Source organism: Cobetia sp. BL01, assembly GCF_056493605.1.
Window position 1 is genome coordinate 287693 of sequence record NZ_JBVBEE010000002.1, and the last position, 57671, is coordinate 345363.

General features: G+C 63.8%; 52 protein-coding genes (2 of these 52 running past the window's edge). 11 read left to right on the forward strand and 41 right to left on the reverse strand.

Translation table 11 applies throughout. The features are described from left to right. Positions 1-363 carry the 3' end of a carbon-nitrogen hydrolase gene (locus tag ACZYGA_RS04935; protein WP_479398507.1) on the forward strand. Its footprint begins 558 nt before the window's first position, so the window shows 363 of its 921 coding nt (coding positions 559-921); the start codon falls outside the window, past its left edge; the stop codon is at positions 361-363. A gap of 202 nt (positions 364-565) precedes the next feature. Beyond that, the gene (locus ACZYGA_RS04940; RefSeq protein WP_279855122.1) at positions 566-1435 is read left to right on the forward strand and encodes a DNA replication terminus site-binding protein; all 870 of its coding nucleotides are present in this window, start codon (positions 566-568) and stop codon (positions 1433-1435) included. 41 nt (positions 1436-1476) lie between these two features. Here ACZYGA_RS04940 and ACZYGA_RS04945 read toward each other — a convergent pair whose 3' ends face one another. The 11 genes from ACZYGA_RS04945 to ACZYGA_RS04995 all read right to left on the reverse strand — a co-directional run bounded on the left by ACZYGA_RS04945 (position 1477) and on the right by ACZYGA_RS04995 (position 12727). Next, a complete protein-coding gene (locus ACZYGA_RS04945) occupies positions 1477-1842 on the reverse strand; it encodes a YrhK family protein (RefSeq protein WP_279874169.1) in 366 nt (121 codons plus the stop codon). Between the two features lie 116 nt (positions 1843-1958). After that, the gene (gene sthA, locus ACZYGA_RS04950; RefSeq protein WP_077372019.1) at positions 1959-3350 is read right to left on the reverse strand and encodes a Si-specific NAD(P)(+) transhydrogenase; all 1392 of its coding nucleotides are present in this window, start codon (positions 3348-3350) and stop codon (positions 1959-1961) included. Positions 3351-3481: 131 nt separating this feature from the next. Beyond that, complete coding sequence (gene nqrM, locus ACZYGA_RS04955; protein WP_077372016.1) at positions 3482-3733, reverse strand: (Na+)-NQR maturation NqrM; 252 nt, start codon at positions 3731-3733, stop codon at positions 3482-3484. Between the two features lie 183 nt (positions 3734-3916). Next, positions 3917-4987 (reverse strand): FAD:protein FMN transferase, encoded by a 1071-nt coding sequence (locus tag ACZYGA_RS04960; protein WP_479398508.1) that lies wholly within the window; start codon positions 4985-4987, stop codon positions 3917-3919. Between the two features lie 6 nt (positions 4988-4993). After that, a complete protein-coding gene (gene nqrF, locus ACZYGA_RS04965) occupies positions 4994-6226 on the reverse strand; it encodes an NADH:ubiquinone reductase (Na(+)-transporting) subunit F (RefSeq protein ID WP_077372013.1) in 1233 nt (410 codons plus the stop codon). 25 nt (positions 6227-6251) lie between these two features. Further along, positions 6252-6872: an NADH:ubiquinone reductase (Na(+)-transporting) subunit E gene (gene nqrE, locus ACZYGA_RS04970; RefSeq protein ID WP_479398509.1), complete on the reverse strand. Its 621-nt coding sequence runs from the start codon at positions 6870-6872 to the stop codon at positions 6252-6254. A gap of 1 nt (position 6873) precedes the next feature. Then, the gene (locus tag ACZYGA_RS04975; RefSeq protein ID WP_077372008.1) at positions 6874-7542 is read right to left on the reverse strand and encodes an NADH:ubiquinone reductase (Na(+)-transporting) subunit D; all 669 of its coding nucleotides are present in this window, start codon (positions 7540-7542) and stop codon (positions 6874-6876) included. A 2-nt stretch (positions 7543-7544) separates the two neighbouring features. Continuing rightward, positions 7545-8327, reverse strand: coding sequence for a Na(+)-translocating NADH-quinone reductase subunit C (locus tag ACZYGA_RS04980; RefSeq protein ID WP_077372005.1), 783 nt, complete (start codon positions 8325-8327; stop codon positions 7545-7547). A gap of 1 nt (position 8328) precedes the next feature. Further along, positions 8329-9561, reverse strand: coding sequence for an NADH:ubiquinone reductase (Na(+)-transporting) subunit B (locus tag ACZYGA_RS04985; protein ID WP_077372002.1), 1233 nt, complete (start codon positions 9559-9561; stop codon positions 8329-8331). Next, positions 9561-10937 carry a Na(+)-translocating NADH-quinone reductase subunit A gene (locus ACZYGA_RS04990; RefSeq protein ID WP_479398511.1) on the reverse strand — a complete coding sequence of 459 codons (1377 nt, stop codon included), beginning with the start codon at positions 10935-10937 and terminating at the stop codon, positions 9561-9563. The genes ACZYGA_RS04985 and ACZYGA_RS04990 overlap by 1 nt, the downstream gene beginning before the upstream one ends. 341 nt (positions 10938-11278) lie before the next feature. Then, entirely contained in the window at positions 11279-12727 is a 1449-nt protein-coding gene (locus tag ACZYGA_RS04995) for a glyceraldehyde-3-phosphate dehydrogenase (protein ID WP_077371996.1), read from the reverse strand. Between the two features lie 548 nt (positions 12728-13275). On the opposite strand from ACZYGA_RS04995, the gene mfd reads away from it, so the two are divergent. Beyond that, a complete protein-coding gene (gene mfd, locus ACZYGA_RS05000) occupies positions 13276-16803 on the forward strand; it encodes a transcription-repair coupling factor (RefSeq protein WP_479398513.1) in 3528 nt (1175 codons plus the stop codon). Positions 16804-16919: 116 nt separating this feature from the next. On the opposite strand, the gene ACZYGA_RS05005 is transcribed toward mfd, so the two are convergent. The 6 genes from ACZYGA_RS05005 to ACZYGA_RS05030 all read right to left on the reverse strand — a co-directional run bounded on the left by ACZYGA_RS05005 (position 16920) and on the right by ACZYGA_RS05030 (position 22426). Continuing rightward, complete coding sequence (locus ACZYGA_RS05005; protein WP_479398514.1) at positions 16920-17657, reverse strand: S-methyl-5'-thioinosine phosphorylase; 738 nt, start codon at positions 17655-17657, stop codon at positions 16920-16922. A 251-nt stretch (positions 17658-17908) separates the two neighbouring features. Beyond that, positions 17909-18490 carry a hypoxanthine-guanine phosphoribosyltransferase gene (locus tag ACZYGA_RS05010; protein WP_077371987.1) on the reverse strand — a complete coding sequence of 194 codons (582 nt, stop codon included), beginning with the start codon at positions 18488-18490 and terminating at the stop codon, positions 17909-17911. After that, positions 18471-19862, reverse strand: a complete 1392-nt coding sequence (locus tag ACZYGA_RS05015) for a mechanosensitive ion channel family protein (RefSeq protein WP_255303065.1) — start codon at positions 19860-19862, stop codon at positions 18471-18473. The genes ACZYGA_RS05010 and ACZYGA_RS05015 overlap by 20 nt, the downstream gene beginning before the upstream one ends. A 47-nt stretch (positions 19863-19909) precedes the next feature. Next, complete coding sequence (gene nagZ, locus ACZYGA_RS05020) at positions 19910-21004, reverse strand: beta-N-acetylhexosaminidase (protein ID WP_479398515.1); 1095 nt, start codon at positions 21002-21004, stop codon at positions 19910-19912. Between the two features lie 202 nt (positions 21005-21206). Next, entirely contained in the window at positions 21207-21749 is a 543-nt protein-coding gene (locus ACZYGA_RS05025; protein WP_417286007.1) for a L,D-transpeptidase family protein, read from the reverse strand. Further along, on the reverse strand, positions 21749-22426 hold the full coding sequence (locus tag ACZYGA_RS05030; RefSeq protein WP_077371978.1) for a TetR/AcrR family transcriptional regulator: 678 nt from the start codon (positions 22424-22426) through the stop codon (positions 21749-21751). The genes ACZYGA_RS05025 and ACZYGA_RS05030 overlap by 1 nt, the downstream gene beginning before the upstream one ends. Positions 22427-22990: 564 nt before the next feature. Here ACZYGA_RS05030 and lexA point away from each other — a divergent pair. Then, entirely contained in the window at positions 22991-23620 is a 630-nt protein-coding gene (lexA, locus tag ACZYGA_RS05035) for a transcriptional repressor LexA (RefSeq protein WP_077371975.1), read from the forward strand. A gap of 130 nt (positions 23621-23750) precedes the next feature. Here the strand turns inward: lexA and ACZYGA_RS05040 are convergent, their stop codons facing one another. The 3 genes from ACZYGA_RS05040 to topA form a co-directional block, all read right to left on the reverse strand. Beyond that, positions 23751-23990, reverse strand: a complete 240-nt coding sequence (locus tag ACZYGA_RS05040) for a hypothetical protein (protein WP_103751365.1) — start codon at positions 23988-23990, stop codon at positions 23751-23753. A gap of 253 nt (positions 23991-24243) precedes the next feature. After that, positions 24244-24723, reverse strand: coding sequence for a DUF6586 family protein (locus tag ACZYGA_RS05045; RefSeq protein WP_077371969.1), 480 nt, complete (start codon positions 24721-24723; stop codon positions 24244-24246). Beyond that, the gene (topA, locus tag ACZYGA_RS05050; protein ID WP_077371966.1) at positions 24723-27365 is read right to left on the reverse strand and encodes a type I DNA topoisomerase; all 2643 of its coding nucleotides are present in this window, start codon (positions 27363-27365) and stop codon (positions 24723-24725) included. Before topA ends, ACZYGA_RS05045 begins: the two co-directional genes overlap by 1 nt. A gap of 607 nt (positions 27366-27972) precedes the next feature. On the opposite strand from topA, the gene pyk reads away from it, so the two are divergent. Next, positions 27973-29442 (forward strand): pyruvate kinase, encoded by a 1470-nt coding sequence (pyk, locus tag ACZYGA_RS05055; RefSeq protein ID WP_077371963.1) that lies wholly within the window; start codon positions 27973-27975, stop codon positions 29440-29442. Between the two features lie 79 nt (positions 29443-29521). Next, positions 29522-29995 carry a methylglyoxal synthase gene (locus ACZYGA_RS05060; protein WP_077371960.1) on the forward strand — a complete coding sequence of 158 codons (474 nt, stop codon included), beginning with the start codon at positions 29522-29524 and terminating at the stop codon, positions 29993-29995. 241 nt (positions 29996-30236) lie between these two features. Here the strand turns inward: ACZYGA_RS05060 and ACZYGA_RS05065 are convergent, their stop codons facing one another. The 6 genes from ACZYGA_RS05065 to ACZYGA_RS05090 all read right to left on the reverse strand — a co-directional run bounded on the left by ACZYGA_RS05065 (position 30237) and on the right by ACZYGA_RS05090 (position 36903). Beyond that, positions 30237-30989 (reverse strand): isochorismatase family protein, encoded by a 753-nt coding sequence (locus ACZYGA_RS05065; RefSeq protein WP_479398516.1) that lies wholly within the window; start codon positions 30987-30989, stop codon positions 30237-30239. Positions 30990-31172: 183 nt separating this feature from the next. Next, positions 31173-31862 (reverse strand): prephenate dehydratase domain-containing protein, encoded by a 690-nt coding sequence (locus tag ACZYGA_RS05070; protein WP_176492929.1) that lies wholly within the window; start codon positions 31860-31862, stop codon positions 31173-31175. A gap of 67 nt (positions 31863-31929) precedes the next feature. After that, positions 31930-32682: an SDR family oxidoreductase gene (locus tag ACZYGA_RS05075; protein ID WP_479398518.1), complete on the reverse strand. Its 753-nt coding sequence runs from the start codon at positions 32680-32682 to the stop codon at positions 31930-31932. Positions 32683-32909: 227 nt separating this feature from the next. Continuing rightward, positions 32910-33461, reverse strand: a complete 552-nt coding sequence (gene gloA / locus ACZYGA_RS05080; protein ID WP_077371949.1) for a lactoylglutathione lyase — start codon at positions 33459-33461, stop codon at positions 32910-32912. A 118-nt stretch (positions 33462-33579) separates the two neighbouring features. Further along, entirely contained in the window at positions 33580-35418 is a 1839-nt protein-coding gene (gene oadA, locus ACZYGA_RS05085; protein ID WP_077371946.1) for a sodium-extruding oxaloacetate decarboxylase subunit alpha, read from the reverse strand. Positions 35419-35487: 69 nt separating this feature from the next. Continuing rightward, positions 35488-36903 (reverse strand): acetyl-CoA carboxylase biotin carboxylase subunit, encoded by a 1416-nt coding sequence (locus tag ACZYGA_RS05090; RefSeq protein WP_077371943.1) that lies wholly within the window; start codon positions 36901-36903, stop codon positions 35488-35490. Between the two features lie 186 nt (positions 36904-37089). Between ACZYGA_RS05090 and ACZYGA_RS05095 the strand changes: the two genes are divergently transcribed. Beyond that, positions 37090-38079 carry a LysR family transcriptional regulator gene (locus ACZYGA_RS05095; protein WP_077371939.1) on the forward strand — a complete coding sequence of 330 codons (990 nt, stop codon included), beginning with the start codon at positions 37090-37092 and terminating at the stop codon, positions 38077-38079. An 87-nt stretch (positions 38080-38166) separates the two neighbouring features. Here the strand turns inward: ACZYGA_RS05095 and lipA are convergent, their stop codons facing one another. From lipA to ACZYGA_RS05155, 12 genes are all read right to left on the reverse strand, one after another. Beyond that, on the reverse strand, positions 38167-39159 hold the full coding sequence (lipA, locus tag ACZYGA_RS05100; protein WP_077371936.1) for a lipoyl synthase: 993 nt from the start codon (positions 39157-39159) through the stop codon (positions 38167-38169). Then, positions 39159-39884: a lipoyl(octanoyl) transferase LipB gene (gene lipB, locus ACZYGA_RS05105; protein ID WP_084209158.1), complete on the reverse strand. Its 726-nt coding sequence runs from the start codon at positions 39882-39884 to the stop codon at positions 39159-39161. Before lipB ends, lipA begins: the two co-directional genes overlap by 1 nt. Before the next feature lie 57 nt (positions 39885-39941). Further along, entirely contained in the window at positions 39942-40229 is a 288-nt protein-coding gene (locus ACZYGA_RS05110; protein WP_077371930.1) for an HP0495 family protein, read from the reverse strand. 163 nt (positions 40230-40392) lie between these two features. Then, positions 40393-41595, reverse strand: coding sequence for a D-alanyl-D-alanine carboxypeptidase family protein (locus ACZYGA_RS05115; protein WP_479398520.1), 1203 nt, complete (start codon positions 41593-41595; stop codon positions 40393-40395). Between the two features lie 98 nt (positions 41596-41693). Further along, positions 41694-42722, reverse strand: coding sequence for a septal ring lytic transglycosylase RlpA family protein (locus ACZYGA_RS05120; RefSeq protein WP_176502791.1), 1029 nt, complete (start codon positions 42720-42722; stop codon positions 41694-41696). Then, a complete protein-coding gene (mltB, locus tag ACZYGA_RS05125; protein ID WP_077371920.1) occupies positions 42719-43759 on the reverse strand; it encodes a lytic murein transglycosylase B in 1041 nt (346 codons plus the stop codon). Before mltB ends, ACZYGA_RS05120 begins: the two co-directional genes overlap by 4 nt. A 73-nt stretch (positions 43760-43832) precedes the next feature. Next, positions 43833-44984, reverse strand: coding sequence for a rod shape-determining protein RodA (gene rodA, locus ACZYGA_RS05130; protein WP_479398521.1), 1152 nt, complete (start codon positions 44982-44984; stop codon positions 43833-43835). Continuing rightward, a complete protein-coding gene (gene mrdA / locus ACZYGA_RS05135) occupies positions 44971-46923 on the reverse strand; it encodes a penicillin-binding protein 2 (protein ID WP_303566418.1) in 1953 nt (650 codons plus the stop codon). Before mrdA ends, rodA begins: the two co-directional genes overlap by 14 nt. Before the next feature lie 42 nt (positions 46924-46965). Beyond that, entirely contained in the window at positions 46966-47433 is a 468-nt protein-coding gene (gene rlmH / locus ACZYGA_RS05140) for a 23S rRNA (pseudouridine(1915)-N(3))-methyltransferase RlmH (protein WP_077371912.1), read from the reverse strand. Positions 47434-47592: 159 nt separating this feature from the next. Further along, positions 47593-47952 (reverse strand): ribosome silencing factor, encoded by a 360-nt coding sequence (rsfS, locus tag ACZYGA_RS05145; protein WP_077371908.1) that lies wholly within the window; start codon positions 47950-47952, stop codon positions 47593-47595. A gap of 92 nt (positions 47953-48044) precedes the next feature. Further along, entirely contained in the window at positions 48045-48680 is a 636-nt protein-coding gene (gene nadD / locus ACZYGA_RS05150; RefSeq protein ID WP_077371905.1) for a nicotinate-nucleotide adenylyltransferase, read from the reverse strand. Positions 48681-48874: 194 nt separating this feature from the next. Continuing rightward, positions 48875-50158 carry a glutamate-5-semialdehyde dehydrogenase gene (locus ACZYGA_RS05155; RefSeq protein WP_136938286.1) on the reverse strand — a complete coding sequence of 428 codons (1284 nt, stop codon included), beginning with the start codon at positions 50156-50158 and terminating at the stop codon, positions 48875-48877. A gap of 291 nt (positions 50159-50449) precedes the next feature. Between ACZYGA_RS05155 and ACZYGA_RS05160 the strand changes: the two genes are divergently transcribed. The 4 genes from ACZYGA_RS05160 (at position 50450) to ACZYGA_RS05175 (ending at position 54766) form a co-directional block, all read left to right on the forward strand. Continuing rightward, a complete protein-coding gene (locus ACZYGA_RS05160) occupies positions 50450-51391 on the forward strand; it encodes a hypothetical protein (RefSeq protein ID WP_479398522.1) in 942 nt (313 codons plus the stop codon). Beyond that, positions 51391-52353 carry a diguanylate cyclase domain-containing protein gene (locus tag ACZYGA_RS05165; protein WP_077371896.1) on the forward strand — a complete coding sequence of 321 codons (963 nt, stop codon included), beginning with the start codon at positions 51391-51393 and terminating at the stop codon, positions 52351-52353. The genes ACZYGA_RS05160 and ACZYGA_RS05165 overlap by 1 nt, the downstream gene beginning before the upstream one ends. Then, positions 52350-53804: a bifunctional DedA family/phosphatase PAP2 family protein gene (locus ACZYGA_RS05170; protein WP_341542439.1), complete on the forward strand. Its 1455-nt coding sequence runs from the start codon at positions 52350-52352 to the stop codon at positions 53802-53804. The genes ACZYGA_RS05165 and ACZYGA_RS05170 overlap by 4 nt, the downstream gene beginning before the upstream one ends. Before the next feature lie 83 nt (positions 53805-53887). Further along, positions 53888-54766: a DMT family transporter gene (locus tag ACZYGA_RS05175; RefSeq protein ID WP_279874190.1), complete on the forward strand. Its 879-nt coding sequence runs from the start codon at positions 53888-53890 to the stop codon at positions 54764-54766. A gap of 157 nt (positions 54767-54923) precedes the next feature. Here ACZYGA_RS05175 and ACZYGA_RS05180 read toward each other — a convergent pair whose 3' ends face one another. The 3 genes in view from ACZYGA_RS05180 to mpl are tightly spaced (at most 42 nt apart) and all read right to left on the reverse strand, a layout consistent with a single transcriptional unit that may run on beyond the window. Further along, positions 54924-55553, reverse strand: a complete 630-nt coding sequence (locus ACZYGA_RS05180) for a LysE family translocator (RefSeq protein WP_077371890.1) — start codon at positions 55551-55553, stop codon at positions 54924-54926. A gap of 42 nt (positions 55554-55595) precedes the next feature. Continuing rightward, entirely contained in the window at positions 55596-56249 is a 654-nt protein-coding gene (locus ACZYGA_RS05185; RefSeq protein ID WP_077371887.1) for a flavin prenyltransferase UbiX, read from the reverse strand. After that, a protein-coding gene (mpl, locus tag ACZYGA_RS05190) for a UDP-N-acetylmuramate:L-alanyl-gamma-D-glutamyl-meso-diaminopimelate ligase (protein WP_479398524.1) crosses the window boundary here: on the reverse strand, positions 56246-57671 show its 3' portion. 17 nt of this gene lie beyond the right edge of the window; only the last 1426 of its 1443 coding nucleotides appear in the window; its start codon lies off the right edge, out of view; the stop codon is at positions 56246-56248. Before mpl ends, ACZYGA_RS05185 begins: the two co-directional genes overlap by 4 nt.

Genomic DNA, 57671 nt, shown 5'->3' on the forward strand with positions numbered 1-57671 from the left:
TATCCCACCGCCATCGGCTGGGACCCGCGCGATGATGCGGCCGAGCAGACGCGCCAGAAGGATGCCTGGACACTGATCCAGCGCAGCCACGGCGTCGCCAATGGCGTGCCGGTGATCGTCGCCAATCGGGTCGGCCATGAAGCGGACCCGACGCTTGCCAGCGAAGGAATCCAGTTCTGGGGAGGCAGCTTCGTGTGCGGACCCCAGGGCGAGCTACTGGCGCATGGCGGCACCGAGCCCGAGGAGTTGCTGGTCGAGGTGGATCTGGCGCGTGGCGAGGACGTGCGCCGCATCTGGCCCTATCTGCGTGACCGCCGCATCGATGCCTATGGGGATCTCACCGAACGCTATCGCGACCGCTAGACGCAAGGTCGCGATCAGCTCCTGAGGAAGCCGCGTGTTTCTTGACGACGCTTCCCGCTCGGGAGATGCCAGCCATGCCACGAGGCGCCCTGCGGGGCGCCTCGTGTCGTATCCGCACGCTTGTCTTTCCCGCCAGGCTGCGCTAAACAGGATAACGCGATAAAAAGAGTGTATCCCTCAAGCGCCAACCAGGACGCGGACCATGCCCGAATATCAGCTGATGGCCAGAATAGAGGCGGCCTTCGATGAACAGATCAGCGCAGCCGAACAGGTCATCACTGCCGTCGCGGAGGAGAATTCGCCGCTGTGGCGGCTGGATGGCGGCCATGCCGATCTCGATTGGCTACGGCTCGCGCTGCAGGATGTGTGGTATCAGGATGGGCAGGATGGGCGTGTCACCCGCCCCTATCTGGGCGTGGTGGCGGCAGGCCCGCAGGTGATCCAGGCAGTCTGCGCCCTCAATCTGGCCAAGGAGCATCTGGCGGGACTGTTTGCCGAACTGCGTGAGGCGTATCCCGATCAACTCGCGGAGCTCAAGGCCATCCTGCCCTTCCGCCACCCTGGCCTCAACCAGCACCTGAAGGGCGATGGCCTCGCTCGTCTGCATCTGAAGCAATGCTGGCGGCGCGTACCGGTCGCGGAAGCAGCGGTGGCGCGAGTGCGTTTCGCCTGGTACAGCTCCGGACGCTCCATTCAGCGCGTCAGTGTGCCGGAGTGCGAGGCGATGCTGATGAAACTGGATACCGAGGCCGATCACGTGCGCCTGCAGCTCAGACTGCTGGCGGGCCTGCCCTCTGACGAGATACTGGCACGCATCCAGCCTCAGGCGCCGCTGATGCGCGCCAATCTCTTCTATCGTGAGCCGGTCTTGCGCGAGGATGGCGAGCTGCGCACTCGCCGCGCGATGAACGTCTCGCTACCGCTGTTCCTGCCCCACGATGACCTGCGCCTTCCGGCGCTCAACCAACCCTCACCGACCCCGCCCGCACAGCGCACACGCGCCAGACGCGGAGATGTGCGCATCGAGGACACGCCCTTTCTCAAGAGCCTGCGCGTGCATCGCTATCGCTGATCTCTAGAGCCGGAGAGCCAGTGAGACTGTGAAGTCGCCTGCTAGAGATCCAGCCCTGATTCCGGCAGGCGCTTGAGGTGCATGCGGCGCGCCAGGCGGATCAACGGCTTGAGCGTCAGCTGCAGCGAGCCGATCACGAACAGCCAGATCCCCAGCGTCATCCACTCATCCCAGAAGAAGCACACGCTGCCGATGGTGAACAACAGGCCCAGCACCAGCTCGTTGATGATGCTGGCCAGCTCGTAACGGCGGTGGATGACCAGCTCCTCATGCCCCAGCCTCAGGGTCAGGTCCGTGGTCGGATCATCCTGCAGCGCCCTGCGTGAATGATTGCTTGGCTGCCGAGTGTCGCTTGCCTGCGAGCTGTTTTCCTGCGTGCCGCTTTCCCCGCAATCATGCTGCTGCATGCGTCATTGCCCTCAAGGTTCGTCAATGGAAAGGTCCCTGCGAGAGCCCCGGATACGACAAGGCCTCGACACCAGAAATGTCGAGGCCTTGTGAACCGCTTTCAAGCGCAGCGTAATCAGAACAGACGATTCAGCCCGTTCATGGCAGCGACCCGATAGGCTTCCGCCATGGTCGGGTAGTTGAAGGTGGTGTTGACGAAGTACTTGAGCGTATTCGCCTCACCTTGCTGCTGCATGATGGCCTGGCCGATGTGCACGATCTCGGATGCCTGATCACCGAAGCAGTGGATGCCGAGGATTTCCAGCGTGTCGCGATGGAACAGGATCTTGAGCATGCCGACGGTGTCGCCGGTGATCTGGGCACGTGCAGTGTCCTTGAAGAACGCCTGCCCCACTTCGTAGGGAATGCGCGCTTCGGTCAGTTCACTCTCGCCACGCCCCACCGAGCTGATCTCGGGGATGGTGTAGATGCCGGTCGGCACCTCATTGACGAACTTGAACTCCTCGCCCAGCAGGTTGGCCGAGGCGAAGCGGCCCTGATCATAGGCAGCAGAGGCCAGGCTCGGCCAGCCGATGACATCGCCCACGGCATAGACGTGATCCAGCTCGGTGCGGTACTGATCATCGACCGTCAGCTGACCACGGCCATTGGCCTGCAGACCGATGTTCTCGAGCCCGAGGCTGTCGGTGTTGCCGGTGCGCCCATTGGCCCACAGGAAGGCGTCCGCACGCAGCTTCTTGCCGGACTTGAGGTGCACGACCACACCGGACTCATCGCCCTCGATGCGCTCGTATTCCTCATTGTGGCGCACCAGCACCCCGTTGTTGCGCAGGTGGTAGGACAGCGCGTCGGAAATCTCGTTGTCCAGGAACGACAACAGACGATCACGGGTATCGATCAGGTCCACCTTGACGCCCAGCCCCGAGAAGATGGAGGCGTACTCGGACCCGATGACACCGGCACCGTAGATGATCAACGTGCGCGGCGTGTGCGACAGGCCCAGGATGGTATCGGAGCAATAGATACGCGGGTGGCGGAAATTGACGTCTGCCGGGCGGTAGGGGCGCGACCCGGTGGCGATCACGACCTTCTCCGCGTGCAGCTCCTCGGTCCCTTCATGGGCATCACGCACCAGCACGGTGTGCTCGTCCTTGAAGCGCGCGGTACCGAAGAACACGTCGATGCGATTGCGAGCATAGAAGCGCGTGCGCATCTCGACCTGCTGCTCGATGGTACGACGCGAACGTTCCAGCACCTTGGGGAAGGAGAACCAGCGTGGCTCACCGATGTCGCGGAACATGCGATTGGTGTTGAACTCGATGATCTGCTTGACCGCGTGACGCAGGGCCTTGGAGGGGATGGTGCCCTTGTGGGTGCAGTTGCCGCCCACGGAGGACTGGGCCTCGATCACGGCCACTCGCTTGCCATGCTTGGCCGCATTGACCGCCGCGCTCTCCCCTGCCGGACCGGTACCGATCACGACCACATCGTAGTTGTAGACTGCCATGAGACTCGCTTTGCTCCTTGGTTGTTCGTAGGCCGGCCCTGACACGCCACACTCTGCTCAGGGAGAGAATGGCATGCCAGGGCCGGCGGCTGGCCTTGCGGCCGGCGGGCTCTGAGTCATCAGAGCAGAAATCAGCGACGCGGGGCTTCGTAGGCCAGATCACTGGCCGGCTTGCCGCCGCTCTCGGCCATCAGACGCTGGCGCTCCTGCTCCTTCTCGCACTCGTCATCCTTGCCGCCACAGATATCACAGCCATCCTTGAGCCCGAGGTTGTTGAGGCCGCCGCAGGAGCCGGCGATCGGCTTGCGCCCCATCAACACCCCGACAGCCATCGCGCCGATCAACAGCAGCATGGCGGCGAACACCAGTAACCAGATAGTCATGTCATTTCTCCCGGGGCATGGCCCCATGTTGGCCCACTGTGACCGGCCCGACTCGACCGCCACATCGGTACCCGCCCTGACGGGAGGGTGCCGATGCATCGTGAGCGGCAGGCCCGGTCAGGGGCGTGTCACGACAGGTGGCAGCGGATCACGTCCTCCCCGTCTACCTGACGGCAGACAGCCTCAGACGCTGGATTCCCCTGCGGGCTTCGTGTCGCCTGTCGCCGGCGCGTCCTTCAGATAGGGCGCGAATGCCGGACTCCAGGACTGCTTGAAGCCATCATCCGTTTTGACAATGAAATAGGCGGCAATGTTCTCGCGTCTTGCGATGGCCATTGCCTTCTCGGCGCCAAGCACGTTGAGTGCCGTGGCCCAGGCGTCCGCACTCGCACAATCTGGCGTGATGACCGTCACCGATGCCAGGGAGTGCTGAATGGGACGACCGGTACGCGGATCGATCGTGTGTGAGTAACGTACGCCGTCCTGCTCGAAATAGTTGCGGTAGTCACCGGAAGTCGCCACGGCAGCATTGCCAGGGTCGATGATCCGCTGCACGGAACGCTCGAAGGACTTCGGCGCTTCGATGGCGATACGCCACGGCTTGTGGCCGGGCTTCTCACCCTTGACGCGGATCTCGCCACCGACCTCGACCAGATAGTTCTCGATGCCATTGGCCTCGAGCACATCGGCGACTCGATCCACCCCATAGCCCTTGGCGATCCCCGACAGGTCGGCATACACCGGCTTGCGCTTGATCACCGTATTGCCATCGAGCTCCAGCGCCAGATGATCGACCTTCTCGAGCGCCTGCGCGATCTGTGCATCACTCGGTGCCTTGTCGAGACGCTCATCCGGGCCAAAGCCCCACAGATTGACGGCCGGGCCGACGGTGATGTCAAAGGCACCCTCGGAGCGCCTGCCGATATCCTGCGATTCGGCCAGCACCTGCGCCAGGCCATCCGACAGCGTGATCGGCGTATCCAGCGGTGCCTGATTGAGCTTCGAGAGCTCCGAGGTGTCCTTGTAGGTCGACATCTGCCAGTCGACCTTGTCCAGCGCCTCGACGCTCGCCTGCTTGAGTGACGCCACCTCATCGACATCCAGATTCCCTGCCACCGTGACATGGAATCCGGTGCCGAAGATGGGACCGGCAAAGCGATGCAACTCAGGGTTGCTGGAATTTTCACAGCCTGCAACCAGCAGGGCCAGCCCCATGAGGGCCGGCCCTGCCAGTCGTCTTGCGACGCGTGACATCATCGATCAACCACCGAAGTCATCGAGCAGGATGTTCTCCGGCTCCACACCCATGTCGGTCAGCATCTTGACGACGGCGGCGTTCATCATGGGCGGCCCGCACATGTAGTACTCGCAGTCCTCAGGGGCCGGGTGGTCCTTGAGGTAGTTTTCGTACAGGACGTTGTGGATGAAGCCCGTCGGGCCTTCCCAGTTGTCCTCAGGCTGCGGATCAGACAGCGCCAGGTGCCACTCGAAGTTCTCGTTCTCTTCGGCCAGCTGGTCGTATTCCTCGTTGTAGAACGACTCGCGCATGGAGCGCGCACCGTACCAGAACGACATCTTGCGCTTGGAATTCAGACGCTTGAGCTGATCGAAGATATGGCTGCGCATCGGCGCCATGCCGGCACCGCCACCGATGAAGACCATCTCGGCGTCGGTATCCTTGGCGAAGAACTCACCGAACGGCCCCATCACGGTCACCTTGTCACCCGGCTTCAGCGAGAAGACATAGGTGGACATCAGCCCCGGCGGATGCTGGGAATTCGGCGGCGGAGTGGCGATACGGATGTTGAACTTCAGGATGCCGTACTCTTCCGGATAGTTCGCCATGGAGTAGGCGCGGATGACCGGCTCTTCGTTCTTGTGCTGAACGTTGAACAGACCGAACTTCTCCCAGTCACCACGATACTCTTCTTCGATGTCGAAGTCGGAGAACTTGATGTCGTAGGCCGGCGCTTCCAGCTGCACGTAACCGCCGGCGCGGAAGTTGACTTCCTCGCCTTCCGGCAGCTGCAGGTTCAGCTCCTTGATGAAGGTCGCGACGTTCGGGTTGGCGGTCACGGTGGTTTCCCACTTCTTCACACCGAAGATCTCTTCCGGCACTTCGATCTTCATGTCCTGCTTGACCGGGACCTGGCACGACAGGCGCCAGCCTTCCTTCTTCTCACCCATGGTGAAGTGGGATTCCTCGGTGGGCAGGATGGAGCCGCCGCCCTCCTCAATCCGACACTTGCACTGGGCACAGGAACCACCGCCACCACAGGCGGAGGACAGGAAGATGCCATTGGCCGCCAGGGTCTGCAGCAGCTTGCCGCCGGCCTGGGTGGTCAGGGTGTTGGCGGGGTCGCCATTGATCTCGATCTGGACGTCACCGCTCGAGACCAGCTTGCTGCGTGCCGCGAGAATCACGAGCACCAGGCCGATCACGACCACGGTGAACATGACGACGCCGAGCACGATGATGGAGGTATCTACCATTTCGATTTCCTTATGCTCGGTTGCGTTACAGCTGGACGCCGGAGAAGGACATGAAGCCCAGCGACATCAGGCCAACGGTAATGAAGGTAATGCCGAGACCCTGCAGGCCAGCCGGCACGTCAGAGTACTTGAGCTTCTCGCGGATACCGGCCAGTGCGGCGATCGCCAGTGCCCAGCCGAAGCCGGCACCCACGCCATAGATCACGGACTCGCCGAAGCTGTAGTCACGCTGCACCATGAACAGGGCCGCACCGAGAATCGCGCAGTTGACCGTGATCAGCGGCAGGAACACGCCCAGCGCGTTGTAGAGCGCCGGCACGAACTTGTCGAGGAACATCTCGAGGATCTGGACGATCGCCGCGATGACGCCGATGTAGGACAGGTAACCCAGGAAGGACAGGTCGATGCTTTCCGCACCTTCCAGACCGGTCCAGGTCAGCGCGCCTTCACGCAGCAGATGGTTCAGGATCAGGTTGTTGACCGGGACGGTCACCGCCAGCACGACGATGACGGCCACGCCCAGACCGATCGCGGACTGGATCTTCTTGGACACCGCCAGGAAGGTGCACATGCCCAGGAAGAAGGCCAGCGCCATGTTCTCGACGAACACGGCCTTGATGAACAGGCTCAGGTAGTGTTCGAACATGTTACACGGCCTCCTTGATCTTGGTGTTGGCGGTAATCTTGTACTCCGCCTTCTCGACCTGCTCCGGATAGACGCTGCGCAGCACCCAGATGAACAGACCGATGACGAAGAACGCGGACGGCGGCAGTAGCATCAGACCATTCGGGATGTACCAGCCACCGTCGTTGACGGTCTGCAGGATGGTCACGCCGAACAGGGAGCCGGAACCGAACAGCTCACGCACGAAGCCGACCACCAGCAGGATCACGGTGTAGCCGAGACCGTTGCCGATACCGTCGATGAAGCTCATCGCCGGGCCATTCTGCATGGCGTAGGCTTCCGCGCGGCCCATCACGATGCAGTTGGTGATGATCAGACCGACGAAGACCGACAGCTGCTTGGAGGTCTCGAAGGCGAAGGCCTTGAGCGACTGATCGACCACGATGACCAGCGAGGCGATGATCGTCATCTGCACGATGATGCGGATGGACGACGGGATGTGATTGCGGATCAACGAGATGAACAGACTGGAGAACGCCGTCACCAGTGACACCGCGATCCCCATGATCAGGGCGGTGTTCATCGAGTTGGTCACCGCCAGCGCGGAGCAGATACCGAGGATCTGCAGCGCGATGGGGTTGTTCTTGAAGATCGGCGTCGTCAGGACACCTTTAGGAGTTTCGGCTGCCATCATTACGCTCCTTTGACGTCGCGGAACTGGGTCAGGTACTTGGCGAAGCCATTCTCACCCATCCAGAACTGCAGCAGGTTGGTCACGCCGTTGCTGGTGAGGGTAGCACCTGACAGGGCATCAACCTGGTACTTGGCATCCGGAGATGACGGATTGACACCGCCCTTCTTCAGGTGCACTTCCGGGTCCATGCTGTCTTCGGGATAGATCTTCTTGCCATCCCACTGGGCCTTCCACTTCGGGTTGTCGACTTCGCCGCCCAGCCCCGGAGTTTCCCCCTGCTGATAGAAGGACAGACCCACCACGGTGTTGCCGTCACCCTTGAGTGCCAGGTAGCCGTACATCATCGACCACAGGCCGTTGCCACGCACCGGGACGATGATCTCGTCCGGCTGCTCGACATCACCGACCAGATAGACCACCGAGTACTGCTCACGACGCTTGATGCCCGGCAGATCCTCGTCACCGGACAGGGTACGTGAGGTGGCCGGGTCCTTGGACATCTTGGCCTGGTCGTACTTTTCCGGATCGATGTCGTCGACGTACTCACCGCTGTTCAGGTCGACGACCTTGGCGGTGACCTTGTCACGGAACTGCTGGCCGACATCCTCGCCCGGCTGCAGCAGCTCGGCGACCGCGAGGATGTTGCTCTTGCGGTCCAGCTCGGCATTGGTCATCTGCATCGGACGCAGCACGACCGCTGCGGTGGATACCACCACCGAGCAGACGATGCAAAGCCCGAGCGCGACGCCGAGGGTCTTCTTGATGGAATTGTTGCTGGCCATGTCAGGCGGTCTCCTCGTTCGCGATGCCGGCAGCCTCGCGCTTGACGCGGCGCTTGATGTTGGCCTGCACGACGAAGTGGTCGATCAGCGGGGCGAACAGGTTGGCGAACAGGATCGCCAGCATGATGCCCTCCGGGAAGGCCGGGTTGGCGACACGGATCAACACGGTCATCACGCCGATCAGTGCACCGAAGATCAGCTTGCCCTTGTCGGTCATGGAAGCCGAGACCGGATCGGTGGCCATGAAGACCATGCCGAAGGCGAAGCCGCCGATGACCAGATGCCAGTACCACGGCATCGCGAACATGGCATTGGTGTCACTGCCGATGGCGTTGAACAGCGCCGAGGTCGCGACCATGCCCAGCAACACGCCCAGCATGATTCGCCAGGAGGCGATGCGCGTCCACAGCAGTACCGCCGCGCCGAGGAAGATGGCCAGCGTCGACACCTCACCCAACGAGCCCGGAATGAAGCCCAGGAAGGCATCGGTCCAGCTCATCTGCTGCATCAGGGCGCTCATGCCGTCCTGTGCCGCGGTGGACAGTGCGGTCGCACCGGTATAGCCGTCAGCCGGCACCCACACCGCGTCACCGGAAATGCTGGCCGGATAGGCGAAGTACAGGAAGGCACGACCGGACAGCGCCGGGTTGAGGAAGTTCTTGCCGGTACCGCCGAAGACTTCCTTGCCGATCACCACACCGAAGGTGATGCCGAGCGCGACCTGCCACAGCGGGATGGTGGCCGGCAGCGTCAGCGCGAAGAGCACGGAGGTGACGAAGAAGCCTTCGTTGACCTCGTGACCGCGACGCATCGCGAACAGCACTTCCCAGAAGCCGCCGACCGCGAAGGTCACCAGATAGATGGGCAGGAAGTAGGTGGCCCCCAGGATGAAGTTGGCCCACACGCTGCCCGCATCATGGCTGCCCGCCAGCATCATGACGATGGCTTCACGCCAGCCGCCCAATGCACTGTAACCGCCAGCGATGGCCTCGTTGGCCTGCAGACCGGCGTTGTACATGCCGAAGAACATGGCCGGGAAGGTACACATCCAGACCGTGATCATGATGCGCTTCAGGTCGATACCATCACGCACGTGCGCGGTGGTACGCGTGACACTCGCCGGCGCATAGAAAATCGTGTCCACGGCTTCGTAGAGCGCGTAGAACTTCTCGTACTTGCCACCCTTGTGGAAGTGCGGCTCCAGGTTATCCAGAGTCTGTCGAATACCCATCATCAGACCTCTTTCTCGATCGTGGTGAGGTTGTCACGCAGGATGGGACCGTACTCGTACTTGCCCGGGCACACATAGGTGCACAGTGCGAGGTCCTCTTCATCAAGCTCCAGGCAGCCAAGCTGCATGCCGGTCTCGATATCACCCACGATCAGCGAGCGCAGCAGCTGCGTCGGCAGAATGTCCAGCGGCATGACCTTCTCGTACGCCCCCACCGGCACCATGGCACGCTCGGAGCCATTGGTGGAGGTGTTGGGACGATAGTCACGCAGACCGGTCAGCTTCGACAGGTAGATACCCAGCACCGAGTGACGATTGGCACCGGTGGACAGCCAGCCCATGAAGGCACGCTTGTTGCCTTCTTCCAGCAGACTCACCTGAGTGTGATAGCGGCTGACGAAACGCAGCGCCCCTTCACAGGTCAGACCGGAGAACACGGAACCGGAGATCACACGGGTATCGTCCGGCTGCTCGACTTCCCCCTTGAGCAGTTCTTCAGTGCTCGCGCCCAGACGGGTACGCAGCAGGCGGGGCTTGGTGGCACGCGGGCCACCGACGGCGATGACACGCGTGGTGTCCAGACGCCCTTCCGCCAGCAGGGTACCGATGGCGACGACATCCTGATAACCGACATGCCAGACATGACGTTTCAGGCTGACCGGTGCGAGATGATGGATGTGCGTACCCGGCAGACCTGCCGGGTGCGGGCCCTTGAAGGACTCGCTGACCACGCCGGCCACATCGCCGCCCGGGATATCCGCGCCCGGTGCCTGGCACAGGAACACCTTGCCTTCGGTCAGACGCGTCAATGCGACGAGACCCTGACGGAACGCAACTTCCTGCCCCTTGAGCACCACGGCCGGATCTGCGGCCAGCGGGTGGGTATCGATGGCGGTGACGAAGATGGCTGCCGGGGTGGCATCCAGTGCCGGCACACGCGAGAACGGGCGGGTACGGAATGCCGTCCACAGACCGGAGTCGACCAGCTGGTCGACCACGACCTGACGCTCGAGACCGGCCAGCGCCGCCTCGCCATGCGCGGTGAATTCCACCGCTTCGCCCTGCGCGGTGAATTCCACCGCTTCGCCCTGCGCATCGGTCTCGATGACCACGGACAGAAGCTTGCGCTTCTCGCCACGGTTGATCTCGACCACGGTCCCGGCAGCAGGCGCGGTGTAACGGACGCCCGGGGTCTTCTTGTCGGTGAACAGGAGTTGCCCCAGTTTCACCTTGTCCCCTTCACGGACTTCCATCGTCGGCTTCATGCCGACGTAGTCAACACCCAGGATCGCTACGCGACGAACGGGCTGCGCATCCTCGATACGCTGCTCCGGCGCCCCGGCGATGGGGAGATCCAGGCCACGTTTGACTTCGATCATAGACTCGCCCAATTGTCGGATCTGATGTTGTTCAGGAAAGATCACGCATCAATGACACGCCTCGAGGCCGACATACGGCCAGGCAACCTCGCGAGATTCGCGTTTCAGTTGATGTGAATGCTTTTCTTATCAGACGGTTGGAGGTGTAGCCCAGAGATTGGACCGGCCCAAAAAAATCCGCCTCATTATAAAGATGCGAGCCCCGAAAGACCATACGACACTAAAGTGGTGAGGGCATTCAACACGCCAACGCCCCTGCCATCGAGGATGGCAGGGGCGTTGTATTGACAGGCATTTTTTCCTCACCGTGCGTGAATCACGCCATGGCGCGACCCATTGCCTCAGCGAGTGGGGAAATAGCTGAAACGCACGTTGGACATGTGCTGCAGGATACGCACGACCTGGCAGCTGTAACCGAACTCGTTGTCATACCACACATACACGACAGCCTGCTTGTCGGTGACGATGGTCGCCTGACCATCGACGATGCCGGAATGACGGTTGCCGACGAAGTCGGAAGAGACCACTTCACAGGAATCGACGTAGTCGATCTGCTTCTGCAGTGAAGAGTGCAGAGAGGCCGTGCGCAGGAAGTCATTCATGCGCTCGGCGTCGCTTGCGGTGTCCAGCGTCAGATTGAGAATCGCCATCGAGACGTTGGGTGTCGGCACGCGGATCGCGTTGCCGGTCAGCTTGCCGGAAAGCTCCGGCAGCGCCTTGGCGACGGCCTTGGCGGCACCGGTCTCGGTCAGCACCATGTTGAGTGCCGCCGCGCGACCGCGACGGTCCCCGCTGTGGAAGTTGTCGATCAGGTTCTGGTCGTTGGTATAGGAGTGGACCGTCTCCACATGCCCCTGACTGACGCCGTATTCGTCGTGCAGCACCTTCAGTACCGGCACGATGGCGTTGGTGGTGCAGGACGCCGCGGAGATGATGCGATCATCGTCACGGATGTCGGTGTGGTTGACGCCATAGACGATATTCTTCAGATCGCCCTTGCCCGGAGCGGTGAGCAGCACCTTGGCCACGCCCTTGCACTCGAGGTGCTGCCCCAGGCCGGCCTCGTCGCGCCACTTGCCGGTATTGTCGACCACGATGGCATTGTCGATGCCGTGCGCGGTGTAATCGATCTCGGACGGCGAGTTCGCGTAGATGATCTTGATGTAGTTGCCATTGACGATCAGCGCCGAATTCTCCTGATCGACCGTGATGCTGCCCTCGAAGGGACCATGCACGGAATCACGACGCAGGAGGCTGGCCCGCTTTTCCAGATCCTCCTTGCTGCCACGCACCACGATGGCGCGCAGACGCAGCAGATTACCGCCACCGGCCTTCTCGATCATGATGCGCGCCAGCAGGCGGCCGATACGCCCGAAGCCATACAGGACGACATCCTTCGGGTCGCCGCCCATGCCGCCTTCGACGTAGCCACCGACGATCTCGGCAAGCTCGCGTTTTAGGAAGGCAGTGATGTCCGTCTCGTCGGAGCGCTTGAAGGCCACCGCCAGCTTGCCGATATCGACATGGGCCGGCCCGAGATTCAGCTCGATCATGGCACGCACCAGCGGGAAGGTGTCCTCGACGGACAGCTCCACCCCTTCCGCCTTGCGCACCCAACGGTGGTTCTTGAGGATACGCACCATGGAGCGGTTGATCAGCGAACGCCCATAGATGGAGGGCACGACATTGAAGCGACGATAGAGGTCACCCAGCAGCGGGATCATCTGTTCGGCGAGGGCTTCATTGTCTTGCCACTGCTTGAAACAGGCTTCGAGATTCTCTTTGCTCACGGAGGAATTCCTCTGACTGGCGAACGATAGGCGAACGCGGCAAGCGAGCTTGCAGCGTCGGACAAGGCCAGCTGAGTATGCGTAACGGGGGGCGGGGTCACAATGAAAGGATGGTCGCACGGAGGGTAGTAGTGCTACAGAATCAACGATTTGACTACAAGAGCCCTTCCTGAAGCACCGTCCGCATCCCGGGGAGGATCGCCGGACAAGCTCTTGCGAGATTCCGGGCCTCGCCACCGATGAAAAGGCCACGCCTCGCCCCCATGACAGGGAATGACTTGCTATCATCAGGCGCAGGGCATTGACGACACCGCCTCGGCAGCCCCGTCACGGCAAGGGGTTGGGTCTGCGACCATCAGAGCGGGCCGTCAGAACGCCCCCTCCATGCTGGCTGCCACGAGTAGCGCCCTGCGCCGACCATTGCGCCTTCATCACCATCGCTCGCGCCGTCGCGGGCTTTCACCGTTTGGCGTGACTGGCGAGGAGCACTCCTCCCGCCGGTAAATCTTCCCGTGCGCCCAAGCCCAGGACACAAGACACCAGAGCCCATGTTCGAGACTCCGCTGACGCCCCCGTTGCCACGCTCTCCCCGTGAGACCACCTACTGGACGCTGCAGGATGGCAGCGCTGCCACCCTGGCGCTGGCGCGCCTGGCGGACGCCGATGAAGCGCCACTGATGGTGATCACGCCGGACACCGCCAGCGCCCAGCGTCTGGAGGCGGACCTGCACTTCTATACCCGCCACCCGGAGCGCCTGCTGCCATTCCCTGACTGGGAGACACTGCCCTACGACAGTTTCTCGCCCCACCAGGACATCGTCTCGGAGCGCCTGCGCACGCTGCGCACCCTGCAGGCCAGCCGCCGCGCCATCGTGCCGGTGCCGGTCAACACCCTGATGCAGCGCCTGGCGCCGGCGGATTACATCGCCGGCCAGGTCTTCAGTCTCGCCAGGGGAGACACTCTCGACCGCGAGAATTTCCGCTCACGCCTCTCACGTGCCGGATACCGTGCGGTGGAGACCGTCTACGAGCCCGGAGAGTATGCGTTGCGCGGCGCGCTGATCGACCTGTTCCCGATGGGCAGCGAGCAACCGCTGCGAATCGATCTGTTCGATGACGAGATCGACACCCTGCGCGCCTTCGACCCCGACACCCAGCGCAGCGGCGACAAGGTCGAGGCGATCGAGATCCTGCCCGCCCACGAATATCCTCTGACGCGCAGCGCCATCGCCTGTTTCCGCGAGGGCTTCGAGACACTGTTCGATGTCGACCCCCGCCAGTGCATCCTCTACAACGATGCCATCAAGGGCATTCCCTCACCGGGGCTCGAGCAGTATCTGCCGCTGTTCTTCGAGGAGACCGCGACGCTGTTCGATCACATGGGCGACAACCTGCGGATCGCCATGCTGCCGGGAGCTCGCGAAGCGGCCGAACATCATTGGGACGCCATCACCACGCGCTACGCCAATCTCGGCGTGGACCCCACGCGCCCGCTGCTGCCGCCGCATCGCGCCTTCGTGCCGGTCAACCAACTGTTCGCGTTGATCAAGCAGCACGAGCGCATCGAACTACTACGCGAGCCCAATGCGCACACCATCGAATTCGGCCAGCAGGCGCTGCCCAGCCTCGCCATCGATGCACGCAGCGCCGACCCCACCCAGGCGCTGGCGAGCTTCCTCAAGCAGCGACTCAACGGCCAGAGCGCACAGCGCATCCTGTTCGTCGCCGAGACCCAGGGTCGCCGGGAAGTCGTCGAGGAGCAGCTCGCTCCGCTGCTGCGCAGCTTCGGGCTACGCAGCCTGGAGGACTTCGCGAGCTTCCAGCACTTCGTCGACAGTCCCGCCGCGGTCGGCCTGACCGTCGGCGGCCTGACGCGTGGTGCCTGGGTAGCGGGTGAGCAGGCCTCCCAGGCGCCCTCCCCCGAGCGCGCAGACGCCGCCAAGGGGCTGGTCATCGTCACCGAGACCGAGCTCTATGGCGAGGTAGTCCGCCAGAGCCGTCGTCAGGCGCGTGCCACCGATGACAACGAACTGGCGGTGCGTCATCTCTCGGAGCTGCGCGAAGGCGCACCGGTGGTACACCACACCCACGGTGTCGGTCGCTACCTGGGACTCGAGACCATCGATGCCGGCGGCCAGGAAGCCGAGTTCCTCGCCCTTGAATACGCCGACGGCGCCAAGCTCTATGTGCCGGTGGACAGCCTGCATCTGATCTCACGCTATTCCGGCGCCAGCGATGAACTGGCACCGCTGCACAAGCTGGGGTCCGAGCAGTGGGAGAAGGCCAAGCGCAAGGCGGCCGAGAAGATTCGCGACACTGCCGCCGAGCTGCTGGATGTCTATGCACGGCGCGAAGCGCGTGTCGGCCATGCCTGCGACTTCCCCGCCGAGGACTACGCCCGCTTCGCGGCCAGCTTCCCCTTCGAGGAGACACCGGACCAGGCGCAGACCATCGGCGCGGTGATCCAGGACATGTGCTCTCCTCAGCCGATGGATCGCGTAGTGTGCGGCGATGTCGGCTTCGGCAAGACCGAGGTCGCGATGCGCGCCGCCTTCCTGGCCGTCAACTCCGGACGCCAGGTGGTGGTGCTGGTGCCCACCACCCTGCTGGCCCAGCAGCATTATGACAACTTCCGCGATCGCTTCGCCGACACCGCGGTGGAGATCGCCCTGCTGTCGCGCTTCACCAGCGGCAAGGGCCAGGAAGCGTCACTGGAGCGCATCCGCAAGGGGCAGGCGGATATCGTGATCGGCACCCACAAGCTGCTCTCCAAGTCGCTGGAATTGCCCAACATGGGGCTGCTGGTCATCGATGAGGAGCACCGCTTCGGGGTCTCCCAGAAGGAGCGACTCAAGAGCCTGCGTGCCGAAGTGGACATCCTGACCCTGACCGCCACGCCGATTCCGCGCACGCTCAACATGGCGATGAGCGGCATTCGCGACCTGTCCATCATCGCCACGCCACCGGCGCGCCGCCTGTCGGTGAAGACCTTCGTCCAGCAGCGTAACGACGGCGTGATCAAGGAAGCCATCCTGCGTGAGCTGCTGCGCGGCGGACAGGTCTACGTGCTGCACAACGAGGTCAAGACCATCGAGGAAAGCGCGGCACGCATCGCGGAACTGGTGCCGGAGGCCATCGTCGGTGTCGCCCACGGGCAGCTGCCGGAGCGTAGCCTGGAGCGGCGCATGTCGGACTTCTACCACAAGCGCTTCAACGTGCTGGTCTGCTCGACCATCATCGAGACCGGCATCGACGTCCCGAGCGCCAACACCATCATCATCGAACGCGCCGACAAGTTCGGCCTCGCGCAGCTGCACCAGCTGCGTGGGCGCGTCGGGCGCTCGCATCACCAGGCCTACGCCTACCTGCTGACCCCGCACCCCAAGGCCATGACCCGCGATGCGGTCAAGCGTCTGGAGGCAATCAGCGAATCGCATGACCTGGGGGCAGGCTTCACCCTGGCCTCCCATGACATGGAGATCCGTGGCGCGGGCGAGCTGTTGGGTGATGAGCAGTCCGGCCAGATGGAAACCATCGGCTACTCGCTGTACATGGAGATGCTGGATCGCGCCGTGAAGGCCATCAAGGCCGGCAAGACGCCCAACATCGAATCGCCGCTGGATGAGGGCGTGGAAGTCGGACTCAATCTGCCGGCGCTGATTCCGGGTGACTACCTCCACGATGTCCAGCAGCGCCTGATGATGTACAAGCGCATCAGCAACGCCGAGAACGCCAGCGATCTCCGGGAATTGCAGGTCGAGATGATCGACCGCTTCGGCCTGTTGCCGGAGCCGGTCAAGACGCTGTTCCGCCAGACCCGGCTGCGCCAGCGCGCCCAGGCACTGGGCATCGTCAAGCTGGAAGCCGGTGCCGCACGCGGTCGCATCATCTTCGGCGCCCAGACGCCTGTCGATCCCTTGACGCTGGTGACACTCATCCAGCGCCAGCCCGATGTCTACAAGCTGGAAGGTGCCGACACACTGCGCTTCACCACCGAGATGGAAGACGCCGAGGCGCGCTTCAGCTTCTGCGAATCCCTGCTTGAGCTGCTCAACGCCAAGACCCAGGCGGCCTGACGCCCCCACTCACCTCTGTGCACGTGAAAATGCGCGGAACATGAAAACGGCCTGCATCGCTGATGCAGGCCGTTTTTCTGGCAGTCAGACCGCCTCACCTCCCAGGGACAAGCGCCTCACGCATGGCGTGCCAGCAGCGCCGCCAGCAAGCGCTGCACCTGCGGCATGCCTGCCTCGATCACCGATTCCGTTCCGGCCCTCGTCGGCTCCTCCTCCCCGACCCCGGCCGCGTGACTGATCACCAGGCACAGGCTGGCGTACTCCATCTCGAGTTCCCGGGCCAGCACGGCCTCGGGCATCCCCGTCATGCCCACCAACGTATTGCCATCGCGCGCCATCAGACGAATCTCGGCCGCGGTTTCCAGTCTCGGCCCCTGCACCACGCCCAGCACTCCGCCTGCCTGGATCACCAGTCCCGCGTCAGACGCCGCCGAATGCAGCTCCTCGCGCCAGACACGGTGATACGGCCAGGCGAATGCCACATGCTGGAACGGCTTGAAACGGCCATCGAAGAACGAGCCCTCGCGCCCCGTCGTGTAATCGATCAACTGATCCGGGACCACCAGCGTGCCCGGCGTCAGCGTCGGGTCGATACCTGACACGCAGTTGACGCCAACGACGTGAGTCGCCCCGGCCTGCTTGAGCGCCCACAGGTTGGCGCGATAATTGATTCGGTGCGGCGGCATCTTGTGGGGTTGACCATGCCGCGCCAGAAACAGGATCGACCTGCCGTCGAGCCGCCCCTGCACCACCCCGCAGGACGCCGCCCCCAAGGGAGTTTCCTGACCACCCCGCTTGAGCACCTCCAGACCCGGCCAATGGCCGAACCCGGTCCCCCCGATGACTGCCAGCATCCCCTGTCTCCTCGCCACCCATGTGCAGGAATCTCTCAAGAGCCGAACGCTTCGGCCCTGAGCGAACGCTACTCCGAGCCAACCGACAACGACAAGCACAATCGTCACGCTCTGCGCCAAGAGACGAGAAAAGGCCCCGAAAACGATACCACCCGCCGCGGTGGCCCGGGCGGGTGGTGATCACATGCAGGCGTGGCTGCGATGGTGAGACAGGACGGCAGCGCGACGAAACCGCCTCGTCTTCAGGAACGTTACAGCCCCTTGGGCGCGTAGATGCCCGGCGCGTTGCGCCAGTAGCCCTTGTAATCCATGCCGAAACCGAACAGGAAGCGGTCCTCGACATCCAGACCACAGAAGTCGGCCTTGAAGCCCGGATAGGCCTTGCGATCGTGCTTCTTGTCCACCAGCACACAGCTGGACACGCTGCGCGCACCCGCTTCACGGCAGTACTCGATGATGGCCGCCAAGGTGCCACCCTCATCGAGGATGTCATCGACGATGACCACGTCACGACCGGCCATCGGCAGTTCCGGATTGACGCGCCAGAACAGCTCGCCGCCGCGCATGGCACCGCGGTAACGCGTCGCGTGCAGATAATCGACTTCCAGCGGGAACTTGAGTCGGGTCAACAGCTGACCTGCGGTAATCAGGCCGCCATTCATCACGCAGTAGAAGATCGGCATGCGATCACCAAGGCTGCGGGTCAACTCCCCGGCCATGCGATCAAGTGCGACCTCCAGCTCTGCCTGGGGAATCAGGCAGTCGGCGTTGTCCATCACGTCTCGCATTTCGGCATGCAGGGCGCTCAGGGAGTCAGGCGTCGGAGTCAGCATCGGGAGTTTCCTGGGTATCACTGGCCTCATCTCCACGTCGGGCGGACGTGGCAGAGGATGTAGCAGCGGAGGATGAAGCAGAACGGCGGGACCCGCTCTGCGCAGCGTGTGACGGCGAGGCTTCAGCGGCCTTGCCGTCCTGTTCGTCTTGCGGTCGGCGCGAGGACGACTCGCGATCAGCATTCGTGTCGCCTTGAGGAGCAGCGCCCTCGAGGGACAGCACGTCAGCGAAGTGCAGGCGCTGCCCCGGCAGGGCCACGCGTGCATCGTGCTCACGGATGATGTCATGGATGCGCAGCAGCACATCCTGCTTGATGGCGTGATACTTCACCCAGTCGGTGGTGCGCGTGAAGACGTACACGAAGAAGTCCAGCGAGTGTTCACCGTAGCTGTTGAAGTTCACGATCTGGGTCCGCGTCTGGTCGATCTCGTCATGCCCTTCCACCATCTCGCGGACCGCGGTGATGATGTCACCGACCCGGGTGGCATCTTCGTAACGCAAGCCGATGGTCTCGAAGATGCGCCGGTTGTACATCCGTGACGGATTCTCCACCGCGATGCTGGTGAAGATGGCGTTGGGGATGTAGAGCGGACGCATGTCGAAGGTGCGGATGCGCGTCAGCCGCCAGCCGATGTCCTCGACGGTGCCCTCGATCTCGCGGTCCGGCGAGCGAATCCAGTCACCGACCTTGAACGGGCGGTCGAGATGGATCATCAGGGCACCGAAGAAGTTGGCCAGCAGATCACGCGCGGCGAAGCCCACCGCGATACCGCCGACCCCACCGAAGGCCATCACGCCGGACAGTGACACACCGAGATTCTGCAGGATGGCCAGACCCACCAGCACGATCACGACGGCACGCAGCAGTTTGCTGATCGCCGAGGCCGTGGTGGCATCCATCGCGTTGACGTTGGTGCCGGGCGGTGGCGTGGTACGCAGCGACTCGAAGCGCTTGATCATGCGAATCAACGCCCAGGCCAGCGCCAGCAGGGTGATGATCTGTCGCACCGTGCCCAGATAGGCCTCCAGGCTGCCGGGCGCGAACTGATGGGCAAGAATGTCCAGCGCGACCAGCGAGCCCATGCTGTAGAGCCACAGAGACAGCGGATGGCGCAGCCCGTGCAGCAGCGCGTCATCCCACAGGTTGCGACTCTTCTCGGCATGCACGGCCAGGCGACTGAGCAGAATGCGCTCGCTCAGATGCAGCACGATCACGGCCACCAGCACCAGGGCGAGGTTGATCCCCCAGAGTGGCAGACCGAAGGTCTGCTCCACCCAGTTGCGCAGCGGCTCGACCCAGTGATTGATCATCTCTTCGGCAGGCGCCGCCAGCTTGTCGGCAGCCGCCTCGGTGGCGGATTTCTCAGCCATGTGGAGTCCTTGGGTGACGTCTGGAGGAAAAGCCCCTCAAGGCTGGCTCATTCAGCCAAGCCCGATGGCATGGCCACCTGCTCGAGCGGCTGACTGGCCGCCAGCGCCTCGAGACGTGCATGGGTACGCCGCCAGCGAGACAGCCCCGCAAGGCCCTCGAGCGTGGGGCGGGCGCGCCCGTAGCGCAGACGCGCCTGACGCTTGCCGGCATTGCGCTGCTCATCCCCATCGAGGCTGTCGAGCACGGCACGTGCGGCGGCGGGATCATTGCACACCAGCGCCATGTCGCAGCCGGCATCCAGTGCCAGACGAGCGCGCACTTCCGGCTCGCCCTCGGCCACGGCAGCCGCCATGCCCAGGTCATCGGAGAAGATGGCGCCCTTGAAACCGAACTCCTCACGCAGCAGCCCCAGCCAGCTTGGCGAGAAGCCGGCGGGGCGCGCATCGAAGTCGGGATAGATGACATGAGCCGGCATCACGCCACCCAGGCGATCCGCCAGCGCCGCGAAGGGCTTGAGATCATGCTCGCGCAGCTCGCGGAAGGAGCGGGGGTCGATCACGCGCTCGCGGTGGGTATCCGCCGCGATGCCACCATGACCGGGATAATGCTTGCCGACTGCCGCCATGCCAGCTTCGCGCAGGCCCTCGATGAAGGCGGTCCCGACGGCAATCACGTCCTCGGGAGTCGTCCCGAAGCTGCGGTCGCCGATGATGGTGGAACCCGCGACATCGATATCCAATACCGGCGCGAAGGTGATGTCGCAGCCAATGGCAGCCATCTCCATGCCCAGCAACCAGCCGGCGTCACGGGCAAACCCGAGCCCTGACGACTGGGCATCATCACCGCAGCCGTCACAGTCACGTCCCAGGCAGCAATGTGCCAGGGCGCGCATCGGCGGCAGGCGGGTCACGCCTTCGCGCAGCCGTTGCACCCGTCCGCCTTCCTGATCGATGGCGATCAACAGATGTGGATTGACGCGGCGGATCTCACCGCACAGCGCCAGCACCTGCTCGGGAGAAGCACAGTTGCGCGCAAACAGGATGACGCCGCCGACGGCGGGGCGTGCCAGTAGTTCACGTTCGTCAGACGTGAGGGTATGCCCCTCGACGTCGAGCATTACGGAGCCCAATGGCTGTGTCATGACATCCTTCCTGTCCATGGCCTGCTGGCCGTGTCATGCGCTGCAAGGCATGGCACGCACGGCAGGGTTTCATGTCGTTACGGGGCTCGGCAGCCTGGAAGACAAGCCTCAGGACAGGCGGCCGGCGCGAGGAAAGGCGCAATTCTAGCCGACTGAGCGCGACTCGAACAGTCGCGAGCACCAGCCGCCAGGCAACGCAGCGTCAGGCGTGCAACAGCACTGGCGTTCCGGCCGGCGCATGCCGGTAAAGGCACAGCAGATCCTCATCGCGCAGACGAATGCACCCATGGGAGGCCGGGGTGCCCATCGGCTCGCTGGTCGGCGTGCCATGGAAGTAGATGTAGCGCCGCAGGCTGTCGACGCGCTGTCCCGCCGCGTTGCGGCCACGGTTGATGCCGGGCTCACGACCGCTGAGCCACAGGATACGCGTCAGGATCCAGTCGCGTTCGGGGTGCTCGGCGGCCAGTCGAGGCGTGAACACCTCTCCCGTGAAGCGCCGTCCACGATAGACGGCACCACGTGGGTTGCCCTCCCCGATCGCGGCGCGAACCACATGCCAGCCGGTCGGCGTGCAACCGCTGCCATCGAGCTCGCCGATACCGTTGAGGCCGCTGGAGATCGCACAGGCATGCACCAGCGTGTCAGGGTCAGCCGCGGGGGGCGGCGCATCACGACTGCCACTGGGCGCGTCATTGCGTATCTCGAGACGCTGGCGGGTGAGATCCACGCAGACCCAGCAAGCCATCAGCTTGCCGCCTGGGTGACCGCTTCACCATCTCCGAGCGAGGCCGGCAGCGGAGCCGCCATCGCCGCGACCACCACCGGACGCATGTGCTGGATCAGCTCGCGCACACTGGTGTGATGGCCGTATTCGGCCTCTTCGATATCGCGCAGTGCGTCCAGTCCCGAGAAGGTGAAGATCACGCTGCCGAGCATGAAGTGCAGACGCCAGAAGCGCTCGTTGTCTGGCAGGTCCGGCGTCGCAAGCTTCAGGAGCTCGGCGAAGCGGCTGAAGACCGTGCCGTAATGCTCGCGGATGTAGCGACGCATGTGGCCCTGCCCCTGGGTATAGGCAAGCCCGAGCAGGCGCATGAAGGTACGCAGGCTGTTGCGCTCGGCCGGCACCTCAAGCACCGTGCGCGCCATCACTTCCAGCAGCGTTTCCAGCGGCACCTGACGACCGGCATGCTGCTGCTCGACACTGTCGAGTGCCGCATGGAAACGCTCGCTGAAGGGGTCGAGATAGCGGGCGAACACTGCCTGGATCAATGACTTCTTTGAGCCGAAGTGATAATTGACCGCCGCCAGGTTGACCTTGGCCTTGCTGGTGATATTGCGCAGCGAGGTTTCGGCGAAGCCTCGCTCGGCGAACAGGACCTCGGCGGTATCGAGGATACGGGTAACGGTATCGGTCTGGGCCATGGGCGGATGCCTTGTCAGATGATCAGTCACGAGGGGGCACGGGAGTCCTTGTCCCCCCGGACAACGGCAAGGCCGTGGCCCGGGGGGCGACTCTTCTCATGCAGGTCAATCAAACGACATGTCGGTCTTCACGCACCGCGTGTCAGGCAGCGACTCCGAGGCGGAGGCTGCCACGAGCCGTGTCCCGAGCACAGGACAGACGCACAGGACACACAGGGCCTGTGTACCGGTAGCCGGATGCGCTCGACGAACATTCGTTTGAAACAAGATAATTCTAGCTGTCCATGCCATGACTGGCAATTGCTGGTTGTTTCAAACACTCGACAGCCAAGACCGGCAGGACGCGCATTCACGCGGGACATTCGGGGACGGGATGGTCATGGGGCGTCCCGGACACCCGCTGTCTCGCGTCAGCATGTCGATGTCGACGAAGATGCCGGCAACGTTGCTGCCAAAGCACCCACGATGCCTTGCATGACCGCCATGACTGGATACAATGACAGTTGTATGGATGCACACCCCGTGCCGTCAGCTCAGATGCCGCCCAGGCCAAAGGCAATGCCCATGACTCAGCCGCTTACTCCGCGCCAGCAGGATGTCTTCGATTTCATCATCAAGACCATCAAGTCCTCAGGCTATCCGCCAACGCGTGCCGAAATCGCCCAGGCACTGGGCTTTCGCTCACCGAATGCCGCGGAAGAGCATCTGCGTGCCCTGAAGCGCAAGGGAGCCATCGAGATGGTGCCGGGCACCTCGCGGGGCATCCGCGTGCCGTCTCTGGCCGAGGCGGAAGAGGATAGCGAGCAGGGCCTGCCGGTCATCGGGGAAGTGGCCGCTGGCAGCCCTATCCTGGCCAGCCAGCATATCGATCGTCATTGCCCACTGCCCAGTGACTACTTCTCGCCTGCCGCCGACTATCTGCTGCGCGTGCGCGGGGTCTCGATGAAGGATGTCGGCATTCTGGAAGGTGACCTGCTGGCCGTGCACCGCACGAGCAGCGTGCGTGACGGACAGATCGTGGTGGCGCGTCTGGGGGATGAAGTGACGGTGAAGCGTTTCCGTCGCGATGGCCATTACGTATGGCTGGAAGCCGAGAACGAGGACTTCGCTCCCATCAAGGTGGATCTGCGCACGGACAGCCTGGAAATCGAGGGCCTCGGCGTGGGCGTGATCCGCGATGGCGGCCTGCACTGATCTCAAGGCTTGCAGGCAGTCTGTCCTCACAGCGCTGACGCGCAGATGACGATTGTCGTCATCTGGGCATCCACGAAAAAACCCGCCGGTTGGCGGGTTTTTTCGTGGCTGGCAGACATGCGGGAAGTGCTCAGTGCACCATGCCTTCCGACTGCTCGTCTTCATCATCCTCGCCATCCCACAGGCGGGTGCGGGTGATGGCGTGATCGATCATCTCACGCGCGACCTCGAAGCGATTGTCACGCAGCAGATCGGCAGCTTCATCGGAGATGCGGATACTGAGAAGTGGCTCACCTTCACTCTCGGCGGCACGCAGGATCACTTCCCCATCTTCCATTTGCACGATTTCAAGTACGGCGGGATCGGACACGTCATTCCTCCTGCACGGCATCCTGAGGATACCGGCGTCGTTGTGATCGTCAGCTTGACGGCGGGCAGGCCCTGCGACTTGCAGTCACTGGCGACAATGCAGAAAAAAGTACGACCACAGCCAGAGCCATGGTCGTACCGGAGAATGCAGGGCTTGCCACAATGCCGCCAGTCTAGCACCCGTCATGCCAGGGCGTCACCTGAATGACAGGTGCGTGACATGCCAGCGCTTTCGGGTCAGGCAAGGCGCGACGCTACCACTCCACATTCGACTCGCGAAGGTGTGACAGCAACGCCTTCATGGCGCTGACTGCCGTGGCGAGACGCTCTGCCAGAGGCGCATTGGCCGCCGCGGCGATGATGAGACCATCGCCACGCGCCTGGCCTTCCTCACGCCGGGCAGCACCGCCCTCTTCATGCAAACGCGTGATATCGGCCACCAGCTGGCTCAACCAACTGTCCGGCTGCGCCTGCAGGCTTCGCAACTGCTCGATTTCCGCCACGGGAGTCGGCGGTGTGGCCAGCCGCTCGCGCCAGCTGCCCTCAGGCCAGCGTGCCGACGCGGCGCACTCCTCGATCAACGAGGCCAATGCCAGCTCCATCAACGCCAGCGCCCCTTCCTCACCGGCCATGCGCCGTGCGACGGCATGCTCATCACGCGTCGCGACGGCCGCCTGCTCCAGCAGCAACTCGGCCTGATACAGCAGTTGATTGGTGCGGCCACGCTGGCTCATCAGCTCTTGGCTCCCTTGCGCTTGTCCTCGACGACCCAACGGCCGTTGTCGAAGGTCGCCTTCCACCCCGTCGCCTTGCCATCCTCGTCCGTCATCACGAACTGCTCCTTGGCCTTGCGCGAGAAACGAATCTGCGTCGGGCGGCCATCGGGGTCTTTCTCCGGCGCCTTGAGGATGAAGTGATACTTCTCCGGCAGCTCGTCGGCATGCGCCTTGAGCTCGCTGACCAGCGGCGGACGCGTCTCGCGATTCTTGGGGAACTGACTGGCGGCAAGGAACAGGCCACTGGCGCCATCACGCAGCACGTAGTGATCCTCGACCTTCACGCAGGCAAGTTCCGGCATGGGGATCGGGTCCATCTTCGGCGGCGCGACCTCTCCGGACTTGAGCAGCTTGCGGGTGTTCTTGCAATCCTCGTTGGTGCAGCCGAAGTACTTGCCGAAACGCCCGGTCTTGAGCTGCATGTCGGCACCGCACTTGTCGCACTCGATGACCGGCCCATCGTAGCCCTTGATGCGGAACTGACCCTGCTCGACTTCATGTCCCACGCAGTCCGGGCTGTTGCCGCAGACGTGCAGCTTGCGCTGCTCGTCGATCAGATAGCTGTCCATGGCCGTGGCGCAGATCGGGCAACGGCGCTTGGCACGCAGTGCATCGGTCTCGGCATTCTCATCCGCGTCAGCGGCGACCGCCTCATCCCCCGGCAACAGGTCGATGGTGGTCTTGCAGCGCTCCTTGGGCGGAAGGTTGTAACCGGAGCATCCCAGGAAGACGCCGGTGGAGGCGGTACGGATCTGCATCTCGCGACCACAGGTCGGGCAGGCGATATCGGTCGGCACCGGCTGATTCGGGCGCATGCCCTCTTCTGACTGGGCGTGATCCAGCTCGGCCTTGAACTCGGCGTAGAAGGCATCCAGCAGCTCGCGCCAGTTGCGCTGACCATTGGCCACCTCATCGAGGTAGTCTTCCATGCGCGCGGTGAAGCCGAAGTCCATCAGGTCCTTGAAGGATTCACTGAGACGATCAGTGACGATGTCACCCAGCTTCTCGGCGTAGAAACGCCGATTTTCCAGCGCCACGTAACCACGATCCTGGATGGTCGAGATGATCGCCGCATAGGTCGAAGGACGGCCGATGCCGCGCTTCTCCAGCTCCTTGACCAGACTGGCTTCGGTGTAACGCGCCGTCGGCTTGGTGAAGTGCTGCTGCGGGTCCAGCTCGACCAGCTCCAGCACCTCGCCGATGGCCAGGTCCGGCAGTGACTGATCCTCTTCCTTCTTGCCCGCCGGCTTCATCACGCGGGTATAACCGTCAAACTTGAGCACCCGGCCCTTGGCGCGCAGCTCGTAGCCATCGACCTCGATGGTCAGGGTCGAGGACAGATACTCCGCCGGCACCATCTGGCAGGCGACGAACTGACGCCAGATCAGCTCATACAGACGCTCCGCGTCACGCTCCATGCCGGTGAGGTCCGTCGCGCGACGCGCCACCTCGGAGGGACGGATCGCTTCGTGAGCTTCCTGGGCGCCTTCCTTGCTGGAGTAGACGTTGGCGGCCTGCGGCAGATAGTTGTCGCCGAATTCCTCAGCGATGAAGTCCCGCGCGGTGGCCACCGCGTCCGCCGACAGATTGGTCGAGTCGGTACGCATGTAAGTGATGTAACCGGCCTCGTAGAGGCGCTGCGCCATCATCATGGTCTTCTTGACCGAGAAGCCGAGACGACTGCTGGCCGCCTGCTGCAGGGTCGAGGTGATGAAGGGGGCATTCGGCTTGGAACGGGTCGGCTTGTCTTCGCGATTGGAAATCGCGAGCCGAGCGGTACGCAGCGCCGCGATGCGATCCAGCGTTTCCTTCTCGCTGGTCGGACGGAAGGCCTTGCCATCCTGACGCGCCAGCTCGAAACGGATCGCCTCGCCGCTGGTCGCGGCAAGCTCTGCGTGCACATCCCAGAATTCTTCCGGAATGAAGGCACGGATCTCACGCTCACGCTCGACGATCAAGCGCACGGCAACCGACTGCACTCGCCCGGCCGACAGCCCACGAGCCACCTTGGCCCACAGCAGCGGCGAGACCATGAAACCGACGACACGATCCAGATAGCGACGCGCCTGCTGAGCATGCACGCGGTCCATCTTCAGATCGCCCGGCTCATCGAAGGCCGCCGTGATCGCCTTCTTGGTGATCTCGTTGAACACCACGCGCTTGTAGCGGGTATCGTCGCCACCGATGGTCTCGCGCAGGTGCCAGGCAATCGCCTCACCTTCGCGGTCCAGATCCGTCGCGAGATAGATGGTGTCGGCCTTCTCGGCCAGGCGCGTCAGCTCGGAGACGACCTTTTCCTTGCCGGGCAGGATCTCGTAATGCGCCTCCCAGCCGTTCTCCGGGTCTACCCCCATGCGACGGATGAGCTGCGTCTTGGCCTTCTTTTCCTTGTGAGCCGCCTTGGCTTCCGGCGACATCTTGCGCGTCTCGGCTGCCTGACGGGCACGCTCCTTGGGATCGGTGGCCTGCTTGCCGCTACCGCTGGTCGGCAGATCGCGGATATGCCCGACACTCGACTTCACCACGAAGTCGTTGCCGAGATACTTGTTGATGGTCTTGGCCTTGGCAGGCGACTCGACGATCACCAGTGACTTGCCCATGGTTGCTCGCATCTCCTGGCCGGCGCTGACTGCACCGGCGAATGACTCGTAGCGCTGGGTTTTATCCCAGCCTAAAAATGCGCCTACCCTACCCCAGCATTTCAGCGCTGACCAGCAATGTTGCCAGCACCACGACATGTGGGTGGTGGCAGCGGACATCACACACCACCCCGAATCTCGAGAATCGACGCCCGAGGCATGACGCGGTCATCGACCGGCACCCGGACCTGCCAGACCCGCCAGATGCATGTGTCGCCATGACGAGAGGCTAGCCATGACTATATATAAGTGGCCTTTTCACGATTCGTCACATCAGTGTGGCATTACTGACACAGGCAGTGGCAGGCCTGCGGGTCAACGTAGATGCCATCCTCACAGCCTGGGCCTCTCGGATCACGCCATGTCTGACTGGCCACCAGCCTGACGCCAGCGCTTGTGAAGACGCAAGTCATGTCGCTACCATCGCCGCCATGGCAGCCGAATCACTCGCGCGCTACCACACCAATCAACCACGACACTCGACAGGCTCCCTTTACGTCGTCAATGTAGTAAAATGACAACACAAACCGCCTGACCCCTCACGCAAGTGTTCAAGGAGTATGTTCTCATGCCGCACGCGTTCAACGGCCCGATCCGCCGCACCAAGATTGTCGCCACACTCGGTCCGGCCAGTGACAAGCCGGGCGTCCTCGACGCGATGATCCGTGCCGGAGTGGATGTGGTTCGCCTCAACTTCTCTCACGGCAGCCCCGAAGACCACCGCATGCGTGCCGAGGCCGTCCGTGCCGCCGCCGCCGCCCAAGGCCGCAGCGTCGCCGTGCTGGGTGATCTGCAGGGTCCGAAGATCCGCATCGCCCGCTTCAAGGACACCGCTGTCCAGCTTCAGGAAGGCCAACCGTTCATCCTGGACATCGGCCTGGGCCGCGATGAAGGTACCGTCGAGCGTGTCGGCTGCGACTATCAGCAGCTGGCCGATGACGTGGTCGCCGGCGACGTTCTGCTGCTTGATGACGGTCGCGTGGTGCTCGAGGTCAACGAACTCAAGGGCAACGAGATCCACACCACCGTCAAGGTGGGTGGCAAGCTGTCCAACAACAAGGGCATCAACAAGCAAGGCGGTGGCCTGTCCGCCGAGGCGCTGACCGAGAAAGACAAGGCAGACCTCAAGACCGCCATCGACATCGGCGTGGACTATCTGGCCGTCTCCTTCCCGCGCAGTGGCGCCGACATGCAGCTGGCACGTGAGCTGCTGGGCGAGGAAGGTCGTGACATCGGCCTGATCGCCAAGGTCGAGCGCGCCGAAGCCGTGGCCGACGACGCCGTGCTCGACGGCATCATCCTCGCCAGTGAAGGCGTGATGGTGGCGCGTGGCGATCTGGGCGTGGAGATCGGCGACGCACAGCTGATCGGCGTGCAGAAGCGCATGATCCGCCGTGCCCGCAGCCTCAACCGCGTGGTCATCACCGCGACCCAGATGATGGAGTCGATGATCAGCGCCCCGCTGCCGACCCGCGCCGAAGTCTTCGACGTCGCCAATGCCGTGCTCGACGGCACCGACGCCGTGATGCTGTCGGCCGAGACCGCGGCAGGCGATTTCCCGGTCGAGACCATCGAGACCATGGATCGTGTCTGCCTGGGTGCCGAGCGTGAACGTGCCGCCCAGGAATCCCAGCACCGCATCCACGAAGGCTTCAGCAAGACAGACGAGACCATCGCACTGTCTGCCATGTACGCGGCCAACCACCTGACGGGTGTCGTGGCCATCGTCTGCATGACCGAATCCGGCTACACCCCGCTGATCGCCTCGCGCATCCGCTCGGGTCTGCCGATCGTCGGTCTCGCCCAGGACCAGAAGACCCAGCGCCGCATGGCTCTCTATCGTGGCGTGGTGTCCCTGCCCTTCGATTCCAGCGAGCTGCCGGCGCAGGAGATCAACCGTCGCGCCATCGCCGAGCTGGAAGCGCGCGGCATCGCCAACCGTGGTGATCTGGTGATTCTGACCCGCGGCGATCAGATGAATGCCCACGGTGGCACCAACACCATGAAGATCGTCACTGTCGGTGGCACCATCGACTGAGCGACCGGCATCGACGGATCGACACCGGCAGCGTTATCACTGGCGGGGCTGACACCCCGCCTTCAGGAGATCAAGCGGCATGAGCGAGCAACGACCCAAGCGCCAGGCACGACGCACCCTGGCAGAACGCAAGCGGATTGCGCTGGTGGCTCACGATGGCAAGAAGGATGAGATGCTGGCCTGGGCCATGCGCTGGCGCGATGAGCTGTCACGCCACCAGCTGCTGGGCACCGGCACCACGGCCCGACGCATCAGCAAGGAGCTCGGACTTGAGGTCGAAGGCCTGATGAGCGGGCCGCTGGGCGGTGATCAGCAGATCGGTGCACGCATCGCCGAAGGCAATCTCGACCTGCTCATCTTCCTGTGGGACCCGTTCGCTCCGATGCCGCACGACCCTGACGTCAAGGCGCTGCTGCGCCTGGCGACACTGTGGAACGTGCCGGTGGCCAACAATGTCGCGAGTGCCGACTTCATGTTCCACTCATCACTGATGTCGGAGTCGGTCGAGATCGCGGTCCCCGATGCCAATGACTGGGTCAGCACCCGCGCCTGACACTGGCACATTGCCGATACACGTAAACGCCCGCCCCTCATTTGAGTGGGCGGGCGTTTACGTATGGACCCATGTCAGCGTGATCCACACCGTCATTGGCTTCATGCAGGACAGCGAATATCCGCGAAAATGTCGTAATCAAACTACATTTCGGACCTTTACCTGACTGGCTAGCTGGCTGGCTAGCTGGCTAGCTGGCTAGCTAACGGCAACATGCCCCTTCCTCCAGGCGTCTGATGCCTCACGCCTGAATCCTGAGCTGGCTGGCGATGATCGCCCCGCGTGAGGCCATGCAATAGAGCCCAATGTGATGGGCGTCTCGCTGCGGGTGGATGGCGGGCGCAGGCAATCCAAGGGCAGCCACGCTTTCCTCACTCAGATCATAGGTGGCGCAGGCAGGCTCCAGCACCACGATGTCGCTCACCTCGCCCAGCAGACCATGATTGCGTGCAGAGAGAAGCGTCAGCACCAGGTCCATCACGCAGATGTCCGTGCAGATTCCCGCCACTACCAGCGTCTTCAGTCGCTGCCGGCCAACCCAATCCTGCAGCGCATTGACACCGCTTGCCGGGTCGATCGCGCCAATATATCCATTGATGCAATCCTTGCGTACCAGAGTGGCATGCGGATCGCTCTCCAGCCACGCAAGCTCTGCCACCAGCTCATCCTCACCACTACCCTGCTCACAGTGAGCGGGATAGGGCGGCTCCGGGACGCCGGGTGAGTGGGAGTCAATGAAGGCCAGCAGTGGGCGGGCGTGCGCCGAGAAACAGCGCGCCACGTCGTTACTGAGCGCCACCATGCGGGTTACCTGGGCATTGTCGGCCTGCGGGGCCAGAGCGCCTCCTTGCACCTGACAGAAGCCGTTGATCTCATCGACCAGAATCAGTCCGGCACTCGGCAGCGAACATTCGTAAGGGGCAGGCCGTACCGGCAGGCGCGCATCCAGCGCAAGGGGGGAGTCGAGAGGCGCGGGGGATGCAGGAAACGACAACGGCGAGCTGTCGGGGCTGCTGGCCGAGGTAGCATCGGCCTTTGACGCTCTCGTGTCAGTCTCTGAGGAAGCAATGGAGTGAGGCATCGTGTCGTACCCGAGGCAAGGAAAGCCTTCAGAGTATCAGCAGGTCACCGGACATGGCAGCGACGCACGGGCGATGGCTGCCATGTCGAAGGATACTCAGCTCGGATCAGACTCGCCTGCCACACAATCTGGCGAAGCTGAGGGCGCGTCGTCCAGATATCCCTGGCCACGCACGCTGCTGGTATCGCGCTTCAACACCGCAAACTGGGCGACACGCCCGGGGTCGTCCTCGATCCGCTCGGCAAGGCACACCAGACCCGGCCTGCGTGCGAGAGACGGTGGCGCGATCGCCAGGGTATCGTGGCGCCCCTCGGCCATGTCCAGTGCATCCGCCATGTGCAGACATTCGATGCGTGCGACACCGGGGAGATTGTGCTCAAGCCACTCACTGCACTCCTCGAACAGAGCCTCGCGCGCCACGATGCGCTGGACCTTCGAGGGACAGAGGTCCGGTGGCCCCAGCAGGCTGAGGCTGATGGCACGGAAAAGCCGACGCTCCACCCGAATGCCCGGCCAGCAGGCCAACGCCTCGTGGGTGGCCGTCACCGGTCGCTGATGCCCTCTTGACCAGGGGACGACGGCAGCCTCCACCTCTCCTCTCACCAGGGCGTTGACCACCTCGTCGATGCCCGCATAGGCACTCAAGGTGGCATTCGAGGCATACATCTTGGCGGCGCATTCGCGTGAGTACCCCCCGAGCCGTCCCGGGTAGCCGACCCGCAGCACATGAGCCGATGCGCGCGTTGTCGATGCATTTTCCTGAGCTTCGCTTACCGTCACCTTCATCCCTGCCCCTCATGACAACGACTGATGAACATCCGACTTGCCATCAGCATAGCCGTAAATGGCGCACTCAGGCGAAACCACCATTGGCGCCGATGACCTGCCCGGTGACCCAGGCGGATTCCTCACCGGCCAACCAGCCCACGACGGCCGCGATATCCGTGGCATCCGCGATACGCCCCAGCGCTGCCATGCCCTTGAGGCGCTCGATGGTCTCCTCGCTCTTGCCATGCCGGAACAGCCCGGTATCCGTCGGGCCAGGCGCCACGGCATTGACGGTAATCCCGCGTGCGCCGACCTCCTTGGCCAGCACGCGAGTGAGCTGGTCCACCGCGGCCTTGGACGCCGCATAGGGACCATAGGTGGCGAACATCTGGCGCGTCACGGAGGTGGAGATATTGATCACGCGGCCCCCATCACGCAGCTTGCGCGAGGCCTCGCGCATCATGTTGAAGCTGCCGGTGAGGTTGGCCTGCATCAGACTGGAAAAGTCCTCATCCGTGAACTCGGCCAGCGGCTTGTAGAGGCTCATCCCGGCATTGTTGACCAGAATATCCACTCCGCCATAGTGCTCAGTGGCCAACGTGAACAGCTGACTGGCCATCTTGCTGTCGCCGACATCGCCCTGGACGGCAAGCGCCTGCCCGCCAGCTGCCACTATCTCGGCCACCACCTGATTCGCCCCATCGACATCACTGCGGTAATTGACCACCACCCGGGCGCCGTCCGCCGCCAGACGCTGAGCGATGCCTGCGCCGATGCCGCGCGAGGCTCCGGTCACCACCGCCACCTTGCCGCTCAACCGCTGTGCATTCTCCGACATGGCTGTCTCCCCTTTCGTCATGGGCCATCGATTTCAAGGACTCTCAATCTCAAGGTCCCTCAATCTCAAGGTCCCTCAATCTCGAACCTTGAGCGTCTCAGTCAGACCTCATCATTGCAGCAACCGGATGCCACTGACACCCCTGCAACGCGGGGTTTCGTATCAACGAAAGAACCGCCACCCCGGGCATGCCGGTGGTGGCGGTTCTTTTACATCGGAGGCCTGCCTCAGGCTTGGCCGTTGGCCTGACGCTCGAAGGTATCGGCACGCAGGATCTCGATCCAGTAGCCGTCGGGATCCTTGACGAAGGCCAGACCCTTCATCTTGCCATCATCGGGGCGCTTGACGAACTCGACACCCAGCGATTCGAAGCGCTCGCTGGCGGCGTAGACGTCCGGCACGCTGACCCCGATGTGGCCGAAGCCCTGAGGCTGGGCGTTGCCGTCATGATAGGCGAAGTCCGGGTCGTCCTCGGTCCCCCAGTTGTGCGTCAGCTCCAGCATCGCCTCACGCCCGAAGGTGTAGGTGGTGCGCTTGAGATCATCACTCGGCACGTCGCTGGCCTGGTCGTCGTCCAGATAGGCGAGGAAATAGAGGCTGAACTGCATTTCCGGGAAGTCGAGCTTGCGCACCAGGCGCATGCCGAGCACACGGGTATAGAAGTCCAGACTACGCGTCGGATCCTTGATGCGCAGCATGGTCTGGTTGAAGACATAGCCTCGGGTAGCCGGATCAATCTGCTCACTCAGGCCGGGAACCTGCTCGAAATGTGTTGCCATGATGGTCCTTCCACAGGAAAGGACGGCAGGACATCCACGATGCCCGGCCGTCCCTGGTGATCGAATAGCTGTCAGATGGAGACGGCGAGCGGGTTTTGCAACCTCGCCGGCCGCGGCATCACTCGATTTCGATCAGTACTTCCCCCGGGGTGACGCGATCGCCGCGAGCCACGTGGATGGCCTTGACGGTACCGTCGACGCGCGCCGTGATCTCGGTCTCCATCTTCATCGCCTCGCTGATCAGCACCGACTGGCCTGCCGTGACGCTGTCACCCACCGCCACCAGCACCTCGACGATATTGCCCGGCATCGCCGTGGTGACGTGCCCCGGCGCAGACGCACTCGCGCGCCCGCCGCTCTGGCCACCTGCCACGTAATCGTCCTTGGCTTCGAACACCACCTCTTCCGGCATGCCATCCAGAGTCAGATAGACGTGACGCTTGCTGCCCTTGGCACCGCCGACGCCGGTGATCTGCACCGCATAGGACTCGCCGTGAACGTCGATGACGAATTCGGTCGGCACGCCGGAAGACACCGGACGCTCCGCCTCGCCCTGGGGGATGATTTCCGGTGTGAGCGTGCCGGCGCGGCGCTCGCTGAGAAAGTCACGCCCAAGCTCCGGGAACATGGCGAAGGTCAAGACATCCTCAGGGGACTCGGCCAGCTCGCCCAACTCCTCGGTGAGACGCGCCATTTCCGGGCTCAGCAGGTCTGCCGGACGCCCGACCTCCACCGGTGCGTTGCCGATGGCACGCGAGCGAACCTCTTCGTTGACCGGTGCCGGCGCCTGGCCATAGCCGCCCTGCAGATAGCGCTTCACTTCATTGGTGATGCTCTTGTAGCGCTCACCGGTCAGCACGTTGAGCACCGCCTGGGTACCGACGATCTGTGAGGTCGGGGTGACCAGCGGCGGATAGCCCAGATCGGCACGCACACGCGGAATCTCGGCGAACACCTCACGAATGCGCTCCAGCGCATTCTGCTCCTTCAACTGACTGGCCAGGTTGGACATCATGCCGCCGGGGATCTGGCTGATCTGGACCGAGACATCCTCACGGGTGAATTCACTCTCGAAGGCCGAATACTTGCGGCGCACCTCACTGAAGTAGTCACCGATCTCACGCAGCGACTCCAGTTCCAGTCCGGTGTCCCAGCGAGTGTCACGCAGCGAGGCAACGAAGGATTCGGTGGCCGGGTGGCTGGTGCCACCGGCGAAGGCCGAGATGCAGGTATCGATGTGGCGGCAGCCCGCCTCGACGGCCTTGATCTGACACTGCGGTGCCAGACCTGCCGTGGCATGGCTGTGCAGGTGGATCGGCACTTCGACAGCCTCGACCAGCGCACTCACCAGGTCGAAGGTGGCATACGGGGTCAGCAGCCCGGCCATGTCCTTGATCGCGATGGAATCGGCGCCCATCTCGACCAGCTTGCGCGCCTGCTCGACATACATCTCCAGCGTATGCACCGGGCTCACGGTGTAGCAGATGGTGCCCTGGGCGTGCTTGCCGGCCTTCTTGACCGCGCGCATGGCGGTTTCCATGTTGCGCAGGTCATTCAGGGCATCGAACACGCGGAAGATATCGATGCCGCCGGCCGCGGCACGCTCGACGAAGGCCTCCACCACGTCATCGGCATAATGACGATAGCCGAGCAGGTTCTGACCGCGCAGCAGCATCTGCAGCGGCGTGTTGGGCATGGCTTCCTTGAGCGACTTCAGACGCGCCCAGGGGTCTTCCTTCAGAAAGCGCACACAGGCATCGAAGGTCGCACCGCCCCAGACCTCGAGGCTGTAGAAGCCGGCCTGATCGAGACGTGCCGCGATGGGCAGCATGTCCTCGGTGCGCATGCGCGTGGCGATCAATGACTGGTGGCCATCACGCAGGACGACTTCGGTGACCTTGACGGCATCAGCCGCAGAGTCGCTCGCGGCATGGGGAGTGGAGGTAGCAGCAGTCATGTCAGGTGTCCTTGTCATTGTTGGTTGAGGAGTCGGGGGAAGGACTCGAACGGCATGTCAGGGGTGGAGTCAGAGACCGGCGTGCGCCGCGATCGCCGCCGCGATCGCCAGTGCCGTCTGTTCCGGCAGGCGCTTGACCGAGTACTGGGTCAGCTCCGGATGCGCCGCCACGAAACCGGTATCGAAGCGCGCGTTGCGGAAGTCCGGATGCTTGAGGATTTCCTGATAGTAAGGCGCGGTGGTCTTGACCCCCTGCAGGCGCATGTCATTGAGGGCGCGTGACCCGCGATTGATGACCTCTTCCCATGTCAGCCCCCACACGATGAGCTTCAGGCACATGGAATCGAAATACGGCGGGATGGTGTAGCCGGTATAGATCGCGGTATCGGTTCGCACGCCAGGCCCGCCGGGGGCGTAGTAACGCGTGATGCGCCCGAAGCTGGGCAGGAAGTCGTTCTTGGGGTCCTCGGCATTGATGCGGAACTGGATGGCATAGCCGTGATGGCGGATGTCTTCCTGACGGAAGGCCAGCTTGTGGCCCCAGGCGATGCGGATCTGCTCGCGCACGATGTCCACGCCGGTGATCGCCTCGCTGATGGTGTGCTCCACCTGGACGCGGGTGTTCATCTCCATGAAGTAGATCTCGTTGCCCTTGACCAGGAACTCCACGGTACCGGCATTGCGATAGCCCACGGCCCGCGCGGCGCGCACCGCCATCTCTCCGACGTAGGAGCGCTGCTCCGGCGTCAGCTGAGGGCTGGGGGCAATCTCGATCAGCTTCTGGTTGCGGCGCTGGATGGAGCAGTCACGCTCGAACAGATGGATCACGTTGTCGTGACTGTCGGCCAGAATCTGGACCTCGATGTGATGCGGGTCGACCACGCAGCGCTCCAGGAAGACATCCGCACTGCCGAAGGCCTTGGTAGCCTCCGAGATCACGCGACCCCAGGCCTGCTTGAGCTGCTGGGCATCATCACAACGCCGGATACCCCGCCCCCCACCACCTGAGGTAGCCTTGAGCATCACTGGATACCCCACCTGTTCCGCCACGCTCAAGGCTTCCTCGACATCGGCCAGATTGCCCTTCGAGCCCGGCGTGACCGGCACGCCAGCCGCCTTCATGGCGGCGCGGGCTTCGGTCTTGTCTCCCATGCGCGCGATGACATCACTGGACGGGCCCACGAAGGCAATGCCCGCCGCTTCGCAGATTCTCGCGAACTCAGCATTCTCGGAAAGGAAACCATAGCCCGGATGAATGGCATCACAGCCTGTCTCGCGGGCCAGATCCACCAGGCGACGGGGGTCCAGGTAGCCGGCCAGCGGGTCTTCGCCGATGAAATGCGCTTCATCGGCACGCTTGACGTGAAGCGAGAAACGATCGGCTTCGGTGTAGACCGCGACAGAGCGGATGTCCATCTCGGCACAGGCGCGTACAATGCGCACTGCGATTTCCCCTCGGTTGGCAATCAGCAACTTGCGGAACATGGTGACTCTCCCTGACGGAACGCGGTGATCTTGTTGTTGACGGCTTGCGTCTGACTCTCCTGCAACCCTGAAGGCTTGCGAGGGCAGTCATGTTCTCAGGCTTTCCACGCTACCCAGCGAGAGACCAATAGAAAAGTTGATATTTTTTTGCCAATCTATAAGTAAAACCTTATGACTGGGTGTGTCATGTCGCGTCCAAATCTGCTAAACCGATTAACTTTCAGACAGTTACAGGTATTTCAGGCTGTCCATCGCCAGCAGTCCTACTCGCGTGCGGCTGAGCAACTCGGACTGACACAGCCCGCCGTCAGTGCCCAGATTCGCCAATTGGAGCAGGCGCTCGAGCAATCGCTGTTCAAATATGCCGGCAAGACGCTGCATATCCTGCCGGCGGCGGATGCGCTGGCAAGCTCGGTACAGTCGATCTTCGGGGAAGTCTCGAGCCTGCAGATGGAGCTGTCGGAAATCGCCGGCACCATCCGTGGCGAGCTGAATCTGGCGGCCGTGTCCACGGCCCAGTATGTGGTGCCGCACATTCTGGCGCGCTTTCGTGCCCGCTACCCGGAAGTCTCGGTGCGCCTGCGCGTCTGCAATCGCGGCCAGGCACTGGAACGCCTCGCCGAGCGACGCGATGACCTGGTGATCATGGGCATGGTGCCCGATGACGCCAACCTGGCCTTCATGCCGATCCTGGACAACGAGCTGATCCCCATCGTCTGGCCCGGCCACCCGCTGCTGGACGTCAAGGGCGTCACGCTGGAGGATCTCGCCCAGTACTACATGCTGATGCGCGAGCCCGGCTCCGGCACGCGTACCGCCTTCGAGGAATTCGCCGCCCGCGAGCGCGTCTCGCTGCGCCATACGCTGGAGCTGGGCTCCAACGAGGCCATCAAGCAGGGCGTAATGGCGCATCTGGGCGTGGCGATCCTGCCGCGGCTGGCCGTCCAGCTGGAGCTGGCCTCCGGCCTGCTGGCCTCGCCGTCCCTGCCGGGATTCCCGCTCAGACGCTCCTGGTGCACGGTCTATCCCAAGGATCGCTACCCCACGCCGGTCACCGAGCTGTTCCTGCGTTTCGTGCGCGAGCTGCTGCCGGAGCTCAACGCACACTTCAGCGCGCCGATGGAGCCGATTCCCGGGCACAGCGTCGCCTGCCTGCCGCTGGCCACGGAGCAGTGACGCTCCACCACACGCCCCTGTGCTCATGAACCAAAAAAACCGCCGCGGAGATGATCTCCGCGGCGGTTTTTTTCGGGCCAGTCCGGCTTATTTCACTTCCACACCATGCGCCTGCTTGTCGGCGTGATAGGAAGAGCGCACCAGCGGACCGGAGGCGACATGCGAGAAGCCCATCTCGCGCGCCTTCTGACCGAGCCAGTCGAAGGTATCCGGGTGGACCCAACGATCGATCGGCAGGTGGCTGCGTGACGGCTGCATGTACTGCCCGAGGGTCAGCATGTCGACGCCGTGATTGCGCAGGTCCTGCATGACCTCGAGCACCTGCTCGTCAGTCTCGCCCACCCCCAGCATCAGACCGGATTTGGTCTTCACTTCCGGGCGACGCTCCTTGTAGCCCTTGAGCAGATCCAGCGACCACTGATAGTCGGCGCCCGGACGCACGCGGCGGTACAGGCTCGGCACGGTCTCCAGATTGTGGTTGAAGACATCCGGCGGTGTCTGCTCGAGCACGTCCAGCGCGACCTGCATGCGGCCACGGAAGTCCGGCACCAGCACTTCGATCTCGGTACCTTCACACTTCTCGCGGATCTCACGGATGCACTCGGCGATGTGGTTGGAGCCACCGTCACGCAGGTCATCACGGTCAACGGAGGTCACGACGACGTAATTCAGGCGCATCTCGGCGATGGCTTCGGCCAGCTCACGCGGCTCGTCGGCATTCAGCGCATTGGGACGACCGTGGGCCACGTCACAGAACGGGCAGCGACGGGTACAGATATCGCCCATGATCATGAAGGTCGCGGTGCCGCCGCTGAAGCACTCGCCCAGGTTCGGGCAGGAGGCTTCTTCACACACCGTGTGCAGGCCGTGCTTGCGCAGAGTCTGCTTGATGCGGCTCACCTCAGGGGAGGCAGGCATGCGCACGCGCAGCCAGTCCGGCTTCTTCGGCAAGGTCTCGGTGGGAATCACCTTGACCGGAATGCGAGCGACTTTCTCGGCGCCACGCAGCTTCACGCCACGCTCCTTGCGAGCAGGAGCAGCGGAGGGAGCGGGCTTCGGGGTAGCGGTGGTCTCGGTCATCAGTTCTGTCCTGCTGTTCGAGAAATGTCAGCCAGTGCCGCGGGCAGCCCGCTCACCGGAGTCAGGGTCACGTCCCCCAGGCTTGCGCCCAGACAACGCACCAGGCGGTCACGCTCAGCGGCAAGATCCACCGGCTCGCGCGTCAGGTCGCGTAGCTGGGTCATCGCCATGCCGGCATAGCCGCAGGGATTGATGCGCCCGAAAGGCGCAAGGTCCATGTCCAGATTGATCGCCACGCCATGGAAACTGCATCCACGTCGGATGCGCAACCCCAGCGAGGCAATCTTGGCCTCTTCCATCGAGCGGCGCGGATCATCCATGCGCTGCGCCGATTTCTTCACGTAGACCCCCGGGGCATCGGGGCGTGGATACGCCTCGATGCCGTGCTCGGCCAACGCCGCCACCACCGTCTCTTCCAGCGCAGTCACCAGCTGACGAACGCCGATGCCGCCACGCTTGACGTTGAGCAACGGGTAGAGCACCAGCTGGCCGGGGCCGTGATAGGTCACCTGGCCACCCCGGTCGGTCTGCACCACCGGGATATCACCCGGCATCAGCAGATGTTCCGGCTTGCCAGCCTGTCCCTGGGTAAAGACGGGGGCGTGCTCCACTACCCACAGCTCATCCGGGGCCTCCGGCGAGCGGGTATCGGTGAAGTCACGCATCGCCGACCACACTTCCTCATACGGCAGCACGCCGAGGTGGTGGACGTGAATCGTGTTCATGCATGCGCTCCTGTGCTCATGGCGCAAGCCAGTGAAGTCGCTCGTCTCACGCGAACGTCACAATACCATGTGGATGCGACCGGTGGCCTTGAGGTCACGGTGCAAGGCATCCAGCTGGTCGGTTCCGGTGGCTCGGATCACCACGCGGATGCTGCGATAGTTGCCGTTCTTGCTGTCCTGCCAGGTGATGGCCGTGGCGTCGAAGCCGGGCGCATGCACTTCCAGGACATTGCAGACCACTTCGACGAGATCTTCGGCGGCATTGCCGACGATCTTGAGGGAGAAATCGCAGGGGAATTCGATCTTGGGGGGTGTCTTCTCACCCGCTTTTGGCGTGTTGGCCATGGGAAAGCCCTTCCAGTGATTCTATTTCCGACCATTCTACTCAACAAAGGGCGATCCGTCAGCCGGATCGCCCTTCGTGAAAGACGCATCCCCGGGTTTCAGGGGCGCGTGGCGGGCACCGTCGCATCACCTTGCTCGCTGGCCAGGGCGGACGGCACCAGCCTCAGTTGAACAGGCCGTGGAAGAACAGCATCAGGGCGTCCCACAGACGCTTGAAGAGACCGCCCTGCTCGACTGATTCCAGGGCAACCAGCGGCTCTTCCGCCAGCACCTTGTCCTCGAGCTTGATCTGCAGGGTGCCGTACTGCTCGCCGACCTGCACCGGTGCCTTGATGGTGTCCTTCAGATCAAGACGGGCAGTCAGCTTGTCGGCCTGGCCACTCGGCAGGGTCAGATAGACTTCCTTGGCCATGCCAAGACGCACCTGATCCTTCTCGCCGCCCCAGACACGGGCCTGATTGAGCACGGCACCCTTGTCATAGAGCTTCTTGCTCTCGAAGTAGCGGAAGCCGTAGGTCAGGAGCTTCTGGGATTCCTGGGCACGCGCCTCTTCGGAGCTGGTGCCCATCACCACGCTGATCAGACGTGTGTCTTCCTTCTTGGCAGACGCCACCAGGCAGTAACCCGCTTCATCGGTATGACCGGTCTTCAGGCCGTCGACGTCCTTGTCACGCCACAGCAGCTTGTTGCGATTGGGCTGCTTGATGCCATTCCAGGTGAAGTACTTCTGGGAATAGATCTGATAGTGATCCGGATAGTCGCGGATGATGTGACGCGCCAGAATCGCGAGATCATGTGCCGTGGAGTAGTGCTCCGCGTGCGGCAGACCGGTGGCGTTCATGTAATGGGTATTGCTCATGCCCAGACGCTTGGCGTGCTGGTTCATCAGGTCGGCGAAGGAGCCCTCGCTGCCGCCGATGTGCTCGGCAAGCGCGACGCTGGCGTCATTGCCTGACTGGATGATCACGCCGTGCAGCAGATCATCGACCGAGACACTGGTGCCCTCGCGGATGAACATGCGCGAGCCGCCGGTCTTCCAGGCGTTGACGCTGATACGCACGTTCTCGTCCGGCGTCAGCTTGCCGTCATCGATTTCATTCTCGACCAGATAGGCCGTCATCATCTTGGTCAGACTTGCCGGCGGCAGACGCTTGTCGGCATTGTGCTCGACCAGGATGCGACCGGAATTGGCATCCATCAGAATCCAGGAGGACGCGGCCAGTTGCGGCGCCGCCGGAATCAGGGTGTCGGCCTCGATGGCCCGGGCCGGCGTGGAGGTGACGCTGGTCAGCAGCGCGATACCGCTGGCCGCCATCAGCCCGGCAAGACGGCGCCGCAATGGAAGAAGTCTGGCTTTCAGGGACATGTTGAAATCTCTTTGACACTCATGCGTTAGCCGGGGCACAAGCCCCGGCCATGTTGCACCCTCGTGGGATGCATGATGGATGCGCCAGATCACCGCCGCTAGCGCGGTGCCTGTACGCTGAAGGCGCCGGAGAAGCCGGCATCGGCGATCGCGGACTTGAGCGACTCGATACGCACGCTTTCTTCAAGCGGGCCAACCTGCACCTTGTAAAGATTGCCACTGCCCAGTACTCGGACCGGGCGATCAAGCGCCGCGCTGACGCGCTTGCTGATGCGGTCTGCCGTTTGCAGGTCACTGACCGCCGCCACCTGCAGGAAGCTGGCATCAGCGCCGCTGGCCGTGGTGTCGGTCGCGCGCGCCGCAGAGGCTACCACGGGCTTGGCGGCAACGCTCGTGCTGGACGTCTTCGCCGCCACGGAATCGCCGGTTGCGCCCATTTCCTCAAGCCCTGCGATGCCCTGCTCGCGACGCACCGCCTGACTGCGGGCCAGCAGGCGCTCGGACTCGGCCGTGCCCTGGGTCGGGCTCGGCCCCGGCCGCCAGGTGCTGGCATCCAGCGTCTCGACGCGCACATGACCGGTACCATGGCCAAGCATGTCGAGACGCCACGCCGCACTGTAGGACAGGTCAATCAGGCGATCATCATGGAAGGGCCCACGATCGTTGACCTTGACGATGACCTGCTTGCCGTTGTCCAGATTGGTGATTCGCGCGTAGGTCGGCAGCGGCAGCGACTTGTGGGCCGCCGTCATGGTGTACATGTCATAAATCTCGCCGCTGGCGGTGGCGTAGCCATGGAACTTCTTGCCATACCAGGAGGCGGTACCTTCCGCCACGTAGCCGCGCGGGTCATCCATCACATGATAGGTCTTGCCCCACACCTCATACTCGCTGCGGTTGCCGCTGCGCGTATAGGGCTCGGGCTTCGGCACGGCATCCGGCACTGCGGAGACGTCCGGCGCGTCGTCGGGATAGGCATCCGAATCCATCTCGTAACGCCCATTCTTGCCCGCCTTCTTGCCCGTGCTCGGCGAAGCACCGTCGCTGACCGTGGTGCCACCACTGCTGGCACAACCGGCCAGCAGGGCAAGCGCCAACGTCAACGGCAGCGCGCGTGACCAGCTCATCCGGCACCCCCATCCTCGAGACGGCGCTTGATCGCCTGGGACAGCTCATTCACGGCCATCGCATACAGATGGCTGTGGTTGTAGCGAGTGATGACGTAGAAGTTGTCATAGCCCACGGCGTAGCGATACCCCTGCTTGAGGTCCAGCGCCAGCGGGATGATCTGGGTATTGCCTGCCACGCCACCCGCGACCTCGACCCCTGCCGCCTCAAGTGCCGAGACGCTCATGTAGGGCTTCTTGGTCTTGTTGAAGGTGACGGAAGACGGCGGAGTACCGGGGCCATCGGCTGCGCTGACGACCGGTGCACCGGCCTTCCAGCCGTGACGGGCGAAATAGTTGCCGACACTGCCGATGGCATCGACGGGGTTGTGCCACAGGTCCCGCACGCCATCGCCATCGAAATCGACGGCATAGGCCTGATAGCTGGTAGGGATGAACTGTGGGTAGCCCATCGCACCGGCATAGGATCCCTTGATGGAGAGCGGGTCGATGCCCTGCTCCAACGTCAGCTGCAGGAAGGCGGACAGCTCACCACGGAAGAACTTGCCACGACGCGGATGATCGAAGGCCAGCGTGGAGAGTGAGTCGATCACGCGGTGGGTGCCGGTGTGCTTGCCGAAGAAGGTCTCGACGCCAATGATGGCGGCGATGACTTCCGGCGGCACGCCATATTCGGCCTGGGCGCGATCGAAGGTCTCGCGATGCTCGGCGATGAACTTCACGCCGGCCTCGATGCGAGATTCCTTCATGAAGATGGCGCGGTACTGGTCCCAGCGCAGGTGCCCTTCCGCCGGGCGCGACATGGCATCCAGCACTTTCTGGCTGTAATCGGCCTGATTCATCAGCTCGGTCACGCGAGCGCGATCCAGCCCCTTGGCCACCAGCTCATCCACCAGCTTGGCCGTCTCCGGGTGAGTTGCGGGAGCAAAGCCATCCGGCGCCGCCATGGCCGCCCCTGACATGCCCAGCAACGGCGCGATCATCAGGGCTGCGCCCCAGTGCTTCAGACGCCGCCCACGTGCGTTAATCACCGTCATCGACTCTCTCCTTGCCTGTCTGCGGGCGTCGGCCCGCGAATGTCCTTGCCATCCGGTAGCTGCAAAGGCCGCGTCAACGCGACAGCAGGCGCCGGTGGGTATGAATGCTCATGAGAATACCGAAGCCCGCCAGCAAGGTCACGCTGGAGGTCCCACCATAACTGACCAGCGGCAGCGGAACGCCCACCACCGGGAGAATGCCTGACACCATGCCGATGTTGACGAATACATAGACGAAGAAGGTCAGGATGATGGCTCCCCCTGTCAGACGCGCGAAGCTGTCCTGACCATGGTTGGCCATCACCAGCCCGCGCAGCACGATCAACACGTAGAGGGCGAGGAAGAAGCTCATGCCCAGCAGCCCGAGTTCCTCCCCGATCACCGCGACGATGAAGTCGGTATGCCGCTCAGGCAGAAATTCCAGCTGCGATTGGGTCCCCAGGGTATAGCCCTTGCCCAGCAAGCCTCCGGAGCCGATGGCGGTCTTGGACTGGATGATGTTCCAGCCGGCTCCCAGCGGGTCGGACTCCGGATTCAGGAAGGTCAGCACACGCCGGCGTTGATAGTCATGCATCACCATCCACAGAAGCGGCAGCGCCGAGGCGATCAACGCCCCGAAGAAGGCGATCAGTTTCCAGGAGAGTCCCGCCAGCAGGATGACGAAGACCCCGGCCGCCGCGACCAGCAGCGAGGTTCCCAGGTCCGGCTGCCGAGCGATCAGCAGCACCGGCGTGACGATGATCACCCCACAGATGACCAGATCGCGCCAGCGTGGCGGCAGCCGCCGCTGCCCCAGCCAGCAGGCGACCATCATCGGCATCGCCAGCTTCATGAGCTCCGACGGCTGGAAGCGCACGACGCCAGGAATCACCAGCCAGCGCTGGGCCCCCATCCCGACATCCCCCAGTACCTCCACCGCCACCAGCATCAGGAAACCGCCGCCGTAGGCGACAGGTGCCCAGCGGTACAGCGTGCTCGGAGAGAGCTGCGCCAGGCCGATCATGACCCCCAGCGCCAACGCCTGACGTGACGCCTGGCGCAGCGTGAAATCGATATCCTGACCGCTGGCGCTGTAGAGCACGATCAGACCGCACCCCAGCACGATCAGCAGCAACAGCAGCAGCCAGGGGTCCAGATGGATCCGCTCCCACAGACTGGTGCGACGCCGACGATTGAGCTCGCCTCCCACGCTGCGCATCGAGCGCTGATAATCAGTCGGCATCATTGACTCCTGCGGGGGTTGCGCTCTGCTCGGCCTGCGCCGCCGTCTCTTCCAGGGCCGCCGCCAGCGTCAGGGCGGCATCACGGGCGACAGGATCAATGCGCGGCAACAACCAGTAATCCGTGATGGCACGCGCCATGGGGCCGGCCACCGAGCTTCCGCCCTGACCGTTCTCCACCACCACGGACACGGCGATCTCGGGATTCTCGACCGGCGCGAACGCCGCAAACAGGGCATGGTCGCGCAGACGTTCCGCCAGCTCGTGACCGTTGTACTTCTGGTCCTGCCCCAGGGTGAAGACCTGCGCCGTACCGGACTTGCCGGCCATGCGATACTTGAGCCCGGGCCCGACGTACTTGCGCGCCGTGCCCTCGCGGCCATTGACCACGTCCTCAAGCGCGCCGATGACCTCGTCCCACCAGGCAGGATTCTCCACCACCACGTCAGGCTTCTCTTCGCTGCGCGGCAACAGCACCGTCTCATCGCCGATGCGCTTGGCCAGATGAGGCGTCACATGCCGGCCACGATTGGCCAGCACCGCCTCGGCGGAGGCGAGCTGCAGGGGCGTCGTCAACCAGTAGCCCTGGCCGATCCCGATGGAGATGGTCTCGCCGGGATACCAGGGCTTGTCGTAGCGATTGCGCTTCCATTCCTTGGACGGCATCAACCCCGGCAAGGCACCCTGCACGTCCAGCGCGGTCTGCTCACCGAACCCGAACTTGTGCATGTACTCGCTGATGCGATCGATGCCCAGTCGATAGGCGACATTGTAGAAGTAGGTGTCATTGGAGACGGCGATACCGCGCCGCATGTTGACCCGTCCATGCCCCCAGCGCAGCCAGTTGCGATACTTGTGGCTGTCATTGGGCAGCTGGAAATACCCCGGGTCGAAGAAGGTGGTCTGCGGCGTGATGACGCCATTGTCCAGCCCCGCCAGCGACATGAAGGGCTTGACCGTCGAGGCAGGCGGATACTGTCCACGTATCGCCCGATTGAACAGCGGCAGGTCGATGTCGGACTGCAACGCACGGTAACTCTTGACGCTGATGCCGGTGACGAACTCGTTGGAATCAAAGCCCGGCACCGAGGCCATGGCGAGGATCTCGCCGCTCTCCGGCTCGATGGCCACGATCGCCCCACGGCGCCCCTTGAGCAGTCGATAGGCCAGATCCTGCAGGCCACGGTCGATGGTCAGCGTCAAGTCCTTGCCGGGCTGCGGGTCGATACGCGACAGCTCACGCAGCACGCGGCCGCGCGCATTGGTTTCCACCTTGCGCAGCCCGGCCTGACCATGCAGCGCCTCTTCATAGAAGCGCTCGATCCCGGTCTTGCCGATGAAGTGCGTTCCCGAATAGTTGCCCTTGTCGAGGGTCTTGAGCTCCGCCTGGTTGATGCGCCCGACATAGCCCAGCGTGTGCGAGAGCGGCTTGGCATCCGGGTAGTAACGCAGCAGTTGGGCCTCGACCTCGACACCCGGCAGGCGATAGCGATTGACCGCCAGACGCGCGATCTGCTCCTGGCTCAGTTCACTCATCAACAAGGCTGGCTGATAGGGGCGCTGTCGCTGACGCGAGCGTTCCTTGAAGTCTTCGATTTCATCAGGGGGGAGATCGAGAATCTCGACCAGACGCTCAAGCGTCGTCTCCAGATCACCGGCGCGTTCGCGCACGATGGTCAGATTGTAATTGGGACGATTCTCGGCAAGCAGGCGACCGTTGCGGTCATAGATCAGGCCGCGCGTCGGCGGCAGGGGTTCGACACGCACACGGTTCTTGTCCGAGCGCGTGGTATAGATATCGTGTTCCACGACCTGAAGAAAGACCAGCCGTGCCAGCAGGCAACCGGCCAGCACCAGCACCAGGCCGGCGGCCACGATACTGCGAAGGCGAAAGATCCGCACTTCCTGTTGGGGATTCTTGATCGTCGCCCGGCGTTGGCGCATGGCGGGTCTCGCAACTCGTGTCTTGTCGCAAGCGGCAGGCGCTTAACGGTGATAAGGATGCCCGACCAGCAGTGTCCAGGCGCGGTAGAGCTGCTCCGCCAATACGATGCGCACCAGCGGGTGCGGCAGGGTCAGCGCGGAGAGCGACCAGCGCTGATCCGCGCGGGCCAGCAGGCGTGGATCGAGCCCGTCAGGACCGCCGATCAGGATGGCCACATCGCGACCGCCCAGGCGCCAGTCATCGGCGTGCTGAGCCAGCTGCTCCGTGCTCCACGACTTACCTAGGACATCAAGGGCGACAACATGTTCATTTCCCTTGAGTTTTTCGAGCATCCGATCACCTTCACTGGCCATGGCACGGGCAATGTCCGCGTTCTTGCCACGGTTTCCGGGCGCCAGTTCGATGAATTCGAGGGAAAAGTCTCTTGGCATGCGCTTGAGATATTCCCGGCTACCCTTCTCCACCCAGTCAGGCATCTTCTGCCCGACCGCCAGTACTCGGATCTTCATGTCCTGTCCCGTGTCGTCAGTGGCCAACGGGCATGCCCGCTGACCCTCTCCTTCCGTCCAACCACCACGGGCCCGCCCTGTCAGCATGCTGCCCGCAACCGGCGCCGGTGGCACCGCCGTGCCGCATCACTCCGCCTCTTGAGGCAGGCAAGAGCGGAATCAGCTGCGCTGTTCAAACTCTTCGCTCGTCTCGCGGGGCAGATCGCTCCACAGGCGCTCGAGGTCATACAGGGCACGGGTTTCGGCCAGCATGACGTGGACGACGACATCGCCCAGATCCAGCAACACCCAGTCGGAACCGTTGTCGCCTTCGCAACCCAGCGGCTTGACGCCGGCTTCTTTCACCGTGACCTGCACATTGTTGGCCAGAGCGGCGATATGACGGCTGGAAGTCCCCGTCGCGATCACCATGACATCGGTGACGCTGGTCAGCTTGGAGACATCGATCTCGCTGATTTCCTGGGCCTTGAGGTCGTCAAGGGCGTCGATCACCAGGTTTTTAAGAGCTTCGGTCTGCATGATTCCTCGGAAGTTTGTTCGGCAGGGGGCGCATTCTACCCGTTGGTGATGCGCTCGCCTATGGGCATCGTCAATCTACGCGTCACGAACCCTCACTCACAGGGCGGGCAGTAAAGCGACCGGGCCTCGATATGGCGGATGACCGTCTCGGGCAGCAGGTAGCGCACGCTATCCCCCAGCGCAAGCCGCTCGCGTACGAAGGTCGCGCTGATCGCCATGCGGGTCGGCAATGACAACCGCAGCAACAGGCCGCCGGGACGCGCCATCAGCTCGGCCACCGTCTGCACTTCCCGCCCCTCGATCAAGGCCTTCAACGCCTCTGGCAGAGGAGCATCATGATCAGGGCGCTCGATCACCACGACATGGGCATCATCGAACAATCGCTCGGCGGCATGCCATTCGCCAAGCTTGAGAAAGGCATCATGGCCGATGGCCATCACCAGCCGCGCCTGAGGGCCATATTCGCCGCGCAGGCTCGCCAGGGTGTCGGCACTGTAGGACGGCCCATCCCGGAAAAGCTCGCGGGCATCCGCCTTGAGCCCCGGCTCACCGGCAATCGCGGCCTCCAGCATGGCCAGACGCTCCTCGCTGCTCACCCCGGGTGCGGCACGATGTGGCGGCTGATGGCAGGGAATCATCAACACATGATCCAGGCCCAGCGCCTCACGCAGTTCGATGGCGCTGCGAAGGTGCCCGTGGTGTACCGGGTCGAAGGTGCCCCCGAGCATCGCCACCCGGGGGACCGGCCCGAGACAGCCCTCGAAGCCGGGCTGTGGCTTCTCGTCAGGCAGAGTGTCGCAGGCCTCCCCACCCGGCTGTGCGGCGGGTTCGCGCTGCGCGGCGTCGCCGTCGACATTCAGCGGGCGCTGGCTATCGTCCAGCGCCCGTGGCGATGCGCTGACCGAGGAAGGGTCTGGAGATCTCACTGACGAATCTGCCCATCGCCGAACACGACATACTTGCGTGTGGTGAGCCCTTCCAGCCCCACGGGCCCGCGAGCGTGCAGCTTATCGGTGGAAATGCCGATCTCGGCACCCAATCCGTATTCGAAGCCATCGGCAAAGCGGGTGGAGGCATTGACCATCACGGAGCTGGAATCCACTTCGGCCATGAACCGGCGCGCCAGCGCATAGTTGTCGGTGATGATGGCTTCGGTATGTCCGGAGCTGTGACGCTCGATATGCGCCATCGCCGCTTCCACGCCCTCGACGACCCGAATCGCCAGAATCGGTGCCAGATACTCGGTATCCCAGTCCTGATCCGTGGCGGCCACGGCCTCGGACAGGATGTCACAGGTGCGTTCACAGCCACGAATCTCGACCTCATGGACCGCCAGACGCTCGGCGATGCGCGGCAGCACCTCGGCCGCGACAGCCGCATCCACCAGCAGGGTCTCCATGGTGTTGCAGGTACCGTAACGGTGCGTCTTGGCGTTCTCGGCGATGCTCACCGCCATGTCGAGATCTGCCGTGGCGTCGATATAGACGTGGCAGATACCGTCGAGATGCTTGATGACCGGCACGCGCGCCTCATTGGTGATGCGCTCGACCAGACTCTTGCCCCCACGCGGGATGATGACATCGACGTACTCGGGCATCGCGATCAGACGGCCCACCGCGGCACGGTCCGTGGTGGCCACCACCTGCACCGCCGTCGCCGGCAGCCCGGCCGCCACCAGCGCCTCGCGGATGATCTCACCCAGCGCACGGTTGCTGGACGCCGCTTCGGAACCACCACGCAGGATGCAGGCATTGCCGGACTTGAGGCACAGGCTGGCGGCCTCGATGGTGACGTTGGGCCGTGATTCGAAGATGATGCCGATCACGCCCAGCGGCACACGCATGTGACCGACCTGGATGCCGCTGGGGCGATATTTCAGGCCATCGATCTCACCGACCGGGTCCGGCAGGGCCGCGACCTGCTCGAGCCCCTCGATCATGGCGTCGATACGCGCCGGCGTGAGGGCGAGGCGGTCGACCATCGCCTCCGACAGGCCATTGTCACGCGCTCGCGTCAGGTCATCGGCATTGGCGGCGGTCAGCGACTCGCGGCGCTCGTCGATCAGTCGTGCCATGATCTGCAGCGCCCGGTTCTTGAGGCCGCTGTCGACACGACGCATCACCACGCTCGCCGCGCGGGCATCGCCGCCCAGACCGTTCATGTAAGCCACGACGTCCGTGGTGTCGTGCTTGCCCAGCTCGCTCATGTGCCTTGTCTCATTCGTAGAAAGATGTAGGAAAGTGCCTTCCGCCCGCTCTGGCGCCTGTGGATCAGCCGAGGGAGGGGCGAAGCGAAAGCGCCGGATCACCTCGACACTTCGGAAAATCATGGTTTGGGGTATGCTGGCCCGTATCAGCGCCTGGCAGAGCCGGGACAAGCAGGCGGCATCACGCTCGCACATCCTGTCATGGCATGGCTCAATGCGCTGCGCCCCATCCGACCGGGGAGTCTGGTCGGATTCATGTCATCCACGGGAAAGGTGCCAATATAAGTCACCATGGAGATCAAGTTCAAAGTCCGGGTCAGTCAGTTCATCTGTCTGCTCGGCTCTGTGCTGTTGCTGCTGGAAGCGGCGCGCCAGATCAGCCTCGCCCTGACCATCACCGGACTGCTGCTGGCCATCGGCGGCACCTTGCTGCTGGTGGTCTCCCTGGCACACGAACTCTTCACGCTGGGCTGGTTCCGGACCACGGCCATGCTCAGCGTGGCGGTGATCATGGCGCTGCTGGTGCTGCTGGCACCCGAGCAGCACATGATGTGGCTATGGGGGTTTGCCGTGCTGCTGCTCTATCCGCGCCCCGCGTGGCTGGCGCCGGCCTGCGCCATCATCGGGCTGATCACCACCTGGCTGGCACTCACGCCGCTGGGCAGTGACTGGCTGAGCCTTGGCATCGGCATCACGGCCACCTTGATGGCGCTGGGCGCCATCGCCGGGCAGCGTCAGCAGGAGGTCTGGCGTCAGCTGGAGCGGCGCGGTCGCCGTGACGCGAATCGTGCCATCTGGTCACAATACCAGCTGCTCCGGGATCTGCCGCGCGAAATTTCCCGGGCAGATCGTGAAGGCATCCACATCGAGCTGATCCTGCTGGAGCCAGCCACCCCCACCCGCCTCACGCGTCGCCGTCTGCTGAATACGCTGGACAGCGCGGCGCTGCCCCATGAGACACGCTATCAGCTTGACGACGGCTGGCTGGCGTTGCTGTTGGTGGCACGCAGCGAACACGCTGCCAACCTGCGGCGTCGGCAGCTCATGGAGCATCTTGCCATGCCAGTGCGGGCGCGGGTCCAGCCGCTGAACGATACCGAGGCCGACCATCTCGACCTGCAGGCGGCGAGTGCCAAACTCAGCGAGGAGCGCGAGCCGATCACTCACCTGCCCGCGCTCCCCTCCCGAAAGGCGGCACTCGCCGACACCCCCCAGGCGGAGGCTGAAGACTGATGTCCTCGTCAACGACGGCCACGCGCGCCAGAGAGCGCCGCCGGCTGGCCAATCGCAAGACCTTGATCATGCTGCTGGCGACCCTGGTGCTGGCCACCTACGCGCTCTGGCGTTATCTGGTCGGGGACTACTCCCACATCCTGACACCGGTGCTGGCCACCTTGCTGATGGGGATCGCGACCGCTCTGCACCTCCTGGATGAAGAGCAGCCGCTTCCCGCCTATCTGGCGCTGATCGGCGGTTACCTGATGCTGGCGCTGGAGGCCCCCAGCGCGCACATCGGAATGTCGCTGTGGCTGGGATTGCCGAGCATCCTGACGCTGCTGCTGCTGCCATTGGCGCCGGCGATGCTCTTGAACGTGGTACTGGCCCCGCTGTGGCTATGGCTGCTGGGTCAGCCGGATGACAACTTCGGCGAGGTACTGCGCTATGTCTGCCTGCTGCTGGTCGCCAGCCAGCCCTTCGTGATCAACAACCTGCAGTCAGGTGTCATGCGCATGACCGCCAGCGAGGAAGTCGAGTGCAATGCCTACAATGCGCGCACCGGCCAGCAGCGGCTGACCAGCGAGGCCGCACGCGCCAGTGCGCTGGAGCAGCCGTTGAGCATCCTGGTCATCTACCTGCCGCAGCTGGAGATGCTCGGTGAGCAATTCGGGGAAGACCGCCGCATCGAGTGTCTCTCCTCGGCCTGCGATGTCATGCAGGGCATCTCGCGTCAGGGCGATCTGCTGTGTCGCAGTGACAAGGCCACGTTCTGGCTGATGCTCCCCAATACCGGCGAGGCCGGCGCTCTGATCATGCGTGAACGCCTGACAGCCGCCCTGGCGGCGACGACACAGCCCGAGACCGGCTCGATCATCGCTCACGCTCGTCTCGTCAACTACAAGGCGGGCGACACGGTACAGAAACTCGAACAACGCCTGCTGGCCGCCCAACTCACCCTGATGGACCTCAATGAATGAGCAACACCCTTGCCACACTGACTCACTGGCTGGACCCCACTTCCCTGATGGCCACGCTGAGCGAGCACCCCGTGGCGCTGATTGTCATCATCGGCTTCATCTCCCTGCTCGAATCCCTCGCCATCGTCGGCCTGCTGGTCCCCGGTGTGGTCATGCTGACGGCCGGCGCCTCGCTGGCGGGGCATCTTGAGCTTTCCCTGCCATTGGTGCTGCTTTCCGGTGCGCTGGGGGCCGTGATCGGCGATGGCGTGAGCTTCTGGCTCGGCGTCCATCATCGGGATCAGTTACCGCAGCGCTGGCCCTTCTCGCGCCACCCCGAATGGATCGAACACGGTCAGCGCTTCTTCCATCGCCATGGCAGCTGGTCGATCGCCTTCGGGCGTTTCGTCGGCCCGGTACGCCCGATCATCCCGCTGGTCGCGGGCATGCTGGACATGCCGGCCTCGCGCTTCTTCATGGTCAATGGTCTCTCGGCACTGGCGTGGTCACCCGCCTATCTGTTGCCGGGCTACCTGCTGGGCCAGACCTGGCAATCACTGTTCACGCTGCCACCGGGCGCCAACGGCCTGCTGATCGGCCTGGCCAGCGGCCTGATCGCCTGCGCCTTTGCCTTCTCCTTTCTGCGCCGCCAGCTGGGCCGCGAAGGCCGCCTCTATCACTGGCTGGCGCGCCGCATGCGTCGCTCGGCATCCGGCCGTCGCCTGTGGTGGCAGCTGCGCCACCCCGACCCGGAAGGCGAGTTCCCGCTGGCCTCGATGGCACTGCTGGTCTTTGCCGTCATCAGCGTGCCCGCGATGAGTCTGGCAGCACTCGCTCACCCCGGGCCCTGGCAGATCGACGTCGTCGCGGCCTCGCTCGCCGACAGACTCCACACCCTGCTGCCCGAGAACCTTCTGCACCAGGCCAGCCTGTGGCTCTCGCAGCTCGGCGATGGCATGGGGCTCGCGGCACTCGTGGCGCCCTGGCTCGTGTGGCTGGCACTCACGCGCCGCCATGCGATATGGATCCATCTGAGCGCCGCCTGGGTCGGCATCGCCTGCGCCAATACCGTGCTCAAGTATCTGATCCAGCGCCCCCGTCCGGACACTCCCGCCTTCCTCGAGGGCTCGATGTCGTTCCCCAGTGCCCACACGGCCGGTGCCGTCGCGGTATTCGGCCTGGCAGCCGCCTTCATCGCCGAACGGCAACCCTCTCCACGCCGACGCTGGATCTACTGGAGCGCCATCATCGCCTGTAGCGTGATCGGGCTGTCTCGCATCTTCCTCGGCGTGCACTATCTGAGCGATATCCTGGGCGGCGCCTGTCTGGGACTGCTGGCGTGTGCTCTGGTGCGCATCAGCTACCCTGCCTTCGTCCAGCAACCCTGCCCCTCGCCGGCCGCCCCCGTGGTGTGGTTGAGCCTGGCGAGTCTGGGTCTGCTGACGGCGCGCCTGCTGTGGCTGCCGCTCTAGCCCGTCATTCACGATCGACCCTCAAGGTGATCGCTGCGCGTCATCACCACCGCCACCTTCGCCTTCTGCCCAAGAGGATACCCATGCCCGGTCCTGCCGCTCCCCCTGCCAACCAGCCCCAGGCGCTCATGTCGATTCATCTCGGCATCGCGCTGCTCGGCGGCACGGCGCTGTTCTCGAAGGGCCTGCCACTCTCGGCGCTCGACATCACCACCTGGCGCAGCCTGCTGGCCGGCCTGTTCCTTCTGTGGATCGCACGGCTGAAGTGGCAGGTCTCGCTGCGCCTGAGCGGCCGCGACTGGGCGCTGGTGGGCGTGGCCGCGGCGTTGATGGCCGCTCACTGGGTCAGCTACTTCCACGCGATGCAGGTCTCGTCCGTGGCCACCGGCATGCTGGCACTGTTCACCTATCCCATCTTCATCGTACTGCTGGAACCCTGGGTGGAGGGCACGCGCCTGAAAGCCGGGGATCTGGCGGCAGCGGGGCTGGTGTGCATCGGCGTCTGGCTGCTGGTTCCCGGCGGCGACAGCAGCACGCAGGGCGATAGCCTGGCGGGCGTGTTGTGGGGCGTGTTCTCGGGCCTGCTGTTCGCGGCGCGCAATCTGCTGGTGCGCTACCGTCTCAGCCATCTCAACCCGGTGCTGTCGATGAGCCTGCAGGCGCTGGGCGTGGTGGTGCTGACATTGCCGTTCGCCTCCGGCGAGATCATGGACGCAAGCCCGGGAACAGGCATCGCCATGCTGGTACTGGCCGTCGTGTTCACGGCCACCCCCCATGCCCTGATGACCTTCGCCCTGGGTGGCCTCAGGGCCAAGACCGTCGGCATGATCGGCTGTCTGCAGCCGGTGTATGGGGTGCTGCTTGCCTGGTTGATTCTCGGCGAGGCCCCCACCTGGATGACGCTGGTGGGCGGCAGTTTCATCGTGGCGGCGGCAGCACTGGAAACCCTGCGACGCAATTGACTCGCACACCACCGTTGAGACAGCTGCCGGCGTTGCGCCAGCCGCCCCGATTGTCCCCGTCGTCGCGGTTGCTCCAGCCGGAGAACACACGAAGGCCCGCCATTGGCGGGCCTTCGTGTGTTCGGGGTGTGTCGGTCAACGCCTTGGCATGCCGAGATCAGCCGGTGGCGAGCCAGATGCCCACGCCAACCATCAGGGTCCCCGCGACCCGGTTCATGAGCCGCACGCGCGAACCACGACCGAGCCAGCGCGCCAGTCCACTGCCGCCACCGGCATACAGCATCAGACAGCTGAATTCGAGCGTGAGAATGATACCCACCAGCGCCACCAGCTGTGGCGTCATCGGCAGGCTCGCGTCCAGAAACGGTGGCAGCAGCGCGATGAAGAACGCCCAGCCCTTGGGATTGGCGATGGCGGTGACGAAGCCCTGTGCCGCCAATGTCCGCCGCGAGGCTCGTGGTGCAGCACTGGCCTCGCCCACGGCCCCCAGTGCCAGGCGCCCCCGCGAGCGCCACATCTGGATACCGAGCCACACCAGATAGGCGCCCCCGGCCAGCTTGAAGGCCGAGAACACCAGCGGATAGCGCAGCATGATGGTCGCGACCCCGATCACGGCCGAGACCGCCACCAGCCCGACCCCCAGCAGCTCGCCCACCATCATCCACAGGGTGCGGCGCACCCCTTGCGTCATCCCCAGGGTCATGGCCAGCGTCATGCACATGCCCGGTGTCAGCGACACCAGAAAGAAGGTCGGCACGAACACCGACAACAATGACCAATTCAGCATTCCCTGCTCTCCCTGCACAATCCGATGATCAAGATGGCGACACTAGTCACCACTGACATGCCCTTCGCCCCAGCGCGGCATCAGCGCATGCGCGATTCCCAGCTGATTGAGAATGCGCGCGACGATGAAGTCGATCATGTCATCGAGTGTCTGCGGGCGGTGATAGAAGCCGGGGGCGGCGGGCAGGATGACGGCCCCCATGCGCGTCAGGCTCAGCATGTGTTCGAGATGGATCGCCGAGAACGGCGTCTCGCGCGGCACCAGAATCAGCGTGCGACGCTCCTTGAGGGCGACGTCGGCGGCGCGTTCGATCAGATTGTTGCTGGCGCCGGTCGCGATGGACGAGAGCGAGCCGGTGGAACATGGACATACCACCATGGCACTCGGCGCGCCGGAGCCGGACGCCACGGGCGCCATCCAGTCCTCGCGGCCGAAGCAGCGAATCTGACCGGGCCTGGCGGCGTAGCGCTGGGTGAGCACCTCGGTGAGGCGAGCCGGGCGCGCCGGCAGTTCTTCATCGGTCTCGGTGGCGATCACCATGTGGGCGGCCTTGGAGACCATCACCATCACCTCATGACCCGCCGCGACCAGACATTCGATCAGCCGCAGGCCGTACTGGGCACCCGAGGCCCCGGTCAGCGCGACGGTGACCGCCGACTTGAACTCCCCTTCGGGGGCTTTCGCTTGCTGGCTCATGCCTCACCTTCCCGTGCTGCCAGTGCACTCAACAGACGTTCGTGGATACCGCCGAAGCCGCCATTGGACATCACCACCACCCAGTCGCCGGCGCGGGAGTCATTGGCGATCTTGGCGATCAGGGCGTCGAGATCCTGCTCGACATCGGCTTCAACGCCGAGGGCACGACACTCGCTGACCGTCTCGTCCAGTGACCAGCCCAGTGTCGGGCCCGCGAACCAGCTGATCCGATCCGCTGCGGTGACCGCTGCCGGCAGGCGCGCCTTCATGGTGCCAAGCTTCATGGTGTTGGAACGCGGCTCGATCACCGCCCACAGACGACCGCCCTGCCCTTCGGCTGCCACGCCCGGCGCCAGGCCCTCGAGCGTGGTGGCGATGGCGGTCGGGTGGTGCGCGAAGTCATCGATGACCTTGACGCCGGCCACCTCACCGCGCAGCTCCTGGCGGCGCCTGGGCGGCGCGAAGCGCGCGAGCGCCTGCAGCGCCGCCTCGACACTCACGCCGCACTCGACGGCAGCGGCCACCGCGGCACAGGCGTTGGCCACGTTGTGGCGTCCGCGCATCGCCCACTGGCACTCGACGAAGCGGTCCGCCTCGCCGGACACGGCGGCCGGCGCCGCCAGCGCGAAGTGGCTGCCATCGGCACTGATCAGACGATAGCGCCAGTCGCCACCGGCGTTCTCGATGCCACCTTCATCGCCGAAGCGTGTCACCGGCGTCCAGCAGCCTTGATCCAGCACGCGTTCCAGCGCCTCGGCACCGGCGACGGCGTCCGCCGCGACCACCAGCTTGCCGCCAGCCGGCACGGTACGCACCAGGTGATGGAACTGCCGTTCAATGGCCGCGAGATCCGGGAAGATGTCGGCGTGGTCGAATTCGAGATTGTTGAGCACGGCGATGCGCGGACGGTAATGCACGAACTTGGAGCGCTTGTCGAAGAAGGCCGTGTCGTACTCATCGGCCTCGACCACGAAGGGTGCCTGCGGGTCGCCGATACGCGCGGAATCGCCCAGCTGCGGCGGCACGCCCCCGATCAGATAGCCCGGCGTGAGGCCCGCGCATTCGAGAATCCAGGCGGTCATGGTCGCGGTGGTGGTCTTGCCGTGGGTGCCGGCAATGGCGATCACCGGTCGTCCCGTCAGCACCTCGTCACACAGCCATTGCGGGCCGGAGGTATAGGCCAGGCCGCGCTCGAGCAGCGCCTCGACTTCAGGATTGCCGCGCGAGACGGCATTGCCGACCACCGTGAGCTCTGGCGCGGGCTCGAGATTGTCGGCGGCATACCCTTCCATCAGGGTGATACCGGCCTCGGCCAGCTGTGTGCTCATGGGCGGATAGACGTTGGCATCGCTGCCGGTGACGCGATGGCCGCGCGCACGCGCAAGCAGTGCCAGAGAGCCCATGAAGGTACCGCAAATACCG

What these genes read in the sequence shown, in the direction of transcription:
- ACZYGA_RS04940 (WP_279855122.1), top strand. Translation starts at nt 566, where the DNA reads ATGCCCGAATATCAGCTGATGGCCAGAATAGAGGCGGCCTTCGATGAA.
- ACZYGA_RS04945 (WP_279874169.1), bottom strand. Translation starts at nt 1,842, where the DNA reads ATGCAGCAGCATGATTGCGGGGAAAGCGGCACGCAGGAAAACAGCTCG.
- sthA (WP_077372019.1), bottom strand. Translation starts at nt 3,350, where the DNA reads ATGGCAGTCTACAACTACGATGTGGTCGTGATCGGTACCGGTCCGGCA.
- nqrM (WP_077372016.1), bottom strand. Translation starts at nt 3,733, where the DNA reads ATGACTATCTGGTTACTGGTGTTCGCCGCCATGCTGCTGTTGATCGGC.
- ACZYGA_RS04960 (WP_479398508.1), bottom strand. Translation starts at nt 4,987, where the DNA reads ATGTCACGCGTCGCAAGACGACTGGCAGGGCCGGCCCTCATGGGGCTG.
- nqrF (WP_077372013.1), bottom strand. Translation starts at nt 6,226, where the DNA reads ATGGTAGATACCTCCATCATCGTGCTCGGCGTCGTCATGTTCACCGTG.
- nqrE (WP_479398509.1), bottom strand. Translation starts at nt 6,872, where the DNA reads ATGTTCGAACACTACCTGAGCCTGTTCATCAAGGCCGTGTTCGTCGAG.
- ACZYGA_RS04975 (WP_077372008.1), bottom strand. Translation starts at nt 7,542, where the DNA reads ATGGCAGCCGAAACTCCTAAAGGTGTCCTGACGACGCCGATCTTCAAG.
- ACZYGA_RS04980 (WP_077372005.1), bottom strand. Translation starts at nt 8,327, where the DNA reads ATGGCCAGCAACAATTCCATCAAGAAGACCCTCGGCGTCGCGCTCGGG.
- ACZYGA_RS04985 (WP_077372002.1), bottom strand. Translation starts at nt 9,561, where the DNA reads ATGATGGGTATTCGACAGACTCTGGATAACCTGGAGCCGCACTTCCAC.
- ACZYGA_RS04990 (WP_479398511.1), bottom strand. Translation starts at nt 10,937, where the DNA reads ATGATCGAAGTCAAACGTGGCCTGGATCTCCCCATCGCCGGGGCGCCG.
- mfd (WP_479398513.1), top strand. Translation starts at nt 13,276, where the DNA reads ATGTTCGAGACTCCGCTGACGCCCCCGTTGCCACGCTCTCCCCGTGAG.
- ACZYGA_RS05005 (WP_479398514.1), bottom strand. Translation starts at nt 17,657, where the DNA reads ATGCTGGCAGTCATCGGGGGGACCGGGTTCGGCCATTGGCCGGGTCTG.
- ACZYGA_RS05010 (WP_077371987.1), bottom strand. Translation starts at nt 18,490, where the DNA reads ATGCTGACTCCGACGCCTGACTCCCTGAGCGCCCTGCATGCCGAAATG.
- ACZYGA_RS05015 (WP_255303065.1), bottom strand. Translation starts at nt 19,862, where the DNA reads ATGGCTGAGAAATCCGCCACCGAGGCGGCTGCCGACAAGCTGGCGGCG.
- nagZ (WP_479398515.1), bottom strand. Translation starts at nt 21,004, where the DNA reads ATGACACAGCCATTGGGCTCCGTAATGCTCGACGTCGAGGGGCATACC.
- ACZYGA_RS05025 (WP_417286007.1), bottom strand. Translation starts at nt 21,749, where the DNA reads ATGGCTTGCTGGGTCTGCGTGGATCTCACCCGCCAGCGTCTCGAGATA.
- ACZYGA_RS05030 (WP_077371978.1), bottom strand. Translation starts at nt 22,426, where the DNA reads ATGGCCCAGACCGATACCGTTACCCGTATCCTCGATACCGCCGAGGTC.
- lexA (WP_077371975.1), top strand. Translation starts at nt 22,991, where the DNA reads ATGACTCAGCCGCTTACTCCGCGCCAGCAGGATGTCTTCGATTTCATC.
- ACZYGA_RS05045 (WP_077371969.1), bottom strand. Translation starts at nt 24,723, where the DNA reads ATGAGCCAGCGTGGCCGCACCAATCAACTGCTGTATCAGGCCGAGTTG.
- topA (WP_077371966.1), bottom strand. Translation starts at nt 27,365, where the DNA reads ATGGGCAAGTCACTGGTGATCGTCGAGTCGCCTGCCAAGGCCAAGACC.
- pyk (WP_077371963.1), top strand. Translation starts at nt 27,973, where the DNA reads ATGCCGCACGCGTTCAACGGCCCGATCCGCCGCACCAAGATTGTCGCC.
- ACZYGA_RS05060 (WP_077371960.1), top strand. Translation starts at nt 29,522, where the DNA reads ATGAGCGAGCAACGACCCAAGCGCCAGGCACGACGCACCCTGGCAGAA.
- ACZYGA_RS05070 (WP_176492929.1), bottom strand. Translation starts at nt 31,862, where the DNA reads ATGAAGGTGACGGTAAGCGAAGCTCAGGAAAATGCATCGACAACGCGC.
- ACZYGA_RS05075 (WP_479398518.1), bottom strand. Translation starts at nt 32,682, where the DNA reads ATGTCGGAGAATGCACAGCGGTTGAGCGGCAAGGTGGCGGTGGTGACC.
- gloA (WP_077371949.1), bottom strand. Translation starts at nt 33,461, where the DNA reads ATGGCAACACATTTCGAGCAGGTTCCCGGCCTGAGTGAGCAGATTGAT.
- oadA (WP_077371946.1), bottom strand. Translation starts at nt 35,418, where the DNA reads ATGACTGCTGCTACCTCCACTCCCCATGCCGCGAGCGACTCTGCGGCT.
- ACZYGA_RS05090 (WP_077371943.1), bottom strand. Translation starts at nt 36,903, where the DNA reads ATGTTCCGCAAGTTGCTGATTGCCAACCGAGGGGAAATCGCAGTGCGC.
- ACZYGA_RS05095 (WP_077371939.1), top strand. Translation starts at nt 37,090, where the DNA reads ATGTCGCGTCCAAATCTGCTAAACCGATTAACTTTCAGACAGTTACAG.
- lipA (WP_077371936.1), bottom strand. Translation starts at nt 39,159, where the DNA reads ATGACCGAGACCACCGCTACCCCGAAGCCCGCTCCCTCCGCTGCTCCT.
- lipB (WP_084209158.1), bottom strand. Translation starts at nt 39,884, where the DNA reads ATGAACACGATTCACGTCCACCACCTCGGCGTGCTGCCGTATGAGGAA.
- ACZYGA_RS05110 (WP_077371930.1), bottom strand. Translation starts at nt 40,229, where the DNA reads ATGGCCAACACGCCAAAAGCGGGTGAGAAGACACCCCCCAAGATCGAA.
- ACZYGA_RS05115 (WP_479398520.1), bottom strand. Translation starts at nt 41,595, where the DNA reads ATGTCCCTGAAAGCCAGACTTCTTCCATTGCGGCGCCGTCTTGCCGGG.
- ACZYGA_RS05120 (WP_176502791.1), bottom strand. Translation starts at nt 42,722, where the DNA reads ATGAGCTGGTCACGCGCGCTGCCGTTGACGTTGGCGCTTGCCCTGCTG.
- mltB (WP_077371920.1), bottom strand. Translation starts at nt 43,759, where the DNA reads ATGACGGTGATTAACGCACGTGGGCGGCGTCTGAAGCACTGGGGCGCA.
- rodA (WP_479398521.1), bottom strand. Translation starts at nt 44,984, where the DNA reads ATGATGCCGACTGATTATCAGCGCTCGATGCGCAGCGTGGGAGGCGAG.
- mrdA (WP_303566418.1), bottom strand. Translation starts at nt 46,923, where the DNA reads ATGCGCCAACGCCGGGCGACGATCAAGAATCCCCAACAGGAAGTGCGG.
- rlmH (WP_077371912.1), bottom strand. Translation starts at nt 47,433, where the DNA reads ATGAAGATCCGAGTACTGGCGGTCGGGCAGAAGATGCCTGACTGGGTG.
- rsfS (WP_077371908.1), bottom strand. Translation starts at nt 47,952, where the DNA reads ATGCAGACCGAAGCTCTTAAAAACCTGGTGATCGACGCCCTTGACGAC.
- nadD (WP_077371905.1), bottom strand. Translation starts at nt 48,680, where the DNA reads ATGCTCGGGGGCACCTTCGACCCGGTACACCACGGGCACCTTCGCAGC.
- ACZYGA_RS05155 (WP_136938286.1), bottom strand. Translation starts at nt 50,158, where the DNA reads ATGAGCGAGCTGGGCAAGCACGACACCACGGACGTCGTGGCTTACATG.
- ACZYGA_RS05160 (WP_479398522.1), top strand. Translation starts at nt 50,450, where the DNA reads ATGGAGATCAAGTTCAAAGTCCGGGTCAGTCAGTTCATCTGTCTGCTC.
- ACZYGA_RS05165 (WP_077371896.1), top strand. Translation starts at nt 51,391, where the DNA reads ATGTCCTCGTCAACGACGGCCACGCGCGCCAGAGAGCGCCGCCGGCTG.
- ACZYGA_RS05170 (WP_341542439.1), top strand. Translation starts at nt 52,350, where the DNA reads ATGAGCAACACCCTTGCCACACTGACTCACTGGCTGGACCCCACTTCC.
- ACZYGA_RS05175 (WP_279874190.1), top strand. Translation starts at nt 53,888, where the DNA reads ATGCCCGGTCCTGCCGCTCCCCCTGCCAACCAGCCCCAGGCGCTCATG.
- ACZYGA_RS05180 (WP_077371890.1), bottom strand. Translation starts at nt 55,553, where the DNA reads ATGCTGAATTGGTCATTGTTGTCGGTGTTCGTGCCGACCTTCTTTCTG.
- ACZYGA_RS05185 (WP_077371887.1), bottom strand. Translation starts at nt 56,249, where the DNA reads ATGAGCCAGCAAGCGAAAGCCCCCGAAGGGGAGTTCAAGTCGGCGGTC.